A 55,762-nucleotide genomic window follows, 5' to 3' on the forward strand; every position below is an offset into this window, starting at 1 on the left:
GGCCGGCCTGCTGGCGAAGCTCGGCTCGGCGTCGTCCGTTCCCGGCAACGGCAAGCCGTCGGGGGGCGGCCCCCCCCCGGGGGGGGCCCGCGGCGCGCCCCCCCCCCCCCCCCCCACGACCGTCTCGCGTTCATGACCGTCGACTGTGGGAGTGCTCCATCCGACGACTGCGGCCCCGCCGGAGCCCGCTTCCCCAGCGGCCACGGCTGGCCCGCCCAGCCCGGCCCTCGCCGGGCGTCAGCGTCGGGCGCTGCGGACCATCGCCGCGATGAGGGTGACGCCGACCGCGACGTGCATCAACGCGAGGACGACCATGGCGCCGCCGCTGTCCGCGGCGGTCGGTCCGGCCAGGGAAAGCAGAGTGAAGATCGCCGCCACGATCACCCAGATGCGCAGGCCGTGCCGGGTGACCCGCTCCAGGAGCGCGAGGAGCGCCCAGCCGAGCAGGGAGGTGAGCAGCGACGACACGATCACCGCCCCCAAACCGATCTTCATCGGCGGCTCACCCTCGGCCAGCGTGGCCTCCAGGTCGACGCCGGCGACAGGAACCGCCACGACCCAGACGAGCACGGCGGCCAGAACGGCCAGCAGCACACCCAACGCACGATCACGCCAGCGAGCGCTGCGGCTTCCTGCCGGATTTACGGCGGCTGCAGAGACAGCAGAATCCATGACAACCCATCCTTCAGTTTCCTGAACAAACAGTTACGCGACACGGGCGCTGTGCACATATACCGCCAGATGCACAATGCCTGGAGTCTACAGGGAGACCACGATCGGCGGCGATGGACGATCGCCTCTTTTTCTAACCGCAATGGTCGACCGGAACCGCCCCGGATAAACCATGCGGACTTCGTATTCCGGCATGTCGCGGGGGTGGACCTCCGCTCACCCCCGATCAAGGGAAACTCCGGTCGCCGGATCACGCGGACCGACGGCAGGGGCGGCACGACGTCGGCGCCTCGGCTGCCGGCAGGCAAGTGCCGTCCGTGCTGCCCGGTCCTCTCCCATGGCCGAGCAGCGCCGCACGTTTCGAGAGGACACCCGCCGGTCGTCCGGGCAGGCTGGACACGACATCGGCGCACGTGACCACGCGTGTGGTGGCGTTGGCGGTGTGGCCGGTGGCGCATCGCCGGCCGCTGTCACCGCCGCCGTGCCGGACCGGACGACGGCCAGCGCCTGTCCGGGTATAGCCGGCGGCACCGGCCCACGGTCACGTGGGCAGGACCGGGCCCGGCGGCGGGACCCGACGGGAGCCTCCCCCGCGCCCGTGCCGCGACGGACCGGTCGCGCGTCCTCACACCGGCGGAACCGACACCACGCGGTCGCCGCCGATCATGCTCCGACCACGAGGAGAACGCATGTCGATGCCAGCAGAAGCACCCGCCTTCCCCATCGGACGGCAGTGTCCGTACCGACCATCGCAGGGATACGCCGAGTTCCGCAGGGAAGGACCGCTGTCGCGGGTACGGCTCTACGACGGACGCGAGGCATGGCTGATCACCGGCTACCGGGAGGCACGGGCGCTGCTCGCGGACCGGCGCGTCTCGATCAATCCCCGCGTCGACGGCTTTCCCGCGCTCAGCGCGGAGATGGCCGAACTGGAGAACACCGGCTACACGGACGTCCTGATCGGCGTCGACCCGCCGGTGCACACCCGGCAGCGCACCATGTTGATTCCCAGCTTTTCGGTACGCCGAATGAACGCTCTCCGCCCCGCCATCCAGGACATCGTCGATCAGCGTATCGACGCGATGCTGGCCGCCGGTCCCCCAGCGGACCTGGTCGCCGCGTTCGCACTGCCGGTGCCGTCCATGGCGGTCTGCGTGCTGCTCGGCGTCCCCTACGAGGATCGCGATGCCTTCGAGGGGCCCGCCCGGAGCCTCTTCGACGCCGACCCCGAGCAGGCCGCGGACGCGATGACTGCGCTCAGCGACTACTTCGGGCAGCTCATCCGGGACAAGGAGACCAACCCGGGCACGGGTCTGCTGGACGACCTGATCGCCGGCCAGGTACGCAAGGGCTCACTCTCCCGCGAGGAGCTGGTCCGCTACGCGATGCTCATGCTCATCGCGGGGCAGGACACCACCGCCAACGTCATCTCGCTGGGGACGCTGGCGCTGCTCGAACACCCGGACCAGTTCGCCAAGCTACGCGACAGCCCGAACCTCGCTCCCGGGGCGGTGGAGGAGATCATGCGCTACGTCTCCCTCATCGAGGCGATATCCCGGGTGGCGCTCGAGGACATCGAGATCTCCGGCTACCACATCAAGGCCGGTGAGGGCCTCCTGATCGGTGCAGCCGCGGCGAACTTCTCGACGGCGTTGGTGTCGACGCCGGAGCAACTCGACGTGACCCGGTCCCCGCGGCACCACCTCGGTTTCGGCTTCGGCGTCCATCAGTGCATCGGGCAGAACCTCGCTCGTATCGAGCTGGAGCTCGCATTCCGTACGCTGACCCGGCGGATTCCCGGTCTGCAACTCGCGGTGCCGGCCAGCGAGATCCGCACCAGCGTCACCGGCCCCATGGAGCGGCTCACGACCCTGCCGGTGACCTGGTAGCGCCGGTCGCGTCACACACCGTGTTCCGAGGGGCACCGACGACGCCGGGTTCGTGACAGCTCACTGTCACGAACCCGGCGTCCCGTGCGTCCCGGCGCCGTCCCCGGGCAATGCGCCACCCGACGCGATGCGCCGGGTGGCGGAGGTGGTCGACGGGGACTACCGGGGGAGGTGACCGGGCTCGTCGCGTCGGAGCCGCGCGTAGCGCGCCGCGAGCTGGCGGAAGGATTCCTTGGGCTCCCACCGGTAGGGCGACGCCGGATCGTGGTAGTCGTCCCGGATGGTCTTGACCAACGCCATGCTGGCCGCATCGAGGTCCAGTCGGGGGTTCGCCGAGTGCGGGTGCGTCGGGTGGATGAACTCGCTCACCGCAACGCCGTCCATGCCGGCCCGCCGGAACACCTCGAACATGCGGTGATGGAACGCCGCCTGGGCGTGCTCGTCGCGCAGCACCCCCTCGTCGACCGTGTGCACGGGTCCGCGGCGGTCGACGACGTCGAACGAGAGGAAGGCCATCTCGCCGGCGCGGGGGTGGGTGGCGGTACCGAACTCCGCGATCATCACTGGCTTGCCCCACCGGTGATAGCGCTCGAGTTCACGGACGTGATCGTCGTCGCTGGCCGGATACGCGAGGGTGTAGAAGTGCATCAGCCTGACCGTGTCGAACAGTTGCCAGTCGACGTCCTCGAACGGCGCCGCCGCGTAGCTCACCTCGCCGGCGAAGACCGACCGCACGGACCGGACAGCCCGGTCGAGGAACTGGTTGAGGCGCGCGTTGGCACCGTCCAGGTCGACCGTCCCGGTAGGCGCAAGGACGTGGTGGTCGGCGTCGGCGAAGATGTTGGCCATCCGCTCGTGGTATCGGTCGCCGGGGACCAGGCCCGGGGTGAAGACCAGGTGGACGCACCCGACGGAGAAGCTGATCCGTGCCCCGTTCCGTCTCAGCTGCTCGGCCTGGCGGGCCGCCTCGACCAGGTGGTCGATGATCTCCTGCTGGGGTCGGTCAACGAGGCGGGGCTGGAACCACACGTGAAGTCCGACGTCGGCGGCAGCCCGGGCGGTGGCAACCATCCGCCGCAGGTCGCTGCCATAGACGGTCACCGAATTGCAGTTCAGCTGCCGGCTGATCACGCCGATCTCCTGCTCCATCCGGTCCCGGCTCCACACGAGCCGGGACAGCTCTCCCTGGCCGGTGGCGAAGTTCGTGCCCGTGTCGTAGGTGACACCGACCGATCGCAGCGTGCCGCGCCCGGCGGCGCGTGGGGCGGTGGCGAGTGGCGGGCCAGATGTCATGGGGGCTCCTTGGTGGCGTCGTTTCCCGGTGCGCCTGACGTGGTCACGTCGGAGCGGCACGAGCTGACGGTGGCCTGGCGACGGCGGGTCGGTCGATGCGACCCACGGCGCGGACCGACGTGTCCGGAACCGACCCTCGCAACACCTGCCTCGGGCCCGCATCTCCGGCCGTGCGAGCACGCCCGCTACGTCTCCCCCGGCGGCCTCAACCCGACGGCGACGGCGCACGGACGAAGGTGCCCGGGGCGGGCGGGCGCTGACACGCTGTGGTCATGGCGGATTTCGACGGCAGGACGGTACTGGTCACCGGGGGAGGCAGCGGCATCGGCTTGGCCACAGCACGCAAGCTGCTCGACGCCGGCGCACAGGTGGTGATCTCAGGTCGGAGCAGCGCCCGTCTACAGGGCGCCGTCGAGGCGCTCGGCGCGCCCGACCGCGTGCTGGCCGTTCCGGCCGACGTCGCCAAGGGGCGGGATCTCGACCGACTGATGACCGTGGTGGAGCATCGGTTCGGCCGTCTCCACGGGGTGTTCTGCAACGCCGGCGTCGCGCGGTTCAACCCCAGCGCGGCGGTGACCGACGAGGAGTACGACGACCTTATGGGCACCAACGTCCGGGGCGTTTTCTACACCGTTCAGAAGGCACTACCGCTGCTGGTCGACGGTGGGGCGGTGGTGGTGAACGGGAGCTGGCTGGTGCACCGGGGGCTGGCGACGACGCCGTTGTACGCGGCGGGCAAGGCGGCCGTGGTGAACCTGGCGCGGTCGCTCGCCGCCGACCTGGGGACCCGAGGCATCCGGATCAACGCGGTGAGCCCGGGCTACATCGTGACCGACATGTTCCTCGGCATCGCGGTGACCGAACAGGCCAGGGAGTCCGCCCGGAGCCAGGTGCCACTGGGCCGGTTGGGGCGACCGGACGACGTCGCGGACGCCGTGGTGTTTCTGATGTCCGACCGGTCTGCGTACATCACCGGTCAGGAACTGCTCGTCGACGGCGGACTGATCACATCGGTTCCGCAGTGATACCTGGTGGCCGATCCGCACGGATCGGTCGCCCACGCCGGCCGGGTCGGCGTGGCCCTGGCGTGGTGGGCCCGGTGCCCCACGCCCGGCGGGCACCGCGCGATCGCTCTGGGGTGTGGCTGATCGCGCGGTGCCCGCCACGTCGGTTCGCGGTTCAGGACACCTTGGTCAGGGTAGCGTGCATGAACGGAACCCAGTTGCCGTCGGGCAGCGGGAAGTCGCAGTCGTAACTGATGGTGCCGTCCTCGTTAAGCTTGCGAATGTACTTCGCGGGGCCGACCAGGACGAGCTTGTCGTCCTCGAAGTCGCCGATGTAGTGGCTCTGCTCCGCGTTGTACGGTCCGAAGCTGCTGAAGTAGTGCGTCCGGAACTTCTGGGTCTCCGGGTCGTAGTCGAAGAACTCGTACCCGACGTCGGGCACCTTGCCCGCCGGTCCCAGGTCCATCGCGCAGTTCCAGCGGTGGACGAGGAAGAAGCCACCCTCCAGCCACTCGAAGGTCTCCGTGCCCGACAGCTCCGCCGGCGGGCCCATCGGGCCGGCCTCGGTCTTGCCGCTGAGCTTCCACGTGCCGACGAGGTAGTCGAGGCGACGGAGAGCCGGGTCGGGCTGGGGCGGCGGGGGCATCTGCTGCGCGTTGTCAGACATGATCGCTCCTTGAGATGTTCCGATGCGGATGAACGGCGTGGCACGACACGCACGTCGAACAGGGTGTCCGAGTTGCGTGTCAAGCGCGCCAGACCACGAGGGCACCGCTGCGGCACCTACCGGGGATGAGCGGATCCACGACACGTACGTGCCGTCAATCGTCTGGCGCGCCAGCCACAACTCTTATGACGCAGTGGCGTCGGACAACTCATCGGTTTCGGAAGCGAGCATTCACGCAAAGGCGAATGCTGCCCTCACGGTGGATAGCGACTCCACCGAAAGGGCAGGCGACCATCGGCCGGGAGGGAGGTTCGGCGGTTCACGCCGGATCGGCCGAACAGCGTCCCGGGCGTACAGCGCAAGACGCCGCACGCCCGGGACGGGCATCCAGCAGGTCAGAGGGATGGCTTCCGCGCGGCGATGATCGCGTAGCCGATGTCGGCTCCGTAGGAGAAGTAGTCCCGATACGACTGCTTCAGCTCACCCACCATCTCCTCGCCGAACCGCGAGGCGAGTTCGTTGTGCAGCTCGTTCGCGCGGTCCAGGTAGCGCAGCCCCATGCCGTACACCCGCGGGCCGCACTGGGTGTACTCGTCGACGTCGAATCCCGACGTCCGCAGACGCGAGACCCACTCTGGCACCGACAGCAGCTGACCGATCTGGAAGGCCGTCGTGAACCGGGCGGCGGGCTCCGACCCGGCGGGCGCCTCGCGGGTACAGTCGGCGATGGCCAACCGGCCACCGGGTCGCAGGACACGGCGGAACTCCGCGAGCGACGCCGCCAAGTCGTCGGCGTGCATGAGCGACTCCACCGCGATAACCGCGTCGAACGTGTCGTCCGGGTAGTCCAGGTGGTTGTAGTCCCCGTGGGCGAACACGATCCGGGTGGCCGCGGCGCTGCGCTCGGCGCGTCGCCGCGCCTCGGCGGCCTGCACGGAGCTGATGGTGATGCCGGTGACCCGTACGCCGTGCTCCTCGGCCAGTTGCACCGCTGGGGCGCCGACGCCACAGCCGGCGTCGAGGACATGCTCGCCCGGGCGCAGTCCGATCGCCGCGCCCACCTTTCGAGTGATCCGCTTGGCGGCCTCGACCACCGGCGTGTCGTCGTGGTCGTCATACCAGTACGGCAGGTGCTCCTGGCCGTCGATGAAGATCTGCGACAGTGCCGCGGTCTCGTCGTACATCCGGCCGATGTCGTCGGTACTGGGTGTCGTCGAGCCCATCGCCCCTCACTTCCGTGTCGTCGTCTCCGCCCGGTCGCCACCACCCTCGCATCGGAGATCGTGGGGGCACACCTTCGGTGTTGCGGGGGGACGACGATCCGGAGCAGCCCAGTCGCGCCCTGTGTCGCCGACCTAGTCGACGGTCTGCGATCGGTATAGTGGGACATGCATATTTGGGCTACCACTGGATGAAAGAGGGATAGATGGCGACCGTTGACACGAATGCGTCGCAACCCGACGCCGAGCCCGCGACTGCCATCACCATCGACGACGAGGGCTTTGCGGCGCTCGTCGAGGGGCATCGACGCGAGTTGCAGGTCCACTGCTACCGGATGCTGGGGTCCTTCGAGGATGCCGAAGACCTGGTCCAGGAGACGTACCTGCGGGCGTGGCGCAAGCGTGAGACGTTCGAGGGGCGGTCCTCCGCCCGGTCCTGGCTGTACCGGATCGCGACCAACGCCTGCCTCGACTTCCTGCGGCGCAACGCGCGCATGCCGGTAGCGCACCGCCAGCCGGCGCTCGGGGCAGGGCCGTCCACACCGCCACCCCCGACGGACGAGGTGCCCTGGCTCCAGCCCTTCCCGGACCACCTGCTCGACCCGGTCGCCCCGCCCGACTCCCAGCCGGATTCGCAGATCATGGCGCGGGAGACCATCGAGCTGGCGTTCCTCGTGGCGATCCAGCACCTGCCACCTCAGCAACGGGCGGTGTTGATCCTGCGCGACGTCCTCAACTGGTCCGCCAACGAAGCCGCCACGATGCTCGACATCAGCGTCGCCTCCGCCAACAGCGCGTTGCAGCGGGCGCGGGCGACGCTAAAGGACCGCCTGCCCCCGAGGCCGATCGACTGGGGCCCCGCCACAGATCCGGCCGAGGCCGAACGGGCCCTCATGCAGCGATGCATCGAGGCACTGGAGAAAGCCGACGCGGAGAACTTCGCCAAGCTCGTACGCGAGGACGTGCGGGTGACGATGCCGCCGGACCCGTTCTGGATCGTCGGCCGCGACACCTTCGTCGCCGGCCTCCTCGCCCAGTTCGACCCGGCATCCCCGGCCTACTTCGGGGAGTGGCGGGCGCTACCGGCCCACGCGAACATGCAACCGGCCGTCGCCGGCTACGTACGCCGACCGGGTGATGCGGTCTACCGTCCGCAGGTCCTCAACGTCTTCAGAATCGAGGACGGCATGATCGCCGAGATCACGGCGTTCCCGCCGGAGGTCTTCCCCGTGTTCAACCTTCCCGCGACCCTCTGAGCGCCGGAGGGGCACCCACTGTTGGCGGGTGCCCCTCCGGCTCGTACCTCGATCAGCGTCTCCGAGCAACGGTAAGCCCGTCAGCCAACGGCAGCATGACGGCCTCCAGCCGGTCATCGGCCGCGACGACGGCATTGACTCCACGCATCACGGCCGCGCACCTCCTATGCAAGGGCTCGGCGGCCAACTCAGGCGCCGTCACGAAGCCGTCGAGGAGCACGTTGTCCAGCAGCAGCAAGCCCCCCGGACGCAACAGCGGCACCGCGAGGTCGTAGTAGGTCGGGTAGTTCGCCTTGTCCGCGTCGATGAAGACGATGTCGACGCAGCGCTCCCCCGGCAGCGAACGCAGGGTCCGCGCGGCCGGTCCGAGCCTGAAGTCGATGAGGTCGGCCACCCGCGCCCGCGTCCAGTGGGCACGGGCGAGATCGAGCCAGCGGTCACTGTTGTCACAGGTGATCACCCGGCCTCCGGGCGGCAGGCCCCGAGCAAACGCCAGAGCGGAAAGTCCGGTGAAGGTGCCGACATCGACCACCGTCCGAGCACCGGATATCCGCGTCAGCAGGGTCAGCAGGCTGGCCTGTTCCACCGGCACCATCATCCCGGCGGCGTCACCGAGCGCCTCGGTCGCGGCGACGAGGCTGTCCACGACCGGGTCGGGTGGTGTCATCGACGCGAGCATGTACTCACGTAGCACCTGGTTGACCGGTACATGCTTGGCCATCCCGCCACCTGCTCCGCCGCCCATACGCTCACCTCCACGTCGTGTGGATCCGCAACCGAGCCGCTCGATGCCGGCTGTGGGCGGTCCAGCCTGATCGTCACCAGCCGCCCGCACCGCCGCACCTCTGTACGTGCGCGGGTGTCACCTGCAGCGCACGCAGGAGGAAGAGGCGAGCACACGATCGTGCCACGCTGGCCCCAAGGGCACGAAAAGCGATCAGCCGGGAGCGCGGATGCGGGCAATGTGGAAAGGCGCGGTCTCCTTCGGCCTCGTCTCGATCACCGTCAGGCTGTACGCGGCGACGGAGGAGAAGTCGGTCCGATTCCGGCAGGTGCACCGGGACGACGGCGGCCGGATCACGCTCCGTCGGTTCTGTGACGACTGCGAGACCGAGGTCCCCTACCGGGACATCGCCAAGGGGTACGAGTTCGACGACGGGCGCCTGGTCGTCGTCACCGACGACGAGTTGGCCGAACTGCCGCTGCCGACGGTACGCACCATCGAGGTGCTGAAGTTCGTCCACACCGAGGAAATCGACCCCATCCTCTACAACCGGACGTACTACCTGGAGCCGGAGGACATCGCCGTCACGCCGTACGCCCTCCTGCGGAACGCGCTGAGGAACAGTCGTCGGGTGGCGATCGCGAAGGTCGCGCTACGCCAGGTGGAGAGACTGGCTGCCATCCGAGAACGGGACGGCATGCTCGTTCTTCAGACCATGCTCTGGCCTGACGAGCTCCGCGAACCGGACTTCCCCTTCCTTCGCGAGACGACTGTGGTGCGGCCGTCGGAGCTAGCCATGACCATCTCGCTCATCGACTCGATGACGGATCACCTCGATCCCGACGGTCTCCGGGACGGGTACCGGACCGCACTGCTGGACCTGCTCGCGGCCAAGGCTGGCGGCGACACGTCCAACGGGGCGGCGCCCGATGGGCCCGCCCTTGAGGACACCACGGAAGGGCTCGGCCCCGGCCACGCGCTCCAAAGAGGACGCGTCGCGAGGACCGCCTAGCCTACGGCGGCCCGCTGGCGGCATACGGCTAGGCTCTGGGCGACTCACCGGGCGGGTCGGCCAATTTTGGCGAGGCATGTCGAGGCGACCTCTTCCGTTTCGACCCTTATGGGAAGCGCCACCAGCGTCGCTCGGGAGCCAGGGAGTAGAGCATGAGGTTTGTCCTGCTAAGTCGGTTCAGCGTTGTGACCACCGACGCCGCCGGAGCTGTCGCCTGGCGGCCCGAGGATCTCGAGACACACTTCCGGTACATGCGCGACCTCAACCGGACACTGGGGAGCACCGGCGAGTTGGTCTCCACCCACGAGCTGGCACTCGCCCAGCAGGCACGCGTCGTCCGCGCCGGTGGCGGAGACGTCGTTGTCGACGACGCCGGCAGGGCGGACGGTGACGCCGTGACCTGCTACTGGCTGGTCGACTGCGAGACTCTCGAAAGAGCTGTCGAAATCGCCGCCAGTGTGTCAGCCGCTCCCGGTCCCTCCGGCCTGCCGCTCAATCATGTGGTCGAGCTGCGGCGGGTCATTCTCTGAAGACCTATCGCCGTAGTCTGGTCGATCTCGCCGCCCTGCGGTTCTCACCGATGACGCTTCCGGCCGAGTCGATGCCCGCGGCGGGCCTGCCGTGGTCGTTGACCTCACCGGCCGGGACTCCATGCTCACCAGCCTGCAGGCATTGCCGATCGAGCCGAATCTCGCCGTCACCACCCTGCGCATCCTCGCCATCGGCCAGGGCGCCGTCCTCGACGACTATCGGGACGAGGAACCGGGCAAAATCCTGCGCGAGTTCCGCTACGGCGAACTGATCGCGTTCGAGGAGCGTCCGCTGTCGCCGTACTACGGTGCCGTCGACATCACCCCCGCTCTACGTGGTGCTGCTCGACGAGTACGAGCGGTGGACCGGGAACGCCGACATCGTGCGGGTCCGGGAGCGGCGGGACACCACATCGACGTCGATACCTCGGCGGGCGCCGTGGACACGCACGCCGGCGTTGTAGCCACCGTCGACCCAGGCTTTCGGCACCGACGGATGCTCCGCCGCCACGACGTCGAGGATCTGCCGGCCGCCGGTAGAGTCCTGCACCGAGGCGGCCGTGACGGTCACTGCCAGCAGCAGCCCCAGGGTGTCGGTGGCGATGTGCCGCTTGCGGCCCTTGATCTTCTTCGCCGCGTCGATGCCCTGACTGGACTCGGCCACGTTGCTGGAGGTCTTCACACTCCGCGAGTCCACCTGGCCGCGCACCTCCCGCCGGTCCAGAAGGCGTACGGATCATCGCGGCGCATCCGAACGCGGACGCTGCGACCCTGATGCTGTGCCTGCGCGACCACCAGGCCCGACTCGTCGCCGTGCGCCACTCAGCCCTGCCGGCCGCAACCATCGCAGAACTGGTGAACGATTCCGACGGGGGTGTGGCCGAGGCGGCCGCAGCCAACCCGTCCGTGCCCCGCCCCGCGATGGAGACCCTTTTCACCGTCGATGGATGACGCCTTCGACTCCGCGTCGACCGACATCGACAAACGGTTCATCGATCACGCCGATGATGCGTGGCGTCGGGTTGGCGGTCGCCCCCTCAACGCGCATCTCGGCCGGCACGTGGTGGCGCGTGAACCCCTTGGCCGCCTCGAGGTTGATAACGATCCGCGGGGACAATTTCGGGCACCCACACGCCCCGAGGCCCAGGCGCGGCGGGGCTCCCCGATCACATGTGGACCGGGGAGCACCGCAGGGCGGCTGGGGGGGGTCAGCCCTGGCGGCGGTTCCAGGGGCCGGTGACGGCGTACGTGATGCCCGGGTTGTAGACGTTGAAGAACATGGTCCGGCCGTCGGCGGAGAACGTCGCGCCGGCCAGCTCGCCGTACTCCGGATCCCCGGCGGTGCCGACGTTGACCCGGTTACGGGCAAAGACGAACACCTCGCCGTCGGCGGTCGTACCAAGGATGTGCTGGTCCCCGATCCCGTCCTCGCACATCATCAGGCCCCCGTACAGCGACATGCAGATGTTGTCCGGGGAGTCGAACTCCGGGTCCTCGGGTGCCGGCGTCGGACGGGTGAAGATGGTCTCCAGGCGCAACGTGTTGGCTCGGGGGTCGTACCGCCAGACCTGGCCGTCGTGGTCGCGGGCCGAGCCCAGCTCACGCCGGGCGAACGACGAGACGAAGTAGGCGCAGGCGTCCTTCTCCCCCCACCAGGCGCCCTCGATCTTGTACCCACCGGTGATCGGCTTGCCGTAGTCCTGGGCACGGACCGACTCCGTCGTCGCCAGCGGGTCCGGCACGTCAAGCCACTCGACGCCGGAGAAGGAGGTACCCGCCTCGGTCACCACCGACAGGTCCGGCAGGTCCGGGACGTGCAGAGCCTGCAGCACGCCGCCTGCCCGCAGGCTCCCGTGACCGCCGAGCGGCCGGTTCGGCAGGAAGCGATAGAAGCTGCCCAACGGTGCCACGAACGCGTCCTCGGTCTCGTAGACGATGCCGGTGTGCGGGTCGACCGCCACCGCCTCGTGCTGGAACCGGCCCATCGCGGTCAGCGGTGTCGGATCGGTGTTGCGAGCATCGTCGTACGGGTCGACCTCGAAGATGAACCCGTGGTCCTTCGTGTAGCCGCGGGCACCCGCCTTGTCTTCGGTCTCCTCGCAGGTCAGCCAGGTGTGCCACGGCGTCCGACCGCCGGAGCAGTTGATGGCCGTGCCGCCCAGGCTGACGTGTTCGGAGACGGCGCGGTTCGACGCGTCGACGGCGAGCGTGCTGGTTCCGCCCCCGGCGGCCGGGTCGTACGTGCGTTCCGGCGGAGCCACGAGCGTGATCTTCGCGGTCGGGGAGCACTCATGGTTGCGGACCAGGCGGGTGCCGCGCGCCTTGTCGGCGAAGGAACCCATACCGTCGAACCGGCTCGGCACGATGCCGCCGTCCGGCCGGACGGTGCCTTCGCGCGACAGCACCGTGTAGCGGAAGCCCACCGGCAGGTCGAGCATGCCGGCCGGGTCGGGCACGAGCGGACCGTACCCGACCTCCGGGCCGGACACCCCCAGCGCGGGTGCCGCGGTGAACAGGGCGTCGACCGAACCGACCACGGCGACGACGAGACCGGCTCCGGCCGAGCGGGACAGGAACTGGCGGCGAGACAAGGACACGGACAAGCCTCCTAGACGTCACAGACCGTAGCGGGCCGGCCGATATCGATTCGAACCGCTCGATCAACTACGTCACATCCCACCCCACCCGTCAAGGTGCCGATCGATTTGATCCCGCCAGCTGTGACAGCCGGCTTGGCCAAACCGGTCAAAATCGCGGAAACCAAGCGAACGCGTTGGCGCTGTGTCCACCAACGGTCACCGGGTCTCCGGTGGTGGTGTGCCGAGGAACAGCCGGCCGCCCTCGCACAGCAGGGTGATCGAGCGGACCTGCTCGACCGGATACGGGATCTCCCGGGCCGGGCGTACCCACAACGCCGGGGTGCCCTTCGCCGCGGGGATGCGAATTCGGCGGCGGGTCCGTCGTGGATCATTTCTGGCGAGGATGTCCATCTGGCGGGGTCCCGTCCGTAGAGATTCCGTGCGGCCGCCGCCGCACGAGGGCAACGACGGACAGGAGGTAGATCATGAAGTACATGCTGCTGATCAACGCTGGTGCGGTGGACGAGAACGGCGTGAACACCGACTGCACGGTCGAGGACTGGATCGCGTACGACAAGGAGGTCAAGGACGCCGGCATCTTCGTCTCCGGGGAGTCGCTGGCCGACCTGGTGACCGCCACGGCGGTGCGGGTCGAGTCGGACGGCCAGCGGGTCGTGACCGACGGGCCGTTCGCCGAGACGCGCGAGGTGCTCGGCGGCTTCTACGTGATCGACGTGCCGGATCTCGATGCCGCGTTGGACTGGGCCGCCCGCTGCCCCGGCGCCCGCGGTGACGGCTCGGTCGTGGTCCGGCCGGTGGCCGAGTTCGGTATCTGACCGCGATGGACGGACGGGCGGCCGGCGCCGGAGCGCCGGACAATGCACCGGCGGCGTCACACGAGACGCCGGTGGCGTTGGTGGCGGCGGTGTTCCGCGAGGAACGCGGCCGGCTGCTGGCCGCCCTGGTCCGCCGCTTCGGAGACCTGGACCTGGCGGAGGAGGTCACCTCCGAGGCGGTCGAGGCGGCGCTGGCGTCCTGGCCGGTCGACGGGGTTCCGCCCCGGCCGGGAGCGTGGCTGATGACCACGGCCCGGCGCCGGGCGATCGACCGGTTGCGCCGCGACCAGGCGTACGCGGCGCGGCTGGCCATTCTCCAGGTGGAGGCGGAGCGGGCCGGTCCCGTCCCGGCCCCGGACGCGGGCGGTGACCTGCCGGACGAGCGGCTGCTGCTGTTTTTCACCTGCGCGCACCCGGCGCTGGCAGCCGAGGACCGCGGCGCGCTGACGCTGCGCTTCCTCGCCGGGTTGACCACCGCCGAGGTGGCGCGGGCGTTCCTGGTGCCGGCGGAGACGATGGCCAAGCGGATCACGCGGGCGAAGAAGAAGATCAGACAAGCGCGGATCCCGTTCCGGGTGCCGTCTGCGGACGAGTTGCCGCAGCGGTTGCCGGGGGTCCTGCAAGCGGTGTACTCGATCTTCACCGAGGGGTACGCGGCGAGCGCGGGCCCGCAGCTGCAACGGATCGATCTCGCCGAGGAGGCCATCCGGCTGGCCCGGATACTGCGCCAGCTGCTACCCGCCGAGCGTGAGGTGGCCGGGCTGCTCGCCCTGATGGTGCTCATCCATGCCCGACGCGACGCGCGCACCGGGCCGGACGGCGAACTGGTCCTGCTCGACGATCAGGACCGCGGCCGCTGGGACCGCGCCATGATCGAGGAAGGGATCGGGCTGGTCCGGGTCGCGTTGACCGGCGGGCCGCCCGGCCGGTACGGGGTGCAGGCGGCGATCGCCGCGCTGCACAACGAGGCGGCCGACGTGGCTACCACCGACTGGCCACAGATCGTGGCGCTCTACGACGTGCTGCTGGCACTGACCGAGTCCCCGATCGTCGCGGTGAACCGGGCAGTGGCCGTGGCGATGCGCGACGGCCCGCAGGCGGGCCTGGTGCTGCTGGACGAGCTGGCCGGCGAGGCGCTGCTGCGCGGCTACCACCCCTACACGGTCGCCCGGGCCGACCTGTTGCACCGGGCTGGCCGCCACGCCGAGGCGGCCGTTGCCTACCGGAAGGCGCTCGACCTGGCCGGCACCACACCCGAACGGGACCTCCTACGGCGAAGACTGAACACGATTGAGCAGCCGGGCACATCTGGAGGTTGACATTCTCCCCGCCCTAAAGGACGGGGATTCCCTGGGTCGCCCCAGGGGTTTCCTGCTTCATCGCCGACCGCCCCGTCCGGGAGGAGTCCCGTTGAGGTCTTACACCGGCTCCACAGGCAGACACCGCCAGCCCGGCGGTCAGGATGTTGCGTGCCGCGTTGACGTCGCGGTCGTGGGTGGTGCCACACCGGCACGTCCACACCCGCACGTTCAACGGCATGTCCGGCGCGACGCTCCACAGGTCGAGCACACCTTCGAAGACGGGTACCAGCGGTCGATCACGACCAGGTTCCGGCCGTACCAGGCGCACTTGTAGGTGAGCAGCTCGCGGAACTGGCGCCAGGCCGCGTCACCGATGGCGCGGGCCAGACAATGGTTTTTGACCATGTTGCGCACGGTCAGGTCCTCGATCACGAGCGTTTGGTTGTCACGCACGAGTCGAGTGGTGAGCTTGTGCAGGTGATCACGCCTACGATCACCGATACGAGCATGGATACGGGCCACCCTCAGCCGGGCCTTGGCCCGGTTGCGGGAACCCTTCTCCTTGCGGGCCAACTCCCGCTGGGCGCGGGCCAGCCGGGCCCGGTCGGCCCGTTCGTGCCGAGGATTGGCGACCTTCTCCCCGGTGGACAGGGTGAACAGATGCTCGAGGCCAGCGTCGATACCCACCACGCTGTCGGTCGCCGGCAGGGTGGCGACCTGGTCGGCGCAGAGCAGGGACACGAACCAGCGGCCGGCCGAGTCACGCGACACGGTCACGGTCGACGGGGATTGCCCTTCGGGCAGCGACCTCGACCAGACGATGTGCAACGGCTCGGTCATCTTCGCCAGAGTGAGCTGGCCGTCCCTCCAGCGGAACGCGCTGGGAGTGAACTCGGCCGAAGCCCGCGACCTGCGCTTGGACTTGAAACGCGGGTAGCCGGCGCGCTTGTCCCAGAACGCCACGAACGCGCCCTGCAAATGCCGCAGCGTCTGTTGCAGCGGCACGGAGGACACCTCGTTGAGAAACGCCAGCTCCTCGCTCTTCTTCCACGCGGTCAACATCGTGCTGGTCGCGTGGTAGTTGACCCGTTCCCGCCGCTGGCACCACGCCTCGGTCCGAGCCTGCAACGCCAGGTTGTAGACCTTGCGCACGCACCCGAACGTCCGACTCAACAGGTCCGCCTGCTGCGCAGTCGGATAGAAGCGGAACTTGTACGCCCGCTTCACCCGTGAGGACACGTCCACAACATAGCGGGATAGTTCGGAACCAATCATGCGGGGATCGCGCGAGACGCCTGTCCGCCTTGACGGCGAACCGGCTGTCCCTGACCTGCTTCGCAGGAGGTTCCGTTTCCTCCCCGGCCTGAAGGCCGGGGTATCCACGGAAGGAGCCTGATGACAGCGGCGTGATGGCGAGCAGATGTCCTCAAGGCACGGTCGGCGCACTCGATTCGACAGATCCGGTCGACTCCGACGCGCTGTCGGCAGCCAGATGAGGATGCAACTGGTGTCCGGGAGCCGTCGTGTGCCGCGACGCCTCAAGACGCTCGCTCGGTGGGCGGGGCGAGGGTAGCAAGACGACCCTCCCATCGGCTGCGGCGAGGATAATCAGGCGACGGCAACATATCGGATCCTGAGAATCGTCAGTCATGACCATCGCCGTCCCGGTCGCTGACTTCCTGGTGCTGCCGCCGCGCCTCGACAGGACCGCCGAGCTGCTTGCTGAATCGGCCCGGCGACGGGGCCTGGCAGTGGAGCATCTGCCCAACCCGTCAGTACCAGCTCATCTGCGGCGGGCCCGGGGTGGGCACCTCTACGGCGGACCGACCTTCGCGGCTGCCGTCGCTCCGGACCTCGACCTGGCAATGCTCGAACCGGCCGACGACTGGCTGGTGCAGCTGCCGTACGAGTACACCCACCGCGACATCACCCTCACCACTCTCGGCGACGCACGCTGGTCCCGTACGCCGATGTTTGTCAAGCCGCCCCGAGACAAATCCCTGACGGCCGGCGTCTACGCCGACGGCTCCCGCCTCCCCCGTGCCGAGCGCTACCCCGCCGACACTCCAGTGCTGGTCAGCGAGATCGTGACGTTCCTCGTGGAGTACCGGCTGTTCATCCTCGACGGCACGGTGCACGCCGCTAGCCGTTACGCCATCAACGGCCGGCTCGACCCGGCCAGACTCGACGCCTGCCCGCACCGCGCCGCCGTGCTCGACTTCGCCGCCAGCCTGCTCGGCGCCTGCGCTGACAGCCTGCCCAGCGCCGTCGTCGTCGACGTCGGCTTGGCCAGCGACGCCGACCGCGGCGACGAACACTGGGCCGTGGTGGAGGCGAACATGGCGTGGTTCAGCACAAGTTACGCCGCCAACCCCGACCAGGTCCTCGACGTGGTGCTCCGGGCGGCCGGACCACGCCACCGCCTGGCTCCCCGCGACCATGCGTTCACAAGACCGCCCACCCCCTTCGGATAGCAGCCCCCCGATGACCAACGTCGCCAACAACGTCCGCTCGACTATCCGGTTGCCGAGGATGTGCTGGACAACACGCGCGCCCAGATGGAGCTGCTGTCCACCGAACCGGGCCCGCAGGCCGTGCGCAGGCTGCTCACCGAACTGATGGACTTCGACGAGGTGAACCGGTATCTGATCGAGAAGATCACCACGATCGGCATCCGCTACGACTTCGGCGCAGGCCCCGACCTGCTCGGCCGCCGCCTGTCGCGACATCGACGTGAAACAGGGCCGCCTCTACGGTCTGCTGCATCGCGGCCGCGGCCTGCTGCTGGACCGCACCGAACGCCTGACCGTCGGCGGCTGGTCGGACCGGGTCGATTACCTCGGGGATCCCACTGCGGTACTGGATGTTCCGTGCGTCCTGCTGCGCCCCGACGGCCACGTCGCCTGGATCGGCGACGGTCAGCAGGATCTGGACGACCACCTCTCCCGCTGGTTCGGCAAGCCCGCCAACTGATTTCGCCTGAGCGACCGAAAATGAATGCGAACTTGTCTCTGTCTGGGGTCGAGACCATGACGGGGGCGGGTTCGTGTGGTCATCCCGCATATGCGTGGCCTGATAGCGAGTGGATCTGCGGCTCTGTCGGCCAGAAGCTGGGAGTGGTCGGCGTTCCCGTCGGACATCCACCGCCCGCCGGCATGGCGGAAATGGCCATGCCAGCGTCGGTAACGAGCCGCAGTCATCCCCGGCGCCAAGTCGACGCCGGGGGCGTCCGGCCTCATCCAGGACCGGGTTCAGCACCCTCTGGTAGGCAGGCGCGGTCTTCGTTCGTCGGCACCGTGCTGCGCCTTGATCTTCGCAACGGGTGGCGTTCTTGATCTTCTGCTCGAACCTGGCGGAGGGGGCCGAGAGGCAGGCGCCCAGGGCACTTTTCGAGATGATCTCGCCGGCGAAGAACCGCCAGAGTGTGCGTCGCGTACATGGCGAGCAGCTTGACCGGGCTGCCGGAGTGGCCGGCGCAGGAGCAGGCCGTCGTGCGCTCATATGGGAATCGACTCTGGTGGCGGCGTGACTGGCCTGCCCATGGCCGCCCCGAACTCGCCGTGGCTGGAGATGCCTTGTTCGGTAGCCCCGGGCGAGGTTGGCCTCGACGGTCTTTGGGCTGACGAGCAGACGCGGGATGCGTCGGAGGTCGTGCGGTGCGTACAGTTCCGGGTCGGACTTGGGGGGCCGGGGTAGACGCGGCGCAGGGAACGGGATGAGACAGCGACGGCATGACGGCGGACAACATTACGGAAACCGGGCAATTCGGCATTGACCGCGACCGGCTGGAGACCTGCCTCAGCGTCTTCGAGGCGTTGGAGGACCTGCCTCCCGACCACCCGGATGTGGTGCGGGTGCAACGGGCTACCGCGAGACTCTACAAGGTGATCAAGCAGCGGCGACGCGAGGAACGGCGGGATGCCATCGCGGCGGCCGACCGCGCGGTGACGGCGGCCACCGCCACCGGTGCCCCGGGCCGGATCGACGACGAGACCCAGGGCATCCCGCTCACCTCCCCCACCGTAGGCGCCACGGCCGGCATCCTGCGCAATCCGCGCGGCTGCTACGTCTGCAAGCAGCGCTACCGCGAGGTGGACGCCTTCTATCATCAGCTCTGCCCGCCCTGCGCTGCACTCAACCGGGAGCGCCGCAACGCCCGCACCGACCTGACCGGCCGGCGCGCGCTGCTCACCGGCGGCCGGGCGAAGATCGGCATGTACATCGCGCTGCGGCTGCTGCGCGACGGCGCGCACACCACGGTGACCACGCGGTTTCCCCACGACGCGGTCCGCCGATTCGCCGCGATGCCCGACAGCGGGGACTGGCTGCACCGCCTACGGATCGTCGGGATCGACCTGCGCGACCCCGCCCAGGTGATCGCCCTCGCTGATTCGGTCAGCGGCGAGGGACCACTCGACATCCTGATCAACAACGCGGCGCAGACCGTCCGCCGCACGCCCGGGGCGTACGCACAACTCGTCGCTGCGGAGGCGGCGGCCCTGCCGGACGGCCCGCTACCGGAGATGATCACGTTCGCCAAACCGGCCGGCCGGGGCGACCCGGCGGGCAGCCTGGCCGCCCCGCCGCAGTCGGCCGCGATCCCCCCGCACGCGCTGACCGCGCTGGCGCTGACCAGCGGCTCCGCCTCGCCGGAACGGATCGCGGCCGCCACCGCCATCGACGCCGGCGGTCTGGTGCCGGACCTCGACCCGGTCAACAGCTGGGTGCAGCGGGTGCACGAGGTGGACCCGGTCGAGCTGCTCGAAGTGCAGCTATGCAACGTGACCGCGCCGTTCGTTCTGGTCAGCCGGCTGCGACCGGCGATGGCCGCAGCGACCGCCCGCCGCAAGTACGTAGTGAACGTGTCGGCGATGGAGGGCCAGTTCTCCCGCGGCTACAAGGGGCCGGGGCACCCGCACACCAACATGGCCAAAGCCGCGCTGAACATGCTGACCCGGACCAGCGCCCAGGAGATGCTGGCCGACGGCATCCTCATGACCAGCGTCGACACCGGCTGGATCACCGACGAGCGGCCCCACCCGACGAAGATGCGGCTGGCGGACGCCGGCTTCCACGCCCCGCTGGACCTGGTCGACGGCGCGGCCCGGGTCTACGACCCGATCGTCCGCGGCGAACAGGGCGAAGACCTGTACGGCTGCTTCCTGAAGGACTACGCGCCCTGCGCCTGGTGATCAGCGCGCCCGCCCCGCCGTCAGCCGCCCATGCTCAGGCCGGCACGGTCAGCACCGTCGCCCCCGTCCACCACAGGTCCAAGCTGTGGTGGACGGGGGCGATGGAGTCGCATGGCCAACACGAGGCGCGCGACCGCCTCCACGTCCCGGCAGGCCCCGATGCCGGCCATGACGGCTGACACCAGCAGAGCCTCGCCGTCGGAGCCGGCGACCGCGTACGGTGATGATCCCCAGGTCCACCCCGGCCACCCGGCCCGGATCCGGCTGCTCACCCGGAGGGTAGGCAGTGACAGGAACCTCGGCGGTGACGTCGAGAAATGGCGGCCACCGTCACACCGCAGGGTGCCCGAGCGGACCTGCTCGATCGGACACGGCAGATCCCGCGCCAACCGCACCCACAACCGTGGGCTGCCCATCAACGAATGGCTCCGGTCCGGCTTATGACACAGGGCCTAACCCCGACAGCACCGGGCTGCGGCACCGCGGGAGTCAGAGGTGCCTGCACGAGGCCGGCATGGGTGCGGCGGAGCAACTCCAGGGCCATTGCCTCGCCCGAGGTGTCCGTCCCGAGGAGGCGGTTCACGTGCAGGTGCACGTAGCTCTGGCACAGTGCCTCCCGGGACCGCCACAGATTGCCCTCGCGGTGCAGTGCGGTGAGCTGGGCGATGGCGGACTCGAGTGCTGGCCGTCGGGCGTTAAGCAGCCGGGACACTTCGTCGTCGGTGGGCGGGGCGGCTCCTAGCGCCTGGCGCAGGGCACGTTGCCGTTTGCGGTACTCGGAGCCGCCGGGGCGGGACGAAGGTGGACCGCCATAGGAGAAGGCGGCTCGTTCTTCCCGAGACAGGCCCAGGCAGGCCAGGAGGTCATCAATGCTGACCACGGCCAGCTCTAGCAGGTCGGTGCCGAGCCGGCCTTCGACGCGGGCCTGCAGCATCTCGGCGACGCCCGGGCTGTCGGCCATGAACAGACCCTCTGCCGCCGCCATCCCTGCCTCGCCCCCGTACCTCTCGATTTCACGCTCGTACGTCTCGAACGAGAACTTCCCGCAGAGGCCTTCGGCCGTCAGTCCGCCGGCCCAGGCACAGACCTGCTCCACCAGCGGGCCGGTGAGCGCAGCTGGATCTCCATGGAAGCGGAGGCGGACGTGGCACTCCGGATCCGCGTAGCGGACGAAGAACCAGCCGTCGGCGAGGCCCGACCGGATGGCGTGCTCGGCGAAGGTGCGTAGGGGTCCACCGATTAGGTCCTCTTCTCGATGCGGGTCGCAGTAGAGCTTCAGGTACAGCCAGTCGCTGCCCGGTGGGCGCAGCCGTTCCACCGGGTCGACGACCCGAGTGACGGACAGTGCGTCGCCACCTGGGCGCTCCCCGCCACGGCGGACGAGAGGGGCCACTACCTCGCACATGTGGCCGCCGTCGGTTCCCGGCAGCCAGGCGTGCTCCGGTCCGGGCAGCGCCTCCTGGAGCATCGCGGACCCACCGGGGACACCCGCCCTCAGTTCCTCTCGAAGCAGCTCGACGTCCCGTACGTCGTCGAGGTCGAGAAGCAGCCGGTTGTCGGCGACCGTCAGGTAGACGTGGCGGGGTACATCCCATGTGGTCCGCCATGTCGAGAGCGATGGCCCGAAGTCGTCGCCGGGGCCGGACCCGTTGGCGGTGGCCGGGTCGAGCCGCCACTGGGCGGGAGCCAGGACGATCCGGTGGCGCTGGACCCTTGGCAGGTAGGCCAGTCCAGCCGCCAGCCCCCAGGAGAAGGCGGTCAACTGGCAGCGGCCGTCGTGGGCGACATCGACCAAGAACCGGACCGCGGCCGACGCCCTCCGGGTGTTGAGCATGTGCCCTTGGACCCCGACGACCTCGGCTCCCCCCGCGGGCCAACCGACCACGAAGCGCCCGTCCCTGAGGCCGACGACCAGCTCGCGCACCGGTATCACGCCCTCGGCCGGAATGCCGGGCCATGCATCGACGAGGATCTCGTGTCGCCGGACAGCGGGCCTCAGCGCCACGTTCGCGGAACGTGGGGGGTCGGGCGAATAGACGACCTCAGCGATGAGCGTGCTGGGGTCGTACGCCTGCTCGATGCGTGCGAGTTCAGCCAGCGCCTCCCCAGCGGGGGGCCCGAGAAGACCGGCGAACCTGCCCAGGCTGCGGCCAGCGGCGGACGCGCCGATGCTGGGGCCGACGACGATCTGGAAGTCCCCACGGTCGATGGCGGCCGACGAGGCGGCGGCGACGAAGAAGGACAACTCGAGTGACGGCGGAATGTGCTCGGGGACAGGATCAGACGTGGTCAGACGGGCAAGGAGCTCGTCGTCCAGCTCCACCACTCGGCGGCCCTCCCGGTTGGCTGACACGGCGAGGTCGAGGAGGAGTTGGTCACGCGGACCGCGCCTGGGCCTGCCCGCGCCGCCGTGGGAAGACGGCGGTCCGAGCCCGGTCGCGGGGTCGAGAAGCTCGAGCAGCGGGACTCGGCGGTGCGGCCCGTACCGGCCCTCGAACCTTCGCCGGTACTCCTCCAGGTGTGGCATTCCCTCCGGCAGGTGGCCCAGGCGTAGGAGCAGGTCAGCGGCCTCGGCCGCGGCGGCTGCCACCGAGGCGTGCAGTCCGGTGGACTGGAACGAGAGGGCGGTGTCGGTCTGCAGGAGCTTCCGCGCCCCACCACCGTTGACGCCGCCCCGTCCCGTGCCGGCGCCCACAGCGGTCACGGCAGGGTCCAAATCGACCATCCGGTGCTGCAGAGGCTGCAGGTGGTCCGCCTTCCGGTCGAGGGGCAGCTCGTCCCACCTAGCCAGTTCGTCGACCAGCCCGGCCAGTTGCCGGGCGACGGCGTGTGCTCGTTCCGAAGGGGTTGCCGCTAGGGACTTGCGCAACCGCGTCATCGGATCGCCGCAGGTCGGTGCCGGGCTCAACTCGGAGATGAGGAATCCCTGCGCCAACAAGTCTTCGACCAACCGACTTGCCTTGTCCGGCGTAGCACCGGGTATCTCCTGGACCGCCTGCACCAGGTCGGTTCTCGAGGTGGCCACCCGTGCCGCACTCAGCACGAGGCGTACGGCCGCTGTAGCGCGTACGGAGCTGCCTGCCCCGGGCCCCTCTGCAACGATGGCGCGGCCACCGTGCAGCAGCACGGCGGGACTGGCCATCAGGCGCAGGTGCGGACGGATGTCCGGGTCGTCGCGTAGCCGCTCGGTCAGCTTCTGCAGCCAACCCATGTCGGCCCGCGTGTGGGTGCGTGATGCGGCCGGGACAATTGCGATGTTCGTGGTCTGGGCCCATCGCACCAGGCCGACTCCTGCGAACAGGCCGAACGGTGTTGGCCTGGTGGTCATCCTGATGAGGTAGCGCCTGAGCTTACGGGCCAGGCGGGGAGCCCGCCTGGCCTGGGGGCTGGTCCGTTCCAGTGCGGCGGCCAGATCCGGACTGGCCACCCGTATCGCAAGGGGCAGCAGCGGATCAGGGGGGAGCAGCGACGAGCCGGACCGGGCCGGGAGAGTGAGATTGCGGGAGCCCGCTGGGAGGAGAGGGGCCCGTAGAACGGCCCATCCGAGCGGCTCGTACAGCACGGGCCGGTGGCCCTGGCGTGCCCGTTGCACGCGGTGGGTTCCGGTCATGAGAGTAGGAAGCTCCGGTCCCAGACCGGCTCGATCCTGGTAGCTGCGGCCAGGAGGGTCATGGCGACACCGGCGGCGCCGTCCAGCAGACCGGCCCGGTCCACGGCGACGTCCGCCGTCTCCCAGGAGGCGTAGCCGAACGGCCGCTCGGGATCGTACGCCGCCAGAAGCTGATCGACGAGCCCAGTCGACGCGTCCGCGAGGGTGTCCGATGGGGTGTCTCGCGCGAAGCGCAGGACGATCTGGAGCAGCCCGGCCACACCGTGGCAGAAAGTGGGTGAGGGGAGGTAGCGCAATTCGGCAGGGCGTCGCAGGATGCTGGTCATTCCCTCGACCGCCGCGCCGCGCAGCCCGCCGTCGTCCAGGGCCGCGCCTGCTAGCCACAGGGAACGCGCGACCCCTGGAGTGCCGTAACACCAGGCACCTCGCGTCGGGCCGGACGCTCCACTAGAGGTTGGCCGGCCCGCCGGCGTCAACGGCACGGCGTCGGGCCAGGCGCCTCCCCATACGTCGTCGACCCGCTGCGAGAGCAACCATTGGGCGAGGGTGCGCACCGCCTCGCGCTGACCGGGGACCTCGTAACCGCCGAGCAGGGCGAGGGACAGCAGCGCCAGGGGGCCGGGTATGCCGTGTGCGAGCCCGCAGTTGAGCTGTCCCGAGGGATAGACACGGCGCGTCGACTCGGAGAGCAGCAGTTCCGGCGGGGTGGCCCAGCGGGGTATGCCTCGGGAGGGTTCGGCAAGGCGTACCAGAGCGGTGAGAACGTCCGGCAGCACGCCGAGTGGGTCGCGCCTCAAGAGGTACGCCCCCACACCACTCACCCCGGAGACGAGATCGAAGGCACTCACCGGCAGGCCGGTTCCGATGGCGCTCAGTCGCGCGGCGAGCTCCGACGCCTGCGGGGCCAGCAGCTCGTCGGCGGCCGCGAGCGCCCGCTGGTAGCGGTCGCCGTTCCGGCTCAGCGACTCCAGTGCGAAGGCGAAGCCGCCGAGTCCGGCGAACAGCCCGGCGTGCTCTGGGCCACCGTTCTCCAGAGCGGTTACCCCTTCGGCGAGGAAACCGTGGCCGACCGCGTCCCACCCCTCCCCCGGAAAGCACTGATCGAAATAGGAGCACATCACAGCGATCCCCGCATGCCCTCCAGCGAGTCCGCATGGGTTCCAGTGAACCGACCCGGGATAGAGCGTCTGGCGGCGGGCCAATGGAATCGACCGAGCGATGCGTTCTCGATCAGTGACGCGGATAGCGACATCCCGTGCCGCGAAAAGCGCCGCGCTCTGCCGGGTCGCGTCGAGGGCGCCGGTCCAGACCGGCGGAAGCTCAATGTCAGGCGTTGCGGACTCAGGCACCTGGACTCCCTTGGGTTTTAAGGTCGGTGAGGGGTGCACGCGCTGCGGGGGGCTCAACAGCGAGGAGTGCAGGCCGTCTCAATACAGCTGATCGTTTTGTCCCAATCATCATCCGGAAGGCAGCCCGTGCAGGTCTGCTCACAGGAGGGCCAGATGTCGCACGTGTTGGTGCATCCCCAGTCCCCACACGTGCACGTCCAGAACGCTTCGGTCCATGGAATTGGCCGACAGTTCCCCTCTGGGTCCGTCAGCGGTTGGGTGTACTCGTCAATCGGGTTCGTGTTCTCGTCATACCCTGCGGCACGGAACTCCGGCCGGCGCCGGGCCCGCTGGGGGCCGCGACGCACGGGTCCGCCGGCAGGTGTTGTTCGCCTTCGCCGAAGGTCCAAGTCGAATTCATCCGGCGGGCGGACCGATGCCGTGCGCGTGTAGGCGATGTGGGCACCCTTCTTCAACGTGAGCTGGGTTGCCTCAGTGCCGGGGAACGGCGCCTTTTCAGATGGAATCCGCGAACTGTCGAGGACGTCACTGACGGAGAACTCGATGAAGTAATCGAGCCCTTTCGTGAGGTAGAGGCGCCTGTGGCCGGGTCGATCACTGTCTCCCAGTAGCCCGCTCACGGTGAGACCGACCTCCGGCGGTCGCGAGGGGTCCGGGCGCAGCCGTTCGACCAGTGGGTCTTGGTGGCCTTCGACGTCTCTGAAAGGGCTGTTGTCCGTGGAGTCAGGCATAACGTTCTCCCAAAAATGATTCGGGCGGCCCGACACGTGAGGAGCTGCAGGCCTTCACACCTGGGCGTGATTCTCCTACGCCCCTGAGACCCATGTGAGCCGAATCCCTGAGTTCTCCACCCTGGATGATCAGCGGACGACAACGGCCGATACCCGCAGCTGATCATGGATCCGACGCCAGCCGGCGTCTCAGATAGGGGTGTACTGGCTGCCGTTGTTCGGTCCGCAGTATCGAGAGGCGGCCCAGTGGCGGGTGGACCGAGCTGGCATCTCACGACCATTGGAAGGAGCCGAGCGGCGCCGACACAGCATCCACATCTGCCGGTGGTCGGGCGCGCCGTGCTGCGGGCGTGCTGGGTCGGGCAACCCCGGCGCGGAGTTCAGAACAGGCGATGAGCATGCAGAGCAAGCGGCTGCGCGACTGATCATGCACTGCGGGCATCCGGCATGCTGGGCGCAACATCAGGCATGCTCAGCATGTGAGCGACTCGTACATCCGCCTGATCCCGACGAACCCCGACTGGCAGCCCACCCACGAGGCGGCCGCGGCTGCCGTTGCCTACGTGGCGAGCTTGTTCTCGGGCGCCGACGACGCTGTCGAGGAGGTGGAATACGAGTTCTACGACCGAATGACCTTGATCGACGCCGGCGAGAACACCAGCCAGATCAAATGCTCACGCTGCGGTCGGGATATCGGTCTGGACTGGCTCGGGGACCTGGTCATGGGAAATGGCGGCTCGAGCTTCGACCACCTTGACGTGACGGCGCCCTGCTGTGGTGCCGTCGTACCGCTGAACAGCCTGCACTACGACTGGCCCATCGGTTTCGCGCGGTTCGAGGTGAGCGCTATGAACCCGACTCGAGCGCAGTACGAACTCGACGCAGAGGAACTCGCCAGGGTGGCTGATCTCGTCGGCCACCCGGTCGCGCAGATCCTCGCTCACTACTGACCACCAGGCCGAAGAGGCAGCCGGGCGCCTACCGCCGCAACCTCCCTGGCAGCGAATGCGTGGATCTGCCACCGACCGCGCGTCACGTGGCGTCACAGTTGGTCAATCATGACGCCGCTCCCCCGTGAGCGGTGCGACGAGCCTCCACTATCATGGAGCAACCTCCGCTACAGTGATCCAAGTGGATGCACTCCTTGATCTGCTGGGTCCGCGACTCCGCGCTCACCGCCAAGCTGGCGGCGGCCTGAGCATGGACGCGTTGGCCGAGGTCAGCGGGGGTCAGCCGGAGCATGATCTCGGACATCGAGCGGGGTGCCAAGATACCGACGGTCCTGGTGCTGGCCCGTCTCGCCACCGCGCTGGGCGTCACCGTCTCCCGGCTGCTCGGTGAGGACCGACCCGGCCGGATGATCGCCATTCGGCACGCCGACCAGCCCGCCATCACCGACGCCGCCGGCTGGCAGCGGCGGATCCTGTCGCCAGCTCTGCCTGGGGTGGAGTTCGAGTTCATCCGCACGACGGTTCCCGCCCGGGTCGTGGTGGGCGAGTTCGCACCGCACGCGCCCGGATCGCGAGAGTACGTGGCGGTCGAGGCCGGTGAACTGAGCGTGACTCTCGATGGCACAGAGCACCGGTTGACCACCGGCGACTCGCTCTACTACGCCGGCGACTGCACCCACGCCTTCGCCAATCCCGGGAACCCTCGCTGTGTCTACCACACCGCCATGCACGCCAGCGGCGCTCACCACGGCCGCACCGATGCCCATCCCCCACCGGCCCGGGAGGACAGATGACCACCGCCGAGATCCAGCCGCTCAACCCCGCGACGCTGCCCGAGCCGAGCGGCGCGTACACCCATGGCACGCTGGTCACCGGCGCGCGCCGGACGGTCTTCGTCAGCGGCCAGGTGCCGTGGGGCGACGAGTCGGGCAGGGTGCCCGAGGATTTCGACGCGCAGTGCCGCCTCACCTGGCGCAACGTGCTCGCCGTGCTGGCCGAGGCGGGGATGGGCATCGAGAACCTGGCGAAGGTGACCATCTACCTCTCCGACCGCAAGTACCGCGAGGCCAACGGGCGGATCCGCCAGGAGATCCTCGGCGACCACCGGGCCGCGGTGACCATCATCATCAGCGACATCTACTCGCCAGAGTGGCTGCTGGAGATCGAGGCCATCGCAATGAAGTAGCTGATGCCTCGCGGCCGCCAATTCACTCCATCGATAAAGGCCGCTCCGCTGTGCGTCGGGCTAATCGCCGGCGGGAAGCCTCCCAGTCCAAAGGGGTTCGAGTCCCCCGGCTCGACAGATAATCTTGCAACGCCGCGAAGTTAAGGATCACGGAGTCACTGTCAGGGTCATGCTCGGATGACCGTGTAGGTGGCCGGGGCGGTCTTGAGCAGGCGGCCTCGGCTGGCCCATTGCGACCTTGGACGCAGAAGCGATTCATCATCCGGGAAGTCCAGCCGCAGCCGCCGGCTGATCTGCTCCGGGCTCCACGCCGTCCCCCACCGCCGGTCCGCGCGGCGACCATGCCGGCGCCCTTTCCACGGGACGTTCGGACCCGGGATCGGCCGGCCCTCGCCGTCGGTGATCGCGCCGGCGAGCCGGTCCTGCACGTAGTCATGCAGGCGCTCATTCGCTGCGAGCTTGGCGGTCTTCGGACGTCGGGCACGACGCTCGGCATGCCACTGCGCCGTCACGGCCCGGTAGTCCATGCGACCACCCCGCGTCGCAGCATTGCGGCGCAACTCCCGCGAGATCGTCGACGCGTCACGGCCCACCGCCCGGCTGATCTCCCGCACACCTCTACCCTGCGCTTTCAGCAGGGCGATCTCCTCACGCTCGGCAAAGGACAGATACCGGGCCCGACAAAGAGGCAAGCGACAAAGGTGACATACCGCCACCCTGGCGAAACCAGCGCCCACCCACCGGCTGCGACACACCACACGCCGCCGCAGCCTCCTCGCTCGACAGCCCCTCAGCGATCCGCCGCCAGAACCGCCGCCGCACCTCTCGATGCTCGTTCACACCCGGCCGACCCGGCGACCGCATCCCCGGTCTGCCCGTCACCGTCGTCGTCCAGCCCGCAGGTCTCCCCATGACACACCCCTCGATCAGGGTGTTGCGACGACCGCTTGAATCCGCCCATGGCACCACGATCGCAACCTCCCGGGGCAGTACAACCAGCGGCCAGCGGGTTACTGGTCGTCCCAGGATCCCTTGGGCGGTGCGCCCGTCAGCGGAGTGGTGTCGAGGTATCTGGGCTCGAGGACGCGCTCGGTGAACTTCCAGCCATGCCGGGTGCGCTGGTAGCGGTCGTGGAATAGGCCATACATGACGACCGACCTGCCGTCGCGCTGGCGACCGGTCTCGAAGATGTATTCCCGGCCGGACGCGGTGTCGCCATCGAGCTGGATCGTGCCCGGGTGCGTGTTTTGCACCCAGAACTCCCACGCAGCCTGCATCCGTTCGATCCCGGCGCGGATCTCCTCCCACCCCGTGAGCTCGACGTTGGCGAAGGGAATCCGCCACACCGCGTCCTTGGTGAACAGCGACGCGAAACGGTCGTAGTCGCCGATCATGGTCGCGTCGAGGTGTTCGCCGCGCAGCACCTCGATCTCGGTGCGGTCAGCGATGGTCGCAAGGTCGCTCATTTGTATCCTCCATGATGTCGGTGAGTGTCCTGTTAGCTGGATCGCGAGCCAGAAGACCTCCACATCGCCGCTGCTCTGGGCGTGATGCAGACGGCTGAACGCCGCTTTGTTGCGTGCTACCTGATCTGTTGACATGTCGCCCCCTCCTCGGCCCCCATCGTGCTCATCGAAACCCGGTTATCCGAGCTGGCCGGGCTGGTACGCCGGCGGGCTGCTGACTCATGACGTTCACGCGGTTGAAGGCGTTGATGACGGCGATTTGGGCCACCGGTGCGGCGAGCTGGTCATCGTCGTAGTGCTTGGCGGCGTTGGCCCAGGCCTCATCGGTGACGCCGCAGGCAGCGTCGGCGATGCGGGTGCCCTGCTCGGTCAGTTCCAGGGCGGCGCGCTCGGCGTCGGTGAACACCACGGCCTCCCGCCAGGTCGCGATCAGGTTGAGACGGGTGGAGGTCTCCCCGGGTGCGCGGCGTCCTTGGTGTGCATGTCGGTGCAGACACCGCAGCCGTTGATCTGGCTGGCGCGGATCTCCACCAGCGCGATCGTCGCGGCCGGCAGCGTCGAGTCCTTGAGCGCCTTGGCCGCCCCGATGATCTGCTTCAGGGACTTGGCGGCGACGGGCTGCCAAACAGGTTCAAGCGGGCATTCATCGTGTGCTCCTTACGGTTGTCGCTGATGACACCTCAATTGGGTTCCCCAATGAGGAGTGCGGGTGATTCAGAAGCCGATGGCTTCGCGGAGCAGCAGGACGGTGCCGCGCTCGGGCTGGAATTCGGCGTTGAGGATGAGGAGCCGGTTGATGGCGCTGGGCCACCCGTGGACCTTCTGGGTGCGGGCGGTCTCCAGCGGGAGGCAGTGCTCTTCGACGCGGCGCAGTGCGGTGTCCAGGTCAGGTACCACCTTCTGCGCCCCGACGATCCAGATCGCGCGGGCGGCGCCACCGGCGTAGCCGGGCAGCTGGCTTCCGCTGCCCGAGGCGATCACGAGGGAGCCGGTTTCGGTGACCGCGTGCACGCTGCCCACGATGACGTCCGGGGTGGCGCCCACCCGCCGGATGTCGTCCATCTGGGTGGCGCGGTCCATGGCCAGGAGGCGTGGTTTGACGGCCTGGTACCGCCCACCGGCGTTGATGTCCTCATCGATGCCGGACAGGCGGAGGGTCTCGCTGGCCCCGGTGAACACGCTGGCGTCCTCCGGGATCAGCTCTTTGACGCGGGTACGCGCGGCTGCGGCGTCGTCGAGGACTTCCACGGTGAAACCGTGTGCGGTCAGCGCAGCGGCCGCCCGCTCAAGGCGCTGCGCGGACGCCGGGTCGGTGAACGGGGTTGCCCGCATTGAGGTGGTCATGATGTCTCTGAGCTTCCTGTTCGCTGGATGATGTGTTCGTCTCATTAGTTCGACAAGACAGCCCCCCGGAATGTGAGGCGACGCACCGGCCTCACATTCCGGGGGCTGTCTTGTCGAACTAATGAGGGCAGATACGACCAAGGGAGCCGTCGGCACCATGACCACCCGATCCCGGCCAGGACACGGCCGGCCCGATCCCGGCCTGGACGCGATCACGAGCGAGCGACGCCAGCTGATCAATCTCGCCTACCGGCGCCTGGGCTCCCTGGCCGAGGCCGAGGACGCCGTCCAAGAGACATACGCCCGCTGGTACGCCATGTCCCCCCAGCAGCAGGACGCCATCGAATCCCCCGGCGCCTGGCTGACGACGTCGCCAGCCGCATCTGCCTCAACCTGCTCAACTCCGCCCGGGCCGGCGAGAGACCTACGTGGGCGAATGGATCCCCGAGCCGCTACCCGAACGTACGGAGCGGCGCACCGGACGGCCGGGCGCCAACATCGTCGACCCGGCCGACCGGGTCACCCTGGATGAGTCGGTCAACATGGCCCTGCCCCTACGACGAATCACGCCACCGAACTGTGAGGTTCAGGGGCGATCTGACACCTTGCGCGACTACGTCGTCGTAGTGGTGGGAGCGCGAACCAAGGTTCCTGGACTTCTCGGATGACGACGAATGAGACTCACGATGGACATCGCCCTCTGGATCACGGCCTCCCTGCTAGCCCTCGCGTTCTTGGGTTCCGGCGTGACGAAAGTCGTCAAGTCCCGAGACGACGTCGTTGCGGCCTACCCGTGGGCCGAAGGCTATTCGCAGGGTCAGATCAGACTCATCGGGGCAGCGGAGGTCCTCGGTGCCGTCGGCCTGATCGTTCCCCCGGCCGTCGGTGTCCTGAGGGTGCTGGGTCCCATTGCGGGGGCGGGCCTGGCCGTCTTGATGGCTGGCGCCGTCATCGTGCACCTTCGCCGCGGTGAGACCAACAACGTCGTGTTTCCGCTCGTGCTGTTGGTGCCTGCCGCAGCGCTGGCTGTCTTGCGCTTCGGACCCTTCGCCTTCTGATCGCATCCAACCCTCACACACGCAAGGAGAAGTTTCACGATGACTACCCCACAGACCAACAAGGCGGTCTACAAGCAGCTCCATGACGCGATCAACAGCCTCGATCTGGAGCTGATCTCACGGACCGTCGACGAGGTGTTCCACCCCGATGCCGTGTTCCATGCGCCGGGGCCGGTGGGCGCCACGGCGCCCGAGGCTGTGAAGGGCGCCTGGGCGATGCTGCTTCGCGAGTTCCCCGACATCCAGGTCACAGTCGAGGACATGATCACAGAAGGTGACAAGACCGTCTTCCGGACCACCGTGACGGGAACCCATCAGGGCGAGTACCGCGGCCTGGCGGCCACTGGGAGAACCATCACCTACGACGAGATCTTTATCATTCGTTTCTCCGAGGGCAGGGTCGCCGAAGTATGGGGGGTCGTCGACGTCTTCTCCCAGCGCCAGCAGCTGGGTGAGCGGATCCCTTGACATTCTCCCCGCCTAAAGGCGGGAGATTCCTACCCTCGCGGGTTGGGGTTCCTGGTTTACCGCAGACCGCACGGAAGGAGGTCCTTCGCGTGTCTGACGTCCGCTCCGCAGGCGTTTTGCGTCTCGACCAGCCCGGCCGCGACAGCGATGTTCTTCGCGGCGTTGACGTCCCGGTCATACCGGGCACCGCAACCCGGACACGACCAATGCCGTGTCCCGAGGGAAAGCTGGGCGAGCAGATGCCCGCACGCCGAACACGTCTTCGACGACGGGTACCAGCGATCCACCACCGCAAGGGCACGGCCGTCACGGTGCGCCTTGTAGGCGAGCAAAGTGCGGAACTCGGCCCAGCCGGTACGGGCGATCGCTTTGGCCAGGGAGCGGCTGCGGACCATGTTCGCCACCGCCAGGTCCTCCACGGCGATGGCAGCGAACCGGCGCACCAGGGCGTGGACTGCTGGTGAAGGAAGTCCCGGCGGGCGTCGCGTACCCGCGAATGCGCCCGCGCGACCTTCCGTTTGGCTTTGGCGCGGTTGGCGGAGCCCTTCTGCCGGCGGGCCATCATCCGCTGATACCGCTTGAGTCGGCGTTCGCGCCGTTCCATATGTTTCGGGTGGGGGATGCGCTCGCCGGTGGACAGCACCGCGAAGTCGGTCAGACCGAGGTCCACCCCCACCGCCCCGCCCGTCGGTTCGGGTGCGGCAGGTACCTCGATGTCGACGGCGAAGGTCACGAACCAGCGGCCGTCCGGGTCACGCGACACCGTCACCATCGCCGGATCCAGCCCAGCCGGGTCCGCCCGACACCTGTACGCCGTCCGACAGGACCAGTCATACCGGAAAGGACAGACATGGCTGACAACGCGTCCGCCATTCCTCCCCGCTTTGAAGGACAGGGCATCCTGGCGGTGATCCGGTGACGTCACAGACAGCCGGTGTGTTTCGTCGAAGACGGCAGGGACGAGATCTTATGGAGGCGTGCACCCGCAATGGCGACAAGTGACCGATCACGCCACAGTCCGGACGACTCGGGGCTGAACGCGGTGATGAGCGAGCGGCGCCACCTGATCAACCTCGCCTACCGGCTCTTGGGTTCTCTTGCCGAAGCGGAGGATGCCGTCCAGGAGACCTACGCCCGCTGGTACGCCATGTCTGCGGAGCAGCGAGACGCCACCCGGTCCCCGGGAGGGTGGCTGACCACGGTCGCGGGCCGCATCTGCCTGGACGTACTTGGCTCGGCGCGAGCACGTCGAGAACGATACGTCGGAGAATGGGTCCCCGAGCCGCTACCCGAGTCCGCAGCGTGGTCGAGCGCGAGCGAGGCGCGAGGCGGTGCCGGTGACCCCGCAGATCGGATCACCCTCGACGAGTCGGTCACCATGGCCTTCCTCGTCACGCTCGAAGCCATGACCCCGGCTGAGCGTGTCGCCCTGATTCTCCACGATGTCTTCGGGTACCCGTTCCCCGAGGTCGCAAAGATCGTCGGTCGAACGCCCGCGGCATGCCGCCAGCTCGCCTCGTCAGCCCGTCGCCGGGCCCGCTCGTTCGACGTGACCCAGATGTCGAGGAATCGGCAGGCCGAGACGGTTCGGGCGTTCAAGAAGGCATGGGAGGCCCACGACATCGAAGCTCTGATCGGCCTTCTCGATCCCGACGTAACAGCGATCGCCGACAGCAACGGACTGGCGCAGGCGGCACTCGGGCCGATCGAAGGCGCCGAGCACGTCGCCCGCCACTACCTCACCATCGCCGAACGAATGCCTGCCAGCGCGGCCGTGGTCGAGTGCATGGTGAACGGTCAGCCTGGGCTCGCGGTGCAGCAGGACGGAGCCACGGTGACGGTCCTCGCGTTCGACATCGGCGAAAACAGGATCACGCATATCTGGGCGGTCCTCAACCCCGACAAGCTCCAGCGCTGGAGCTGACCCGATAGCCGACGACTTCCGCGCACGAGCGATCCCGCGGGGGCGATCAGCTGCGGTCGGATCGTCGACGCACGACGTCCTGTAGACCGTCCTCGACTGTGGGAAAACGCGGCTTCCAGCCCAGTTCCCGTTTGGCCCTGCTGCTGTCCAGGCTCAGGCCTGCGCGCACCATGAGCGTTCCGAGGTAGGGCAAGACGCGCAGCAGCCCGTTCGGCAACAAACAGCGGCGGTCGCCCGCCGACCGCGGCGGAGACCGCCTGCATGTAGGAGGTCCACGTGCACGGCTGGTCGTCGGCGACGTTGTACGCGCTCCCGGCTCGCCCGTTCGCCAGTGCGGCCACGGCCGCGGCAGCCGCGTCCTCGAGATGAACCATCGACACGGTCGAATCCCTGTCGCGGAGCGACCAGCTTCCCACGCTCCGCCTGGTCGAGCAGTCCGAGCGTGTTCGACTCGAACCCGTAGAACATCCCGTATCGCAGGGAGACCCCCTCGATCGCAGCCGTTGCGAGCACGAGATCCTCGTTCGTCCGCATCGCTGTCAGATGCCGATCGAATCCTCCGCGTCCCGGTCCGCCGAAGGGCTTGTCCTCCGTGACCGGCGTGGTTCCATGGCGGCGAGGGTGAGCTGGCCGTCTTTCCAGCGGAACGCGCTGGGCGTGAACTCGGCCGAAGCCCGCGACGTGCGCTTGGACTTGAAACGCGGGTAGCGGGCGCGCTTGTCCCAGAACGCCGCGAACGCGCCCTGCAGGTGCCGCAGCGTCTGTTGCAGCGGCACGGAGGACACCTCGTTGAGGAACGCCAGCTCCTCGGTCTTCTTCCAGGCGGTCAACATCGCGCTGGTCACGTGGTCGTTGACCCGCTCCCGCCGCTGGCACCACGCCTCGGTCCGGGCGTGCAACGCCAGGTTGTAGACCTTACGTACGCACCCGAACGTCCGACTCAACAGCTCCGCCTGCTGCGCAGTCGGGTAGAAGCGGAACTTGTACGCCCGCTTCACCCGTGAGGCCACGTCCACAACATAGCCCGAAAGTTCGGAACCGATCATGCGGGGTCGCGCGGGACGCCTGTCCGCCTTGACGGCGAACCGGCTGTCCCTGACCTGCTTCGCAGGAGGTTCCGTTTCCTCCCCGGCCTGAAGGCCGGGGTATCCACGGAAGGAACCTGATGACGGCGATCAGGCCCAGCACCGAAACGGCACCGAGGAGGACGGCATCCAGTGGGCGCCCTCCCCCGAGCTGAAGGTCTTCGACGTGGTTGAACGCGTGCAGAGTGTTCGCAACGAGGAAGCCACCCAGACCGACGGCAAGGGCGTCCCGCCACCGGAGTGATGCCAGCGGCATCATGCCGATGGCGATCTGGAAGACACCGGCGTCATGGGCGAAGTGCGCGTGATGAGGCCAGTTCACGAAGACCGCGAACGACTCCGGCGCAAGCCACGCCCACGTGCCCGGCACGAGCATCGTCAGACTCGCCAGCACGGTCAGCACGACGACCACGGGAGACGGTCCCGGCCCCTTTCCGGGCAAGGTCATGGACGCTCACTGCTCTTGCCGCCCGGCTGGGGCAGGATGGTCATGGTGTCGTCGGCTCCCCTCGGTCGCGCGTTCGCACTTACAGGTTCGGGCAGCGCGGTGAACTGTGAGGTCTCCGCCTGCCGCATCGCCCTTCCATCAGTCCGTGTCTCGGCGTGCCTGCTACGTCTCACGCAGCGTTGCTCACGCGTCGGCGACGACCCCATGTGAGCCAGCACCGGCCAGAGGTGTGAGGCGGCGGCCCGAGACCTCACATTTCGCCGTCCTATCCGGTCGTATCAGTATGGCCAGGATCCAACCGAGGGAGCCGTCGCGACCATGACCATCCCGTCCCCGTCGCCGGTCATGGGCATGGCGGCGCAGGCTGTCCCGCGAACACCGCCGAGCAGCTGGCTGCTGCGGATCGCGGTGACAGCACACATGGTGGCGGCATTCGCCCAACCGGTGACGGCCGGCATCTACCTGGGCGGCAGCTTCAACGGGCTGGGCTGGCACCTCGACGGCGCCAACGCGGCCACGATCGCCGGCGCCCTCCAGATCGTCATGGCCATCGTCGTCGCGGTTCGCGCGCGGCGGGTGTGGCCGCTGATCGGCTCGCTGACGTTGATGGCGATCGAGTACGTGGTTTACGAGGCCGGTAAGGCCGGCGCCCTCTGGCTGCACATCCCACTCGCCGTCGTCGTCATCGTGGGGTCGACCGTGATGGTGCTGGGGGTCTGGCTCCTCCCGCTGTCCCGAAGGTGCCGCCCGTTCCGAACGGACGGGAACCTGGCTGCCGAGCAGGCGAACGACGATGGCTGACCGGCCGGAGCCACAGGTCGGCCACGGCGTGAGCCGGCGAACCGTCCTGAGGCTGGGCGCTGGCTTCGGTGCCACCGTTGTCACCGGGATCTCGGTCGCGGCAGTCTTGGCGCCGCGGCCACCGACCACGGGTGCCCTGCTGACCAGCGAGGTACCGCTGCCGATGCCGTTCCAGGTCCCGTTGCCGCTGCCACCGGTGCTCCGGCCCACCGAGCAAGCGAGCGGGGTCGACCGGTACGAGATGGTCCAGCGGGAGACGACGGCGGAGATCCTGCCCGGGACCGCCACCAGGGTGTGGACCTACGACGGGATCTTCCCCGGACCGACCATCGAGTCCCGACGCGGCCGGACCGCGCGGGTGAGGCACCGCAACGAGCTGCCGGTGCCGACCGCGGTCCATCTGCACGGTGGCCGCACACCACCAGAGTCCGACGGCTACCCGACCGACCTGGTGCTGCCATCGGGGTGGACCGACCCGCACCAGGACGGGCACACCGGCGGTCCTCACGGCAGCCACATGCACGACCCTCGGGCCGTAGTGACCCGGCTGACGCGCGAGTACACGTTCCCGCTCGATCAGCGGGCGGCGATGCTCTGGTACCACGACCATCGGATGGACTACACCGGGCCCGCGATGTGGCGCGGCCTAGCCGGCATGCACATCGTCCGCGACGACGTCGAGGACGCCTGCGACCTGCCCCACGACGATCACGAGCTACCGCTCATGATCACCGACCGATCGTTCGACGCCGACGGGCAGCTCGCCTACCCCTCGCTCGACCCGACCCTGCGCGACCGCCATGGTGTCGCCGAGCCGTACCTCGCCGGGGTACTGGGCGACGTCATCCTCGTGAACGGTGCGCCGTGGCCCACGCACGACGCCGACACCGGCAGTTACCGGCTGCGCCTCCTCAACGCCTCCAACGCACGACACTACGACCTCCAGGCCGTGGCCGAGGACGGCCGCACGCTGCCGCTGATCCAGATCGGAGCCGACCAGGGGCTGCTCGCCAGACCGGTCAACCACACCAGCCTGCCGATCGCGCCTGCGGAGCGCTACGACGTCGTCGTCGACTTCGCCGGTCTCCCGATCGGCAGCACCGTCCGGATCCTCAACCGGCTGGGCACCGGCACGACGGCGCAAATCATGCAGTTCCGCATCGTTCGGAGCGCACCGGCCAGCGCGCCGGTCCCAGAGCGCCTCGCCACCGACCTCCCGACCTGGCACCGATCCGAGGCGAGCGTGACTCGCGACCTCGCGTTCGGCGTCGGCCGCATGGGCGACCGACACGGCTGGCTGATCGACGGCCTCGCCTTCGACCCCGCCCGAACCGATGTCACGAGCAGGCTCGGCGACATCGAGATCTGGCGACTCGTCGCCGATGTCCACCACCCGATCCACCTGCACTTGGTCGGATTCACCGTGCTCTCCCGCGGCGGCCACCCACCCCTGCCCCACGACGCCGGACTCAAAGACACCATCTCGCTCCGCCCCGGCGAATCGGCCGAGATCATGACCCGCTTCGACGGATACCGCGGCCGCTACCTGTTCCACTGCCACAACGCCGAACACGAGGACATGGGCATGATGGCCAACCTCGAGATCGTCTGACCACGTCCGCTCGGCGCGATTGATCCCCGACGACAAAAAGACCCGACGGAGTGCAGAGTCCCTGGCGGACAAGGGCTTGAACGCGGATTTGTGGCAACCCACGCTGAACCCTGCAGTCTTGCCGACCCTGGCCACCTGGGGCTTTGCCCTCGGCCGAATCGCCCAGCTCGGACAGGCTTGGCCCGTCCAGAGCAGGTTGAACTCGCGATTACGCCACAGGGAGGCGGTCACTTCGCTCCTGTCCGGTACGGGTAGGCCTGGAACACGACGAACACCGTCTCGGACCCCTCGCCCGCGTCGGGAGTGTCGGCGTCTCGGATGAGGTTCCAGATGTCCGATCGCAACTGCTCAAATCGTTCCGGAGTGGTGCGCAGAACGCCGTCGCCACCGGGCGAGGATCGCCGACGTGGCCGGCCCGCCGATGCGAAGCAACCCCAGAATCCGGAGCCGTAACGGGTGCGCCATCGCTCGCAACATCTCGGGATCGGAGAGCCGGGCTTCGGAAGGCACGTCCATCAATGCAGAGTGGTTATGCGTAAGTTCTCTGCAATAAGCCTTTCCCGGTAACGGTTCGTGACTTCTTGTGATCATGTCGTTCGGTCGTAGTCGACGTGCAACAGCATGAGCGCAGCGCAACGAACTTGCCCATGACGCTGGGTGACAGGCTCACCCCTCGTATGGCTTTGAAGGTGGTCTTGAGCAGGGAGTTCGCTTGTTCGGCGCGGGGTTCGGCGTAGTTTCTGTGGATCGAGCGGATCGGCGGCTGATGCTGGCGGCGTAGGTGGTCCAGTCGCCGGCGCTGGCGCGTTGCCAGGCCGCGGCGCTGGAGATGTGTATTCCGAGCATGCGCGCCAGGACTGCGGCGGGTAGGTCGGTGGCGAGCTGGAACAGTGCGGTGGATCGTGCCTGTCGTGGGTGGAGTCCGTGCCGGCGCAGTCGTTCGCCGAGCTGACGGCCGCTGATGGGGCGGCCGGGTAGTTCGCCGGGGAACAACCAGCGCGAGGTGGCTGCATGGCTGGTGACGGGGTGGCCGCGGCGGTCGCGGACGAGGTCGAGCATCAGGCTGGCGAGGGGCTCGGGCGGGAGGATCGGCTGTGCGCCGAGGCGCAACGCCGCTTGTCCGTCGGTGATCGTGATGTGGTCGAGAGCCAGGCGGCTGACGGCCGAGGTCCACTGCGCGTAGAACAGGACGAGGAGGCCCGCGAACCTATCTTCGGTGTTGATGGTCTGGTCGTGCAGCAGGCGTCGGGCTTGCTCCCAGCGGGCCTCGCTGTCGAGCGCCTGCATGGGTCCGACCCACCTGCTCGTCGGCGCTTCCACTGCGGTGAGTTTCTGGTTCTTGGCCCAGCGGAGGAATTGGCCGGCCTCACGATCCGACGGCGGTGCGGGCCGGTACGTTCCCGGCCCGCACCCACCGGGCCCTGTCCGGAGCACGTGTTTCAGCGGATCCTTCACCGTCCTGCGACAGTTTGGGCCACCCCACCTCCGCCTGGTGGGTCAACGGACCAGGCGAGCGAACCTCCGCAGCTCCTCGGTGAGGCTTTCTGGTTGCTCGAACGCGGCGAAATGGCCACCACGGGCGACCGTGTTGAAGTAGACGAGCTTGGACTTGTAGACGCGTTCGGCCCAGATTCTCGGAGTTGGGATGATCTCGCGGGGAAAGACCGTGAATCCGACCGGGACCGTGAAGTCGTCGGCCGTGCCGGCGGCCCGCGCGTCCTCCCAATAGATCCGCGCCGAGGAGGCCGCGGTGCCAGGCAGCCAGTACAGCATGATGTCGTCGAGCATCCGGTCGACACCGAGGACCCGTTCGGGATTGCCGTCGCTGTCGGTCCACTCCATGAACTTCTCGTAGATCCACGCCGCCTGCCCCACCGGGGAGTCGGTCAACGCATACCCCACCGTCTGGGGGCGGGTGGACTGCTGGTAGATGAAGCCGGCGCCGTCGTCGAAGAACCGCTGCAGCTTGTCCAGCGCCTCCTGCTCCGGCGGCGTCGGCGGGTCGCTGACCGGGGGCTGGAACACGGGAAAGAAGTTGAGGTGGATCCCGGCGAGTCCGGCGGGCCCGAGCTTGGCGAGTTCGTGCGTTACGGAGCCGCCCAGGTCGCCGCCCTGAGCGAGCCAGCGACGGTAGCCGAGCCGGGACATGAGTTCCGCCCAGGCTCTGGCGGTGCGCTGGATGTTCCACCCGGTCGTGGCCGGCTTGTCGGAGAACCCGAAGCCCGGTAGGGACGGCACCACGACATGGAACGCGTCCGCGGCGCTCCCACCGAACGCCGTCGGATCGGTCAACGGCCCGATCATGTCGAGGAACTCCACCACCGAACCCGGCCAGCCGTGGGTCAGCACCACCGGTACGGCGCTGGCGTGCCGGGAACGTACGTGCAGAAAATGGATCCCCAACCCGTCGATCTGGGTGCGGAACTGGCCGAACCCGTTCAGCCGCGCCTCGACCCGACGCCAGTCGTACCGCGTCTTCCAGTGCTCGACCAGGCCGCGCACCCGATCCAGCGGCACGCCCTGGGACCCGTCGGGAATGGTCTCCTGCTCCGGAAACCGGGCCGCCGCCAACCGCCGCTGCAGATCGCTCAGCGCGCTGTCCGACACCGACAACCGGAACGGTGTCACGTCGGTTGTGGCCGCCGGCAACGTCGTCCCGGGCTCGGCAGACGCCGGGGTCGCCGCTGTTCCCACCAACCCGAGCGGGCCTGCGACGGCGCCGACCGTGGCGGCCGCCCGCAAGGCCGTGCGACGGGTCAGGCCACGCGTATCTTCGTTCCGCACGATTCATGCCTTCCTTGTTCGAGTGATCGGCAAGGACCGACGGCCTGCGGTGATGGTCGCGATGAACGCCAGATTGCGACTCGACCGGGCACCGTAGCGCGTCGAATGCCTGCGCTCGCTCACCGTCGCAGCCCTGCCCGGAGGTCACCAACGATTCGATGGCGCTGGAATCCGGCGTCGCCGTCGGCACCTCACCCGGGATCCGGCCAACCCCGCTCAAACCCGGAACCACCACCCGTGACCAGCACGCTGGCCAGCGGCGTACGCCGGTACAACACCCGGCGCCCGGAACGCCACGACGTCACCAGGCCGGTGCGGCGCAGCACCGACAGGTGGAAGCTGACCGACGGTGCGCTCTGACTGAGTTCACGGGCGAGGTCGGTGGTCGACTTCGGCAACGTCAGACAGCTGAGGATCGCCGCGCGGCTGTGACCCAGCAGCGCACCCAACGCGTCGTTGTCGTAGTCCGCGTCCCGGGCATCGCCTCCCCACAGCGTGCCGACTCCTCGGCAGGCATAGACGAGGCTCGCCGGTCGATCGGGGCTCTTGTCCACCACCAGGTTCGGCCACGCGAAGACCGACGGCACCAGCACGAGCCCGTCACCAGCCAGGTCATGTTCCACCGAGTGTCGGGGCTTGTCGATCCGCAGGATCTCACCCCGCACGCTGATCTCCGAGTGCAAGCTCGACAGCAGCGCGTCGACGCCACCGCCGGTCAGCCGGCCAGCCCGATATGCGACATCCTCCTCCAGCACCGCGCGTAGCTCCCGCCAATGCGGTTCGATCGCCACCGACCAGTACCGCCACAGCTCGTCGGCCAACCGTCGCGCGCCAGCCGCCCCTTCGGCAACCAACTCCTGGGCCGGCGCCGGCATGCGCTCCCGCTCCCACACCGCCGCCAGGTCGGCACGGATTCCCGCCACGGGCGACTCGGCAACCAACCGCAGCTGGTCGTCGATGGTACCGGCGCCGGTGGCTGCCACGAACAGGAAATCCGCCACGTACGCGCTCGCCGGCACCACCGCGCCCAACAGCGCCATGTCCACCCCACGCAGGCCGTCCCGCGTCGCCGCCAACCAGCCCTGGTGCAGCGGCGACACCCGCCCCGACGACAGCTGGTACAGGCTCTCGATCACCTCGGCGAACGGCGAGAACGCAAACCGCATCCTCGCCACATCCGCCAGACTCATCCGCAGCCGGATCACCCCGCCAGCCTAAGCGTTCGCGGACGATGGACCCTCGCCCTCACGCCCGCGCTCTGGGTCACCCGGTCCCGACCTGGTACACCGGATACCGTGCCCCCGCCGCGTCCACTCCCTCCACTAGGGTGCCGTGTCCGACCGGCCGCACCACATCCACACCCCGGTCGAGGCGACCATGGAGCTCCGCGACCTCGCGGCGTTCATCAATTAGCTCTGGGGCGCCGCCACCCCCGGCGGCAAGCCGTACCCGCCACCGGTGCGGCGCGAGGTCCTCGCCATGGCCGGAGTCCGACGACCGGCGCCCGGGCCATTCGAGGGCGGAGAGTCTCAACGCCGAGAAGGACGCGTCCTGGTGTATAGGTCTGCTCCGCGCGACGCCCGACGACTACGACGTCGCACGGTTCGGCTCCCGGTATGCCACAACCCGCTGGCCGGCCGAGTACCTGTGGGCGCCCGGCCCCCTCGCAGACGCGGTCACCTGGCTTGCCAGCCACCGGCCGGCAGCGGATGAGGTCGACGTCGTCGGCCAGCTCCACCTGCTGCGCCAGGACGACCGGCATCGACCTACTCGCCTGGACTCAGCTTCTGCTACTCGACGGGGACCTCGCCACCGCCGAACCCAAGAAGCTGCGCTACGGACCCGCGCCATCTGGCAATGCTGGCACGTCCCGGCTTTGTCGAGGCCGCTTCCCACCCGTCCCGGCACCACCCGGAACAGGCTGCCCTCAGCTACGCCCACCTGCTGCGACAGGCAGACGGTGGAGCTCTTTCACCTCCACTCGAACAACAGCGCCTCAGGGCGCACCGGATCAGAAGGTTAGGGGTTCGAGTCCCTTCGGGCGCACCACACGATCAAGGCCGTAACCAGCGGAAACGCCGGTCACGGCGTTAAACGTTACATAGCCGGCCCAATCTGGCGAATCATCCCAAGCTACCTCTTGACACCAGCCTTCACAGATCTTTGTCGACTGCTGTGCCTTACCTGGAGCCTCGCCCTCATCGATCTCCAGGTTCGCCGAACCTGCCCTGAGCTGCGAGATCAGCTTGGAAAGGCTCATGGCTCCACCCCCTTGATCATCCGACCCTATCCGGGGCGGGCGGCCCGTCGCCGTTTCCCGGCGCCAGGCACCTCGCCTGACCTCCTCCCGCCTTCCCTGGCGACAAAGCGGTCGTTGTCATTCGGAGTTCGGACTCCGACACAATTCTCATGCCCGCCGAGGCGAAGGGCGCGGGCGCATGGACGGGGCAGCTCCACAGGGGACCGAACGGCGTACCCGACTGGCGTAGCCGGCCAGCTCGGACCTGCGAAAACGCCCGAACCGCCGTCAATCCGCCCACGACAAAAGCGCATTTTTTAGTCACTCTATAGACGCCCCTCGAAGTCCTTCTTAATATGGTCCCTGCCGTTTGGCGAATTCTCCCCATCCCCGTCAGGAGACAGACTTGATCAGGCATTCAATTCCGCTGGTCGCGGCGGCTGTTCTCGGCCTTTCCGCCGTGGCCGCTCCCGCCCAGGCCTCCCCCGTCCAGGCCGCTCCCATCCAGGCCGCCCCGGCCCAGGCCCGCGCGGTGGCGCACTCCGACCTGGGCGTCCAGGTCGCCCCCACCGGTTGCACGACGTGGGTGGAGTGGGTCCAGGAGGGCAGTAACAGCTACTACTACGGCCGCGGCAACGTACAGTGCGCCACCGGCCGCTACAAGGTCAAGCTCCAGTGCCGCAACCTGCAGACGGGCGTGGGATACGTCGTCTACGGCGGCTACGCGGTGAACGCCCCCGGCACGGCCACTACCCAGTGCTACAGCGGCAACGTCGCCGAGGGCGTGTACCCCGTCGAGGACCCGCTGCCCACAGTCGGTGTCACCGGTTGCGTCTCGTGGGCGGAGTGGGTCCACGAGGGGAGCAACCACTACTACGGCCGGGGTACCGCCCAGTGCGACACCGGCCGCTACCGGGTCCAGATCCAGTGCCGCAACGTGCAGACGGGCCAGCGGTACATCGTCTACGGCCCGACGGTGAACGCCCCCAGCATCTCCACCACCACCTGCTACCGGGGCAACGTTGCGGACGTCGTGTCGGGCGTACCGGCGTGAGGGCTGACGGGGTGGTGGCCCTGCACCGCGACTAGGAGGCCACGCAAATAGGTCAGTGGGGATCGGGCGGGCAGGAAACGGTCATAGACATCAGTGATCATGACGGATCCTACGCCTAGTGATCACTGGAACGCCTGTCCCCGCTGTCCCATCATGGCTGAGCGACCCCTTGGGGGACCAGTTCGCCGGGCTGCTGCCCGTACGAGCCGCCACCGATTCGAGCCACCCTCTGGGCTGCCACCGCCGACGCATCGCTGACCGGACTGTCTTCGACAAGCTCCTGCAGGTGCTGAGGCTCGTCTGCTCGCATGAGGCCATCGCCGACTCGACCTGCTCGGCCACCACGATCCGCAACCGCCGCGACGAATGGATGAACCTCGGAGTGTTCGCCCAGCTCAAGCCATTCGCGATCGATGCCTACGACCGCATCGTCGGCCTGCTACTCGACGACCTCGCCATCGATGGGTGCATCACCAAGGCCCCCGGCGGCGGCGAGGTCGCCGGCAGGTCCCCGGTCGACCGCGGCAAGCAAGGCATGAAACGCTCCACGATGGTCGAGGCCCGCGGTATCCCGCTGGGACGCGTCCTGACCGGCGCCAACAGCCACGATTCCCCACTGCTGGAACCCACCCTCGACCAACTCGAAGGCCTCGATCCAGCCACGTCTCCCGGTCGGCGGCGTGCAGGTCCAGCAGCTTCGGGTTGGTCCAGCCGAGGGTCTGCTTGAACATGCGGATGGTTGCTCGATGTCGTTCTACGTCTCGCCGAAATAGCCCTCCTCCTCGCCGAGCAGCAGCGGAACGTCGTACACGGACATGTCCGGGCGAGCCCGGACGGCCTTGACCCGATGGCGCCACCGCTGGTGCTCGAATGCCACGTCCGCCTCGATCTCCGCCACCACCGTCGGCTCCACCTGCACGTACGGCAGCGGCTCCGGCCGGTCCAGCTGCCCTGACCAGGACGCCGGTAAAGGCTCTGGCCACGGATGCACCACGGCGGCCCGCCGGTGCCGCGGCGACCGCGGCGGAGACAGGATCGTCCCGAACTCCTGCCGTCCCTCGGCGTTGAGCGGGTGTGTGCGGCCGGTGTAGCGGAGCCGGCCCATCCGGTCGAAGCGGCCCAGCAGCAGCGTGTCCGCCTCGCGCAGGCTGCCGGTCACCCCGCCGATGATCGCCTCGGTGACGATGCGGGTGCGGTACTTCGACCAGCCGCGTCGGCCGGGCTGGTACCGGCCGGCCAGCCGCTTGCTGACCACGCCCTCGATGCCCGCCGCGACGGTCCAGTGCATGAGCCAGTCCCCCACCTGCCGCATGTCAGCGGTCTGCGGAGTCAGGGTCAGCTGCGTGGGGACGTCGGCGAGCAGCACCTCCAGCCGAGCCCGCCGCTGCGACAGCGGCAGGTCGAGGATCACCCGGCCGTCGACGTCCGCAAGCAGATCGAACAGCACGTAGTGGGCGGGGCAGTCGTGTGCCAGCCGCAGCACGCCGCGGCCGGCCGTGACACGCCGTTGCAGCTGCGCGAAGTTTGTTCGGCCACGCTCCCACACGACCAGTTCACCGTCGAGCACCACGCCCGGCGGCATGGAGGCCCGGAGCGTGCGGGTGATGTCGGGGAAGTAGGTGGTTAGGTTCCGGCCGGCCCGCGACTGCAGGTACACATCGTCGGCCTCCCGGAAGGCGATACACCTCCACCCGTCCCACTTCGGCTCGTGCACAAGGCCCGGGCCCTCAGGCACCACGTCGACCGGCGCCGCGAGCATCGGCGCGACCGGCCGACGCAGCACCGGCTCCGCTCCGGCCCTCGCCCGCGGGCGGGCGGGAGTCACCTCCAGTCCAGGCCACGCCGGCCGCACGCCCCGCTCATCCCCCACCCCCACGTCATCGTGGGAGAGACACGGGCCGCCTCGGGCCCAGATCCGCGACAACGAATGCGCCAGCGGGCGGTCGCAGCGCGCTTGACTCTGGGTCAGGCGCCACGTGCGAGCGGAGAGCCTCGCCGCAGCTACCGACGGGCGGTCCCTGGGCGACGCGTTCAGTTGGAGATTGGCCGCAGCCGGCAGCGCCTGCCCGCGCGGGGGAACGGAGTCGCACGCGCCGCGTCGCGCGCTCGTGGTGGCCGTACCGTCGGAGGGTGGACGTGCTGCTGCGTGGCGGGCCGGGTGACGGGCAGGTGGTGCCCGGCGGCGGGGAGACCGTCGTGGGCATGCCTGCCTATACGAGATCACGACCGAGTACAGCCACCGGCACGGCCGGGACCTGCGGGTCTACCGGCACCGCCCCGACTGCTGCGAGCCGTACGGCCGAGGCGCCGAAGACCGCTGCGAGTGACCCACCCTGCTCGTTTGCCACCCCACCCCGCCACGCTTTCGAACATGCGTACGATCGCCGTGTGGATGAGGAGGTCCGGCGGTGGTGGAACGGGATTTGGGGGCGCCTGGCGCGCCGGGACTTATGGCTCATCCGCCGGACGCGCTGGACGGTCGTCGCCCGCGCCGGTGACACCGAGACGGGGAAGGTGCTGCGGTGGGAGTTCGAGACGGAGCCCGAGGCGTTACGCATGGTCGAGCGCCTACTGCGCGCCGACAGCGCCGGGCAGTGGCGCGAGCACGAGCGCGGAGGGTCCGGGGGTTCACCGGGGAAGCGGCAGCGGGGCCCGGCGGGCCCGGATTGACGATTATGCGTACATCCGAAAGGCCTGCCACCCGGCTGGTACGAATGGGCCGTGTCAGCGCGGGCTCCGCGCCATCGTCGCACCGTTGCGATCCTCGCCCGGGCCAGGGACCGGGCGCAACCCGCATAGGCTCGGGCGGCACCTGCTGGTAGCTGGCCCGGTTGCGATCCTCGCCCGGTGCGGGGGCCGGGCGCAGCGCAGGCCCCAGCCGCGCCCCCAGCGAGGTTGGTGGAAGAAGTCGATAGAGCACGCTCATGAGATCACCATGCTGGCATCGAGTGCTTCCACGATCAGGGGTTCGTCGTCGTTTGGTGCTCCGACGGACCACACACGTGCTTTAGAGCCGATTGCGGGTATCTGGGTCTGGAGGAGAGTTGCGTCTGCGTTTTCCGGGTTGGTGCGGTACCAGCGTGCGCGGATGCGCGATGCCCCTTCGATGTCGACGGTGAGGGTAAAGGATGACACGCTCCCGTGCTCCATAAGGCTCACCGTGCGGTCGATGACGCGTCCCGCTGATGGTCGTGCGTGGTTCCGTGTCGCGTGCCACCGCTCGGCGAGCTGCGCCTCGCGGCGTGAGAGCTTTCTCGATTCCGTCAATGCCATTCCACACCCGGCCAGAAAGAAGGCCGGCAGGAGGGTGAAGATCAGATTGAACCACCACCCCGGCGAGTCGCTTATCCAGAGGAACACGACCAGGAGGCTTGTGCTGAGCGTGCCGGCGACCAGCAGGACCCAGAGAATGGCGAGAGCGGAAGGGCGCAGTCGTCTGCCGAACTGGATCTCGCTCGGTGCGGTCGCGTCGTCTTCAAAGGATCTGACCAGGTGCACGATGTGACTGATCGGTGTGTCGTCCGTCATTGCGCACCCGTCGGTGGCTTCCGAGGCGTTCCGAGGTTGTGGCGGGGCTTCACTTGCCTAGCTTTGCATATGTAGATGTGTCTGTCACGGAGCTGACTTCCGGTCGAGGGCCTCCGGGTTGTCTCGATGCCGTCCCTATTTCCGCAGCGCGATGGCGAGCCCTGTGAGGAAGGGCCACGTCGAGGATGGCGAGGCTGGTAGCCAGGATCGCGAGATCTGCCAGGCCGGATATGAAGAAGAGAAGCGCGGCGTTGAGACATGGTGGCCACGCCTCCGATCAGCCATTGAGCTGGCCCAGGAGTTGGCTGGTGCTTGGGACGCCGATGACGACGAGTGGTTTGCTGACTGTCCAGGTGCTTGACTTCGCCGGGCAGCACCTGGAAATCAATCACCAGAAGTTCGACGACCTGTCGATCACGTGGAACTCGGTAGACGTGCCCTGGACGCCGACGTGGCCTACATCGGACGGATTCCGGCTGGTCTGGCGCGACGAGGTTCCCGCCGTGTTGGCGGCCCGGTGCGGGCAGCGGCTTGAGGCGGCGGAGCTTCTTGAATGGGCTGGCCTCAATTGAGCGCTTTCCATCTGGGGTAGCGCGACCGGGGTCAGGCGTTGGGTGTCACTCGCGGGTCCCGGTGGCAGCGCGTCTTCGTCGGTTCGTACCCGGCGGGCGTTGGCCAGGGGTCGCGTTGGAGGGTGTTGATCAGCGGTTCCGGGCCGCCGACGCAGGTCCAGGTGTCGTCCCAGAGTGCGGAGACCAGCCATGATCGGTCTGCGGCGAAGAACAGGTCGGGTAGCAATCCGCGGGGGTGGCGTATGTGACCGGTCCGCCAGGTGAGGGCCTGCTCGAGGCCGGCCTCGACCAGCACGTACGGCCCAGTGCCAGTAGAGCGACACCGTGGGGGCGTGGGAAATTCCGCTGCGCACCGGTCGCGGCACTCAAGTCGGCCGCGGACGTCTCGGTCACCGTGCGCTTGGACGCCAAGGTCAAGACCGCGATCTCCTCGATCCCCGAGGACGCCTGGACCACGATGGAGTACACCGACGCCGACTACGACGAACAGACCAGCCATTTCTCCCGCTCGGTGTCACAACCGCGGCTCGGCCGGTGTCTCCATGGCATGACGACCTACCACCCCGTCGGCACAGCCACCGACACAGGAGGAGACATGGAGCACACGACCCGCATCCCCCCGGCCAAGATCACCGGCGTCAAGGGAGCGCTGATCAAGCGGATGATCGAGAAGAAACTGGGTAAGGTGCCGACGGCGGTGGGCGTCTACTGGCACAACCCCAAGGTGCTGTTCGCCAGCTTCGGCCTCGGCGGCAAGCTGCAGAAATGGGACGCCTGCGACGAGAACCTGAAGTCGTTCGCCCACATGGCGGTCGCGTCGCTAGTCGGCTGCACGTGGTGCCTGGACTTCACCTACTTCGAGACCCGCAACAAGGGGCTCGACGTGGAGAAGGCGCGCGAGATCCCGCGGTGGCGGGAGGCGGACGTCTTCACTCCGCTGGAGCGGAACGTCCTGGAGTACGCCGAGGCGATGAGCCAGACACCGCCGACCGTGACCGACGAGCTGGTGGACCGGCTGCACGCCGAGCTGGGACCTGCCGCCGTGGTCGAGCTCACCTCGGTGATCGCATTCGCGAACATGAGCACGCGTGGCAACGTGGCGCTCGGCATCGAGTCCGACGGCTTCGCCGCCGCGTGCGGCTTAAAGCCGCTGGCCGAGCGACCGGGAGTAGCGTCCGCGTCATGAGCGAGGACCCCTTCGTCGCCCACCGCAGCCTGCTGTTCACCGTCGCCTACGAGATGCTCGGCTCGGTCGCCGACGCCGAGGACGTGGTGCAGGAGACCTGGCTGCGGTGGGCAGCCTTGGTCGAGGCCGAGCGCTGCGAGGTCCGGGACCCCCGGGCTTACCTCGTGCGGATCGTGACCCGGCTCTGCCTCAATCGGCTGCGCACGCTCGCGCGGCAGCGCGAGGAGTACGTGGGCGAGTGGCTGCCCGAGCCCCTGCTGACCAGCCCCGACGTCGCCGAGGACGTTGAGCTCGCGGAGAGCGTGTCGATCGCCATGCTGGCGGTACTCGAGACGCTGCTACCGACGGAGCGCGCGGTCTCCGTGCTCCGCGAGGTCTTCGACGTGCCGTACGACGAAATCGCCGAGGCGCTGGACAAGTCGCCGGCGGCGGTGCGCCAGATCGCGACGCGGGCCCGCAAGCACGTGGCGGCGCGCCGGCCGCGGATGTCGGTGAGCCGCACCGAGCAGGAGCAGGTGGTCGAGCGGTTCCTCGCCACGCTGACCACCGGCGACGTGCCCGGACTGCTCGAGGTGCTGGCTCCCGACGTGCTCGTTGTGGGCGACGGCGGTGGCCTGGCCCCGACAATCCCGAAGCCGGTCCGCGGGGCCGCGAAGCTCGCCCCGGTGATGGCCCGCTTCGCCGAGGTCGCGCCCGGCGCCAGGGCTTTCATCGTTGACCTCAACGGCGGCATCGCGGCGCGCATCGACCCCGGCGGCGAGAAGGACACGGCCGTGTCGTTCGTCATCGAGGACGGCCGGATCACCCAGATCTACACGATCCGCAACCCGCACAAGCTCGAGCGGCTGGGCGAGGTGGCCGAGCTTCGACGGTGAGTCCAGGCTTACACATGCTCGCATCTGCCGCGTTCCGACCGGCTACCCTCGCGCCCATGATGACCTTCGAGGCGGTCGGGCTCGCGATGAGCATCCTGCTCGCCAGCGTCTCTGTCGCCTTGATCGTGCTCGCCGCCGTCGTGTTCGTCCACAGCCGGGGCACCGGGACTGCCAGGCTGTTCGGTCGAGTGGTGCATCGTCCTGGCCTCTGGGCGTCGGCGATGGTGTGTCTGGGCGTTTCCGGCCTGCTCAGGATGAGCAGCATCGAGGAGGTCAGGCCCAGCAGCTGGCAGAAGCCGATATCGCTGATCGACGGCCTGACGCTGGCCTTCCTCGTCCTGATGGCTACCTACTTGATCAGCCTGCAACGCGCCAAGTGTCGCCGTGACCGTGAGCCGCAGGCCAGGTCGTAACGAGTGCCAGCGGGGCCGGCGCCGTCGAACTCGGGGCGCTCGGCTGCCGCGCCGTTGCGCGGCCCCCAGGACTATCCAGATCGCCCTCCGCGCGGCGCTGGGCGCGACGACCAGGCCGACGCCATTCCCCGGTGCCGGGATCCTCTACGCCACCCACCTCACGTCAAGGCCGCTACCGCGTCGCTGGCGCGGTGGCCTGCGGCCAGCCTTGACGCAAGGCGGGACGGCGACGTCTTGGCACCGATCGGGGGATGGCCGCAGAGCGGGCAGCCGAGATCCAACGTGCCTGCCACGTGCCAGTAACCGGTTCCTCAGACGGTCACGGAGGGGCACGAGTGGTCGCGAACGCCAGCTGGCTGACCAGGCGATCCGGACAGCCCCCGGTCCATGAGGTCAGCGGGTAGCGGCGGCCAGGAACATGGGGACGGCGACCATCAGCCGGCCGCTGGCGGCACGTTGGGTCTGCTCGCTGACCCATGCCTCGGCCTGCTCGACGCTGATGGCGCCAGTCTGACGGGCGGCGTCAGCGTGGCCCGCGAGCAGCGGCTGCATTGTGGCGTCCGTGAATATCGCGGTGCGGACCTCGACCTCGACGTCGTGGAAGCCGGTGTCGAGCAGCAGGTTGCGGTAGGCGCGGGCGATGCGGGGGTGGGGGATGGTGTCGGCGCGGGCGTGCACGATGCGGCGGGTCAGGTCGGGTTGGTCGGAGTCGATGATCATGATGTCCCAGTCTTGGCCGAGCAGCACGATGCGGCCGCCGGGGGCGAGGACCCGGCGGGCTTCAGCCAGGGCGGCGGGCGGTTCGGGCAGCACGTGGTACACCTTGTCGGCCCGGTAGCCGTGGGCCTGCCCGTCACCTAGCGGCAGATCGGTGGCGTCGGCGGCGCGCACGTCGATGTCGGGGAACCGGCTGCGGGCGGCGGCCAGCATCGCCGGGTCGAGGTCCACACCGATGGCGCGGGCGCCGTGCTGGGCGAGTTCGGCGACGGCACGGCCGGTGCCGCAGCCGACGTCGATCACTGTCGCACCGGCGTGCAGCCGTAGTAGCTGGTAGCTGCGCGCACGTAGCGCGGTGGCGTCGGGCGTGGTCTCGGCGGCGTCGAGTATCTGGATGAGCCTTTCGGCGTCCGTGTAGGCGGTGCGCGTGTCGGGCATGCGCCCTAGGGTGTGACTTCAGGTGGACCTGAAGTCAACTCTGCTCCAGTTAAAGTGAACCTGAAGTCGGTGAGATGGTCGATGGAGTACTCGATCGGGGAACTGGCGGCCCGCTTCGGTCTGGCCACGCACGTTTTGCGGCATTGGGAGGATGTGGGATTGCTGTCGCCGACGCGGCGGGTGGCGGGCCGCCGGGTGTATGGCGCGGCGCATCTGACCCGGGTGGCGGAGATCCTGCTGGGTAAGGAGGCGGGGTTCAGTCTGGAGCAGTTGCGGGAGCTGTTCACCGCTCCGGATCGGGAGCGGCGACGGGATGTGCTACGTGGCCAGTTGGCCCAGGTACGGGAGCGCATCGCCCGGCTCACGCTTTCGCAGACGATGCTGGAGCACGCATTGCGATGCCGACACCCGGATTACCAGTCGTGCCCGCAGTTCCAGGCGATGGTGCTCGCGCGGTTGGACGGGGTTGATACGGCTGAGGCTCTGGACCACCGCTGATCCCACAGTCCGCCAACCACGGATCAGATCCTCGTCCTGAGCCGGTGGGGCCGAAGCACAGGTAGTAGGCCAGGTCCGCGGGAGCGGTGTCCGCGTGATCTCCGGGGTGCTGGGTAGCGGCGCCGCCACTACGGGGATCATAAGCTGATGGATTCGACCTGGGCTCAGCTGCTGTTGGGGCTGCTGGCGGTCGTGGCGCTGTTCGCCGCGGTGGTGTTGGGCGCGGCGCTGTTGGCGTGGGCTCCGGTGACGGGCCCTGGTTCGAGGCAGGGGGCTCGCCGCTGGCGCGTGTTAGTGGGTGGTCTGCACGAGGTTCTCCGACGGTTGGTGGCCCTTTTGAAGTGGGTGATACGTCGGTTGCGTGTGCCACCGGGTGCGGTGGAGCGGTTGTCCGGGGCGGTGCGTCATCCGGCTCGGCTGGTGGTGTTGGGTTTCGCGGTGGCAGTGCTGGCGGGTTCGGTGTTGTTGTCGCTGCCGTGGGCCACGGAGAGTGGCCGCGGTGCGCCGCTGGTGACGGCGGTGTTCACCGCCACGTCGGCGGTGTGTGTGACCGGTCTGGTGATCGAGGACACCGGCACGTTCTGGTCGGCGTTCGGCGAGGCGGTGATCCTCGGGCTGATCCAGATCGGCGGGTTCGGGATCATGACGTTGGCGTCCCTGCTCGGTCTGCTGGTGGCGCGACGGCTGCGGATGCGTCTGCAGCTCGGTACGCAGGCGGAGACCAAAGCGATCGGGGTGGGCGAGATCCGGCGCGTGGTGCTGGGCGTCGTGCGGGTCAGCCTCGTCGTCGAGACCGCGGTGGCAGCGCTGTTGGCGTGGCGGTTCGCTGACGGCTACGGCCACACTGGGGGCCGCGCGGTGTACCTGGGGGTGTTCCATGCGATCTCGGCGTTCAACAATGCCGGTTTCGGTTTGTACGCCGACAGCCTTATGCAGTTCGTCGACGACCCTCTCGTGTGTCTGCCCATCGCCGCCGCGGTGATTATCGGTGGGGTCGGTTTCCCGGTGCTGTTCGAGCTGCGCCGTGAGTTGCGTACCCCGCGCCGCTGGTCGATCCACACCAAGATCACTGTGGGGATGACTGCCGTGTTGCTCGTTGGCGGCTGGGTGGCGATCAGCGTGTCTGAGTGGTCCAACCCTGGCACCCTCGGCGGCTTGGGGCTGGGCGGCAAGTTGCTGGCCGGGTTCTTCGCGGCGGTGATGCCCCGGACCGCGGGGTTCAACAGCTTGAACGTGGCCGAGTTCAACGACGTGACCTTGTTGGTCAATGACGTGTTGATGTTCATCGGTGGCGGCAGTGCCGGCACCGCCGGCGGCATCAAGGTCACCACGTTTGCGCTGCTCGGCTTCGTCATCCTCGCCGAGATCCGCGGCGAGCCCAGCGTGCACGCGCTCGGCCGCCAGCTGCCCGCCGGCGTGCAGCGACAGGCGCTGACCATCGCACTGCTCAGCGTCGCCGCCGTGGCAACGTCCACCGTCGCTCTGCTCGCCCTGACGCCGTTCCGGCTGGACCAGGTGTTGTTCGAGGTCACATCAGCATTCGCCACGGTCGGCATGTCGACCGGGATCACCGCGCAGGTCGGTACCGCCGGACATGTCATCCTGATCCTGCTGATGTTTATCGGTCGGCTCGGGCCGATCACCGCCGCCACCGCCTTGGCCCTGCGCGAGCGGACCCGCCGTTACGAACTACCCGAGGAGCGACCCATCGTTGGCTAGGAAACCCGCCGTCAGTAACCGCATCGCCGTACTCGGCCTGGGCCGCTTCGGTGGCTCCCTGGCCGTGGAGCTGATGCGCCTGGACTGGGAAGTCGTGGGCATCGATTCCGACCCTCAGGTCGTTCAGACCTACGCCGATCAGCTCACCCATACCGCGACCGCCAACACCACCGACGAGATCGCGCTGCGCCAGCTCGGCGTGCACGACATGGCGCACGCCGTGGTGGGCATCGGCACCGACCTCGAGGCCAGCATCCTCACCACCGGCCTGCTGGCCGACCTGGGCGTGCCCAACATCTGGGCCAAAGCCGTCAACCGGCAACACGCCCGCATCCTCGAACGTGTCGGCGCGCACCACGTCGTGCTGCCCGAACACGAGATGGGCGAGCGCGTGGCCCATCTCGTCACCGGCCAGATCCTCAACTTCATCGAGTTCGAGGAAGACTACGCGCTGGTCAAGACCCGGGCACCCGAAGAGGCCATCGACAAAACCCTCGCCGACTCGGCTCTACGCGCCAAGTACGGCGTCACCGTCGTGTCCATCAAACGCCCCGGCGAGGACTTCACCTACGCCACCGCCAACACCACCGTCTACGCCGGCGACATCCTCATCGTCGCCGGCAAAACCCGCCAGGTCGAAGCCTTCGCCAACCGCACCTGAGCACCACGGCCGCTGAACCGACAATGCGGTGGAGGCGTCGCCGCGCACAGAACCAGCATCATGCACACTGATCACCATGACAGCCCCCTGGTATTGATCCTCTTCCCTCGACAAGAAGATGATTGACCAGGGGCTGTCGGCATGATCAGCCGGGATGTACGGGTATCCCAGCCAGGTTCAAGAACCAAGTTAGTGGATCGTGTGCTGCGCTCTCCACCGGTCGATCAGGGCGGGCAGCTCCCGCCAGAGATAGTCGTAGAAGTCGCGCATTTCGGCTAGGCGGCGACCCGCCGGGCAGTCCTCACCCGCGACCGCGATGCCCTGCTCGGCAGCCTCGCGCATCACCTTCACCAACTGGTTCTGATCCGACATCAGGATGGCCCAGGCGCCTTCACGGAAGCGGAAGTGCTCCCGACGACTACCAGGGGCGGGCACCCGCTCGACCAACCCGACCGAGGTTACCGGCATCCTCGGACCGCCCCGCCGCACCCACTGACGCTCGCAACTCGGCCCACCACCAAGCACGGCGCCTCTGACCAGCCCGTTGCCCCTTTCGGGCTTACTTGGTCTGTCCCCCTGCGAGATCGTCAACGCCTACGACCTGACATGCAGCGTGCGGTCGGCGGCTGCGATCGGTGCGCGAATCCGCCGGCCGAACAGCGAGGTGATCACTGACGGGGTGGCGTGACGGTGGTTGGTCCGTACGACTTCACGCTGCCGGCGGTCGCCGCCATGATCGCCGTCAGAACGCCGAAGATGACCGCCAGCGCTACGGCGACGCCGTCGCCCTGGTCGAAGCCGAAGACGAACTTGAGCTGAGCACCAAAGGCCGTGCCCCGCAGTAGCGGCGCCACGAGGATCGTCGCCACTA

At 68.5% G+C, this 55,762-nt stretch carries 53 protein-coding genes and 6 pseudogenes (1 of these 59 cut by a window edge); 30 read left to right on the top strand and 29 right to left on the bottom strand.

Going from position 1 to position 55,762, the window contains the following annotated elements:
• Positions 1-237 precede the first annotated feature (237 nt).
• Positions 238-672 carry a DUF6069 family protein gene (locus tag ACGF5C_RS30345; RefSeq protein WP_393307144.1) on the bottom strand — a complete coding sequence of 145 codons (435 nt, stop codon included), beginning with the start codon at positions 670-672 and terminating at the stop codon, positions 238-240.
• 689 nt (positions 673-1,361) lie between these two features.
• Between ACGF5C_RS30345 and ACGF5C_RS30350 the strand changes: the two genes are divergently transcribed.
• A complete protein-coding gene (locus ACGF5C_RS30350; protein WP_393307146.1) occupies positions 1,362-2,561 on the top strand; it encodes a cytochrome P450 in 1,200 nt (399 codons plus the stop codon).
• Positions 2,562-2,720: 159 nt separating this feature from the next.
• Here ACGF5C_RS30350 and ACGF5C_RS30355 read toward each other — a convergent pair whose 3' ends face one another.
• Positions 2,721-3,854 (bottom strand): abortive infection protein, encoded by a 1,134-nt coding sequence (locus tag ACGF5C_RS30355; RefSeq protein ID WP_393307148.1) that lies wholly within the window; start codon positions 3,852-3,854, stop codon positions 2,721-2,723.
• 272 nt (positions 3,855-4,126) lie between these two features.
• Between ACGF5C_RS30355 and ACGF5C_RS30360 the strand changes: the two genes are divergently transcribed.
• Entirely contained in the window at positions 4,127-4,879 is a 753-nt protein-coding gene (locus ACGF5C_RS30360) for an SDR family NAD(P)-dependent oxidoreductase (RefSeq protein ID WP_393307149.1), read from the top strand.
• A 154-nt stretch (positions 4,880-5,033) separates the two neighbouring features.
• Here the strand turns inward: ACGF5C_RS30360 and ACGF5C_RS30365 are convergent, their stop codons facing one another.
• Complete coding sequence (locus ACGF5C_RS30365) at positions 5,034-5,525, bottom strand: DUF1579 family protein (protein WP_350710526.1); 492 nt, start codon at positions 5,523-5,525, stop codon at positions 5,034-5,036.
• Positions 5,526-5,920: 395 nt separating this feature from the next.
• On the bottom strand, positions 5,921-6,748 hold the full coding sequence (locus tag ACGF5C_RS30370; protein WP_393307151.1) for an SAM-dependent methyltransferase: 828 nt from the start codon (positions 6,746-6,748) through the stop codon (positions 5,921-5,923).
• Positions 6,749-6,951: 203 nt separating this feature from the next.
• Between ACGF5C_RS30370 and ACGF5C_RS30375 the strand changes: the two genes are divergently transcribed.
• Positions 6,952-8,001 carry an RNA polymerase subunit sigma-70 gene (locus ACGF5C_RS30375; RefSeq protein ID WP_393307153.1) on the top strand — a complete coding sequence of 350 codons (1,050 nt, stop codon included), beginning with the start codon at positions 6,952-6,954 and terminating at the stop codon, positions 7,999-8,001.
• Between the two features lie 52 nt (positions 8,002-8,053).
• On the opposite strand, the gene ACGF5C_RS30380 is transcribed toward ACGF5C_RS30375, so the two are convergent.
• On the bottom strand, positions 8,054-8,722 hold the full coding sequence (locus tag ACGF5C_RS30380) for an O-methyltransferase (RefSeq protein ID WP_393307155.1): 669 nt from the start codon (positions 8,720-8,722) through the stop codon (positions 8,054-8,056).
• 232 nt (positions 8,723-8,954) lie between these two features.
• On the opposite strand from ACGF5C_RS30380, the gene ACGF5C_RS30385 reads away from it, so the two are divergent.
• From ACGF5C_RS30385 to ACGF5C_RS30395, 3 genes and pseudogenes are all read left to right on the top strand, one after another.
• Complete coding sequence (locus ACGF5C_RS30385; RefSeq protein ID WP_393307157.1) at positions 8,955-9,737, top strand: Ku protein; 783 nt, start codon at positions 8,955-8,957, stop codon at positions 9,735-9,737.
• Between the two features lie 152 nt (positions 9,738-9,889).
• The gene (locus tag ACGF5C_RS30390; RefSeq protein WP_393307159.1) at positions 9,890-10,267 is read left to right on the top strand and encodes a YciI family protein; all 378 of its coding nucleotides are present in this window, start codon (positions 9,890-9,892) and stop codon (positions 10,265-10,267) included.
• Between the two features lie 2 nt (positions 10,268-10,269).
• Positions 10,270-10,656 (top strand): annotated as a pseudogene (locus ACGF5C_RS30395) (amylo-alpha-1,6-glucosidase); the annotation flags it as partial.
• Here the strand turns inward: ACGF5C_RS30395 and ACGF5C_RS30400 are convergent.
• The 4 genes from ACGF5C_RS30400 to ACGF5C_RS30415 form a co-directional block, all read right to left on the bottom strand.
• The gene (locus ACGF5C_RS30400) at positions 10,599-10,976 is read right to left on the bottom strand and encodes a transposase (RefSeq protein WP_393307161.1); all 378 of its coding nucleotides are present in this window, start codon (positions 10,974-10,976) and stop codon (positions 10,599-10,601) included. The pseudogene ACGF5C_RS30395 and the gene ACGF5C_RS30400 overlap by 58 nt on opposite strands.
• Before the next feature lie 225 nt (positions 10,977-11,201).
• A complete protein-coding gene (locus ACGF5C_RS30405; RefSeq protein ID WP_393307163.1) occupies positions 11,202-11,384 on the bottom strand; it encodes a hypothetical protein in 183 nt (60 codons plus the stop codon).
• A gap of 91 nt (positions 11,385-11,475) precedes the next feature.
• A complete protein-coding gene (locus ACGF5C_RS30410) occupies positions 11,476-12,864 on the bottom strand; it encodes an alkaline phosphatase PhoX (RefSeq protein WP_393307165.1) in 1,389 nt (462 codons plus the stop codon).
• A 198-nt stretch (positions 12,865-13,062) separates the two neighbouring features.
• The gene (locus ACGF5C_RS30415; RefSeq protein WP_393307167.1) at positions 13,063-13,257 is read right to left on the bottom strand and encodes a hypothetical protein; all 195 of its coding nucleotides are present in this window, start codon (positions 13,255-13,257) and stop codon (positions 13,063-13,065) included.
• A gap of 74 nt (positions 13,258-13,331) precedes the next feature.
• Here ACGF5C_RS30415 and ACGF5C_RS30420 point away from each other — a divergent pair, with 74 nt between their 5' ends.
• Both ACGF5C_RS30420 and ACGF5C_RS30425 read left to right on the top strand, forming a co-directional pair.
• Complete coding sequence (locus ACGF5C_RS30420; protein WP_393307169.1) at positions 13,332-13,682, top strand: YciI family protein; 351 nt, start codon at positions 13,332-13,334, stop codon at positions 13,680-13,682.
• Positions 13,683-13,762: 80 nt separating this feature from the next.
• Positions 13,763-15,001 (top strand): RNA polymerase sigma factor, encoded by a 1,239-nt coding sequence (locus tag ACGF5C_RS30425; RefSeq protein WP_393307234.1) that lies wholly within the window; start codon positions 13,763-13,765, stop codon positions 14,999-15,001.
• 13 nt (positions 15,002-15,014) lie between these two features.
• Here the strand turns inward: ACGF5C_RS30425 and ACGF5C_RS30430 are convergent, their stop codons facing one another.
• Positions 15,015-15,221, bottom strand: a complete 207-nt coding sequence (locus tag ACGF5C_RS30430) for a zinc ribbon domain-containing protein (RefSeq protein ID WP_393307171.1) — start codon at positions 15,219-15,221, stop codon at positions 15,015-15,017.
• Positions 15,212-16,222, bottom strand: coding sequence for an RNA-guided endonuclease InsQ/TnpB family protein (locus ACGF5C_RS30435; protein ID WP_393307172.1), 1,011 nt, complete (start codon positions 16,220-16,222; stop codon positions 15,212-15,214). Before ACGF5C_RS30435 ends, ACGF5C_RS30430 begins: the two co-directional genes overlap by 10 nt.
• Positions 16,223-16,632: 410 nt before the next feature.
• Here ACGF5C_RS30435 and ACGF5C_RS30440 point away from each other — a divergent pair, with 410 nt between their 5' ends.
• The 3 genes and pseudogenes from ACGF5C_RS30440 to ACGF5C_RS30450 all read left to right on the top strand — a co-directional run bounded on the left by ACGF5C_RS30440 (position 16,633) and on the right by ACGF5C_RS30450 (position 20,175).
• On the top strand, positions 16,633-17,457 hold the full coding sequence (locus ACGF5C_RS30440) for an ATP-grasp domain-containing protein (RefSeq protein ID WP_393307174.1): 825 nt from the start codon (positions 16,633-16,635) through the stop codon (positions 17,455-17,457).
• Between the two features lie 42 nt (positions 17,458-17,499).
• Positions 17,500-17,956, top strand: a pseudogene (locus tag ACGF5C_RS30445) (monooxygenase); the annotation flags it as partial.
• Between the two features lie 758 nt (positions 17,957-18,714).
• Positions 18,715-20,175 carry an SDR family NAD(P)-dependent oxidoreductase gene (locus tag ACGF5C_RS30450; protein ID WP_393307176.1) on the top strand — a complete coding sequence of 487 codons (1,461 nt, stop codon included), beginning with the start codon at positions 18,715-18,717 and terminating at the stop codon, positions 20,173-20,175.
• Positions 20,176-20,590: 415 nt separating this feature from the next.
• Here the strand turns inward: ACGF5C_RS30450 and ACGF5C_RS30455 are convergent, their stop codons facing one another.
• Together ACGF5C_RS30455 and ACGF5C_RS30460 are read right to left on the bottom strand one after the other, a co-directional pair.
• Complete coding sequence (locus tag ACGF5C_RS30455; protein WP_393307178.1) at positions 20,591-23,785, bottom strand: lantibiotic dehydratase; 3,195 nt, start codon at positions 23,783-23,785, stop codon at positions 20,591-20,593.
• Entirely contained in the window at positions 23,782-25,134 is a 1,353-nt protein-coding gene (locus ACGF5C_RS30460) for a lanthionine synthetase C family protein (RefSeq protein WP_393307180.1), read from the bottom strand. Before ACGF5C_RS30460 ends, ACGF5C_RS30455 begins: the two co-directional genes overlap by 4 nt.
• A 1,210-nt stretch (positions 25,135-26,344) precedes the next feature.
• Here ACGF5C_RS30460 and ACGF5C_RS30465 point away from each other — a divergent pair.
• The 3 genes from ACGF5C_RS30465 to ACGF5C_RS30475 all read left to right on the top strand — a co-directional run bounded on the left by ACGF5C_RS30465 (position 26,345) and on the right by ACGF5C_RS30475 (position 28,001).
• Complete coding sequence (locus tag ACGF5C_RS30465) at positions 26,345-26,815, top strand: hypothetical protein (RefSeq protein WP_393307182.1); 471 nt, start codon at positions 26,345-26,347, stop codon at positions 26,813-26,815.
• A gap of 290 nt (positions 26,816-27,105) precedes the next feature.
• Positions 27,106-27,609 carry a helix-turn-helix domain-containing protein gene (locus ACGF5C_RS30470; protein ID WP_393307183.1) on the top strand — a complete coding sequence of 168 codons (504 nt, stop codon included), beginning with the start codon at positions 27,106-27,108 and terminating at the stop codon, positions 27,607-27,609.
• Positions 27,606-28,001: a RidA family protein gene (locus ACGF5C_RS30475; RefSeq protein WP_393307185.1), complete on the top strand. Its 396-nt coding sequence runs from the start codon at positions 27,606-27,608 to the stop codon at positions 27,999-28,001. Before ACGF5C_RS30470 ends, ACGF5C_RS30475 begins: the two co-directional genes overlap by 4 nt.
• Before the next feature lie 248 nt (positions 28,002-28,249).
• Here ACGF5C_RS30475 and ACGF5C_RS30480 read toward each other — a convergent pair.
• The 5 genes and pseudogenes from ACGF5C_RS30480 to ACGF5C_RS30500 all read right to left on the bottom strand — a co-directional run.
• A pseudogene (locus ACGF5C_RS30480) lies at positions 28,250-28,709 on the bottom strand (transposase); the annotation flags it as partial.
• A gap of 302 nt (positions 28,710-29,011) precedes the next feature.
• Positions 29,012-29,602 (bottom strand): nuclear transport factor 2 family protein, encoded by a 591-nt coding sequence (locus ACGF5C_RS30485; protein ID WP_393307187.1) that lies wholly within the window; start codon positions 29,600-29,602, stop codon positions 29,012-29,014.
• Between the two features lie 28 nt (positions 29,603-29,630).
• Entirely contained in the window at positions 29,631-29,873 is a 243-nt protein-coding gene (locus ACGF5C_RS30490; protein WP_393307189.1) for a carboxymuconolactone decarboxylase family protein, read from the bottom strand.
• Positions 29,874-29,896: 23 nt separating this feature from the next.
• On the bottom strand, positions 29,897-29,998 hold the full coding sequence (locus tag ACGF5C_RS30495) for a carboxymuconolactone decarboxylase family protein (protein ID WP_393307191.1): 102 nt from the start codon (positions 29,996-29,998) through the stop codon (positions 29,897-29,899).
• Between the two features lie 183 nt (positions 29,999-30,181).
• A complete protein-coding gene (locus ACGF5C_RS30500) occupies positions 30,182-30,811 on the bottom strand; it encodes an LUD domain-containing protein (RefSeq protein WP_393307193.1) in 630 nt (209 codons plus the stop codon).
• Between the two features lie 157 nt (positions 30,812-30,968).
• On the opposite strand from ACGF5C_RS30500, the gene ACGF5C_RS30505 reads away from it, so the two are divergent.
• The 3 genes from ACGF5C_RS30505 to ACGF5C_RS30515 all read left to right on the top strand — a co-directional run bounded on the left by ACGF5C_RS30505 (position 30,969) and on the right by ACGF5C_RS30515 (position 32,337).
• Positions 30,969-31,343 carry a sigma factor gene (locus ACGF5C_RS30505; protein ID WP_393307195.1) on the top strand — a complete coding sequence of 125 codons (375 nt, stop codon included), beginning with the start codon at positions 30,969-30,971 and terminating at the stop codon, positions 31,341-31,343.
• Positions 31,344-31,497: 154 nt separating this feature from the next.
• Positions 31,498-31,869: a DoxX family protein gene (locus ACGF5C_RS30510; RefSeq protein ID WP_393307197.1), complete on the top strand. Its 372-nt coding sequence runs from the start codon at positions 31,498-31,500 to the stop codon at positions 31,867-31,869.
• A 39-nt stretch (positions 31,870-31,908) separates the two neighbouring features.
• Positions 31,909-32,337 (top strand): ester cyclase, encoded by a 429-nt coding sequence (locus ACGF5C_RS30515; RefSeq protein ID WP_393307199.1) that lies wholly within the window; start codon positions 31,909-31,911, stop codon positions 32,335-32,337.
• A 56-nt stretch (positions 32,338-32,393) separates the two neighbouring features.
• On the opposite strand, the pseudogene ACGF5C_RS30520 reads toward ACGF5C_RS30515, so the two are convergent.
• Positions 32,394-33,109: pseudogene (locus ACGF5C_RS30520) on the bottom strand (RNA-guided endonuclease InsQ/TnpB family protein).
• A 273-nt stretch (positions 33,110-33,382) separates the two neighbouring features.
• Here ACGF5C_RS30520 and sigJ point away from each other — a divergent pair.
• A complete protein-coding gene (sigJ, locus tag ACGF5C_RS30525; RefSeq protein ID WP_393307200.1) occupies positions 33,383-34,261 on the top strand; it encodes an RNA polymerase sigma factor SigJ in 879 nt (292 codons plus the stop codon).
• 539 nt (positions 34,262-34,800) lie between these two features.
• On the opposite strand, the gene ACGF5C_RS30530 is transcribed toward sigJ, so the two are convergent.
• Positions 34,801-35,271 carry an RNA-guided endonuclease InsQ/TnpB family protein gene (locus tag ACGF5C_RS30530; RefSeq protein ID WP_393307202.1) on the bottom strand — a complete coding sequence of 157 codons (471 nt, stop codon included), beginning with the start codon at positions 35,269-35,271 and terminating at the stop codon, positions 34,801-34,803.
• An 868-nt stretch (positions 35,272-36,139) separates the two neighbouring features.
• On the opposite strand from ACGF5C_RS30530, the gene ACGF5C_RS30535 reads away from it, so the two are divergent.
• Positions 36,140-36,595 carry a hypothetical protein gene (locus tag ACGF5C_RS30535; protein WP_393307204.1) on the top strand — a complete coding sequence of 152 codons (456 nt, stop codon included), beginning with the start codon at positions 36,140-36,142 and terminating at the stop codon, positions 36,593-36,595.
• Between the two features lie 163 nt (positions 36,596-36,758).
• Complete coding sequence (locus ACGF5C_RS30540; RefSeq protein WP_393307206.1) at positions 36,759-38,207, top strand: multicopper oxidase family protein; 1,449 nt, start codon at positions 36,759-36,761, stop codon at positions 38,205-38,207.
• Between the two features lie 666 nt (positions 38,208-38,873).
• Here ACGF5C_RS30540 and ACGF5C_RS30545 read toward each other — a convergent pair.
• The 4 genes from ACGF5C_RS30545 to ACGF5C_RS30560 all read right to left on the bottom strand — a co-directional run bounded on the left by ACGF5C_RS30545 (position 38,874) and on the right by ACGF5C_RS30560 (position 43,251).
• Positions 38,874-39,494: a hypothetical protein gene (locus ACGF5C_RS30545; RefSeq protein ID WP_393307208.1), complete on the bottom strand. Its 621-nt coding sequence runs from the start codon at positions 39,492-39,494 to the stop codon at positions 38,874-38,876.
• A gap of 210 nt (positions 39,495-39,704) precedes the next feature.
• Positions 39,705-40,991, bottom strand: coding sequence for an epoxide hydrolase family protein (locus ACGF5C_RS30550; RefSeq protein WP_393307210.1), 1,287 nt, complete (start codon positions 40,989-40,991; stop codon positions 39,705-39,707).
• 191 nt (positions 40,992-41,182) lie between these two features.
• On the bottom strand, positions 41,183-42,196 hold the full coding sequence (locus ACGF5C_RS30555; RefSeq protein ID WP_393307212.1) for a DUF5937 family protein: 1,014 nt from the start codon (positions 42,194-42,196) through the stop codon (positions 41,183-41,185).
• 806 nt (positions 42,197-43,002) lie between these two features.
• Entirely contained in the window at positions 43,003-43,251 is a 249-nt protein-coding gene (locus ACGF5C_RS30560; protein WP_393307238.1) for a hypothetical protein, read from the bottom strand.
• 385 nt (positions 43,252-43,636) lie between these two features.
• Between ACGF5C_RS30560 and ACGF5C_RS30565 the strand changes: the two genes are divergently transcribed.
• Positions 43,637-44,284: a hypothetical protein gene (locus ACGF5C_RS30565; protein ID WP_393307213.1), complete on the top strand. Its 648-nt coding sequence runs from the start codon at positions 43,637-43,639 to the stop codon at positions 44,282-44,284.
• A 121-nt stretch (positions 44,285-44,405) separates the two neighbouring features.
• Positions 44,406-44,927 (top strand): annotated as a pseudogene (locus ACGF5C_RS30570) (transposase); the annotation flags it as partial.
• 111 nt (positions 44,928-45,038) lie between these two features.
• Here the strand turns inward: ACGF5C_RS30570 and ACGF5C_RS30575 are convergent.
• Entirely contained in the window at positions 45,039-46,067 is a 1,029-nt protein-coding gene (locus ACGF5C_RS30575; RefSeq protein WP_393307215.1) for an ATP-dependent DNA ligase, read from the bottom strand.
• Between the two features lie 347 nt (positions 46,068-46,414).
• On the opposite strand from ACGF5C_RS30575, the pseudogene ACGF5C_RS30580 reads away from it, so the two are divergent.
• Positions 46,415-46,611: pseudogene (locus ACGF5C_RS30580) on the top strand (hypothetical protein).
• A gap of 595 nt (positions 46,612-47,206) precedes the next feature.
• Here ACGF5C_RS30580 and ACGF5C_RS30585 read toward each other — a convergent pair.
• Positions 47,207-47,812 carry a hypothetical protein gene (locus ACGF5C_RS30585; protein ID WP_393307216.1) on the bottom strand — a complete coding sequence of 202 codons (606 nt, stop codon included), beginning with the start codon at positions 47,810-47,812 and terminating at the stop codon, positions 47,207-47,209.
• Between the two features lie 308 nt (positions 47,813-48,120).
• Between ACGF5C_RS30585 and ACGF5C_RS30590 the strand changes: the two genes are divergently transcribed.
• From ACGF5C_RS30590 to ACGF5C_RS30605, 4 genes are all read left to right on the top strand, one after another.
• Positions 48,121-48,384 (top strand): hypothetical protein, encoded by a 264-nt coding sequence (locus ACGF5C_RS30590; RefSeq protein WP_393307218.1) that lies wholly within the window; start codon positions 48,121-48,123, stop codon positions 48,382-48,384.
• Between the two features lie 661 nt (positions 48,385-49,045).
• Positions 49,046-49,570 (top strand): carboxymuconolactone decarboxylase family protein, encoded by a 525-nt coding sequence (locus ACGF5C_RS30595; RefSeq protein WP_393307236.1) that lies wholly within the window; start codon positions 49,046-49,048, stop codon positions 49,568-49,570.
• On the top strand, positions 49,567-50,445 hold the full coding sequence (locus ACGF5C_RS30600) for an RNA polymerase sigma-70 factor (RefSeq protein WP_393307219.1): 879 nt from the start codon (positions 49,567-49,569) through the stop codon (positions 50,443-50,445). Before ACGF5C_RS30595 ends, ACGF5C_RS30600 begins: the two co-directional genes overlap by 4 nt.
• A 56-nt stretch (positions 50,446-50,501) precedes the next feature.
• The gene (locus ACGF5C_RS30605; RefSeq protein WP_393307221.1) at positions 50,502-50,858 is read left to right on the top strand and encodes a hypothetical protein; all 357 of its coding nucleotides are present in this window, start codon (positions 50,502-50,504) and stop codon (positions 50,856-50,858) included.
• Positions 50,859-51,251: 393 nt separating this feature from the next.
• On the opposite strand, the gene ACGF5C_RS30610 is transcribed toward ACGF5C_RS30605, so the two are convergent.
• Positions 51,252-52,013, bottom strand: a complete 762-nt coding sequence (locus tag ACGF5C_RS30610) for a methyltransferase domain-containing protein (protein ID WP_393307223.1) — start codon at positions 52,011-52,013, stop codon at positions 51,252-51,254.
• Between the two features lie 81 nt (positions 52,014-52,094).
• On the opposite strand from ACGF5C_RS30610, the gene ACGF5C_RS30615 reads away from it, so the two are divergent.
• The 3 genes from ACGF5C_RS30615 to ACGF5C_RS30625 all read left to right on the top strand — a co-directional run bounded on the left by ACGF5C_RS30615 (position 52,095) and on the right by ACGF5C_RS30625 (position 54,891).
• Positions 52,095-52,511: a MerR family transcriptional regulator gene (locus tag ACGF5C_RS30615; RefSeq protein WP_393307225.1), complete on the top strand. Its 417-nt coding sequence runs from the start codon at positions 52,095-52,097 to the stop codon at positions 52,509-52,511.
• Positions 52,512-52,658: 147 nt separating this feature from the next.
• The gene (locus tag ACGF5C_RS30620) at positions 52,659-54,230 is read left to right on the top strand and encodes a TrkH family potassium uptake protein (RefSeq protein WP_393307227.1); all 1,572 of its coding nucleotides are present in this window, start codon (positions 52,659-52,661) and stop codon (positions 54,228-54,230) included.
• Complete coding sequence (locus ACGF5C_RS30625; RefSeq protein ID WP_393307229.1) at positions 54,223-54,891, top strand: potassium channel family protein; 669 nt, start codon at positions 54,223-54,225, stop codon at positions 54,889-54,891. Before ACGF5C_RS30620 ends, ACGF5C_RS30625 begins: the two co-directional genes overlap by 8 nt.
• A gap of 189 nt (positions 54,892-55,080) precedes the next feature.
• On the opposite strand, the gene ACGF5C_RS30630 is transcribed toward ACGF5C_RS30625, so the two are convergent.
• Together ACGF5C_RS30630 and ACGF5C_RS30635 are read right to left on the bottom strand one after the other, a co-directional pair.
• Positions 55,081-55,338 (bottom strand): hypothetical protein, encoded by a 258-nt coding sequence (locus ACGF5C_RS30630; RefSeq protein WP_393307231.1) that lies wholly within the window; start codon positions 55,336-55,338, stop codon positions 55,081-55,083.
• Positions 55,339-55,559: 221 nt separating this feature from the next.
• Positions 55,560-55,762: the 3' portion of a hypothetical protein gene (locus ACGF5C_RS30635; RefSeq protein ID WP_393307233.1), read on the bottom strand. The gene runs 226 nt beyond the window's last position; the window shows 203 of its 429 coding nt (coding positions 227-429); the start codon falls outside the window, past its right edge; its stop codon occupies positions 55,560-55,562.

This window comes from Micromonospora sp. NPDC047620, assembly GCF_043205005.1.
Taxonomy (GTDB): domain Bacteria; phylum Actinomycetota; class Actinomycetes; order Mycobacteriales; family Micromonosporaceae; genus Micromonospora.

What these genes read in the sequence shown, in the direction of transcription:
- ACGF5C_RS30345 (WP_393307144.1), bottom strand. Translation starts at nt 672, where the DNA reads ATGGATTCTGCTGTCTCTGCAGCCGCCGTAAATCCGGCAGGAAGCCGC.
- ACGF5C_RS30350 (WP_393307146.1), top strand. Translation starts at nt 1,362, where the DNA reads ATGTCGATGCCAGCAGAAGCACCCGCCTTCCCCATCGGACGGCAGTGT.
- ACGF5C_RS30355 (WP_393307148.1), bottom strand. Translation starts at nt 3,854, where the DNA reads ATGACATCTGGCCCGCCACTCGCCACCGCCCCACGCGCCGCCGGGCGC.
- ACGF5C_RS30360 (WP_393307149.1), top strand. Translation starts at nt 4,127, where the DNA reads ATGGCGGATTTCGACGGCAGGACGGTACTGGTCACCGGGGGAGGCAGC.
- ACGF5C_RS30365 (WP_350710526.1), bottom strand. Translation starts at nt 5,525, where the DNA reads ATGTCTGACAACGCGCAGCAGATGCCCCCGCCGCCCCAGCCCGACCCG.
- ACGF5C_RS30370 (WP_393307151.1), bottom strand. Translation starts at nt 6,748, where the DNA reads ATGGGCTCGACGACACCCAGTACCGACGACATCGGCCGGATGTACGAC.
- ACGF5C_RS30375 (WP_393307153.1), top strand. Translation starts at nt 6,952, where the DNA reads ATGGCGACCGTTGACACGAATGCGTCGCAACCCGACGCCGAGCCCGCG.
- ACGF5C_RS30380 (WP_393307155.1), bottom strand. Translation starts at nt 8,722, where the DNA reads ATGGCCAAGCATGTACCGGTCAACCAGGTGCTACGTGAGTACATGCTC.
- ACGF5C_RS30385 (WP_393307157.1), top strand. Translation starts at nt 8,955, where the DNA reads ATGCGGGCAATGTGGAAAGGCGCGGTCTCCTTCGGCCTCGTCTCGATC.
- ACGF5C_RS30390 (WP_393307159.1), top strand. Translation starts at nt 9,890, where the DNA reads ATGAGGTTTGTCCTGCTAAGTCGGTTCAGCGTTGTGACCACCGACGCC.
- ACGF5C_RS30415 (WP_393307167.1), bottom strand. Translation starts at nt 13,257, where the DNA reads ATGGACATCCTCGCCAGAAATGATCCACGACGGACCCGCCGCCGAATT.
- ACGF5C_RS30420 (WP_393307169.1), top strand. Translation starts at nt 13,332, where the DNA reads ATGAAGTACATGCTGCTGATCAACGCTGGTGCGGTGGACGAGAACGGC.
- ACGF5C_RS30430 (WP_393307171.1), bottom strand. Translation starts at nt 15,221, where the DNA reads ATGCCGTTGAACGTGCGGGTGTGGACGTGCCGGTGTGGCACCACCCAC.
- ACGF5C_RS30440 (WP_393307174.1), top strand. Translation starts at nt 16,633, where the DNA reads ATGACCATCGCCGTCCCGGTCGCTGACTTCCTGGTGCTGCCGCCGCGC.
- ACGF5C_RS30450 (WP_393307176.1), top strand. Translation starts at nt 18,715, where the DNA reads ATGACGGCGGACAACATTACGGAAACCGGGCAATTCGGCATTGACCGC.
- ACGF5C_RS30455 (WP_393307178.1), bottom strand. Translation starts at nt 23,785, where the DNA reads ATGACCGGAACCCACCGCGTGCAACGGGCACGCCAGGGCCACCGGCCC.
- ACGF5C_RS30470 (WP_393307183.1), top strand. Translation starts at nt 27,106, where the DNA reads ATGATCTCGGACATCGAGCGGGGTGCCAAGATACCGACGGTCCTGGTG.
- ACGF5C_RS30475 (WP_393307185.1), top strand. Translation starts at nt 27,606, where the DNA reads ATGACCACCGCCGAGATCCAGCCGCTCAACCCCGCGACGCTGCCCGAG.
- ACGF5C_RS30485 (WP_393307187.1), bottom strand. Translation starts at nt 29,602, where the DNA reads ATGTCAACAGATCAGGTAGCACGCAACAAAGCGGCGTTCAGCCGTCTG.
- ACGF5C_RS30500 (WP_393307193.1), bottom strand. Translation starts at nt 30,811, where the DNA reads ATGACCACCTCAATGCGGGCAACCCCGTTCACCGACCCGGCGTCCGCG.
- ACGF5C_RS30505 (WP_393307195.1), top strand. Translation starts at nt 30,969, where the DNA reads ATGACCACCCGATCCCGGCCAGGACACGGCCGGCCCGATCCCGGCCTG.
- ACGF5C_RS30510 (WP_393307197.1), top strand. Translation starts at nt 31,498, where the DNA reads ATGGACATCGCCCTCTGGATCACGGCCTCCCTGCTAGCCCTCGCGTTC.
- ACGF5C_RS30515 (WP_393307199.1), top strand. Translation starts at nt 31,909, where the DNA reads ATGACTACCCCACAGACCAACAAGGCGGTCTACAAGCAGCTCCATGAC.
- sigJ (WP_393307200.1), top strand. Translation starts at nt 33,383, where the DNA reads ATGAGCGAGCGGCGCCACCTGATCAACCTCGCCTACCGGCTCTTGGGT.
- ACGF5C_RS30535 (WP_393307204.1), top strand. Translation starts at nt 36,140, where the DNA reads ATGGGCATGGCGGCGCAGGCTGTCCCGCGAACACCGCCGAGCAGCTGG.
- ACGF5C_RS30540 (WP_393307206.1), top strand. Translation starts at nt 36,759, where the DNA reads ATGCCGTTCCAGGTCCCGTTGCCGCTGCCACCGGTGCTCCGGCCCACC.
- ACGF5C_RS30545 (WP_393307208.1), bottom strand. Translation starts at nt 39,494, where the DNA reads ATGCAGGCGCTCGACAGCGAGGCCCGCTGGGAGCAAGCCCGACGCCTG.
- ACGF5C_RS30560 (WP_393307238.1), bottom strand. Translation starts at nt 43,251, where the DNA reads ATGAGCCTTTCCAAGCTGATCTCGCAGCTCAGGGCAGGTTCGGCGAAC.
- ACGF5C_RS30585 (WP_393307216.1), bottom strand. Translation starts at nt 47,812, where the DNA reads ATGACGGACGACACACCGATCAGTCACATCGTGCACCTGGTCAGATCC.
- ACGF5C_RS30595 (WP_393307236.1), top strand. Translation starts at nt 49,046, where the DNA reads ATGATCGAGAAGAAACTGGGTAAGGTGCCGACGGCGGTGGGCGTCTAC.
- ACGF5C_RS30600 (WP_393307219.1), top strand. Translation starts at nt 49,567, where the DNA reads ATGAGCGAGGACCCCTTCGTCGCCCACCGCAGCCTGCTGTTCACCGTC.
- ACGF5C_RS30605 (WP_393307221.1), top strand. Translation starts at nt 50,502, where the DNA reads ATGATGACCTTCGAGGCGGTCGGGCTCGCGATGAGCATCCTGCTCGCC.
- ACGF5C_RS30610 (WP_393307223.1), bottom strand. Translation starts at nt 52,013, where the DNA reads ATGCCCGACACGCGCACCGCCTACACGGACGCCGAAAGGCTCATCCAG.
- ACGF5C_RS30615 (WP_393307225.1), top strand. Translation starts at nt 52,095, where the DNA reads ATGGAGTACTCGATCGGGGAACTGGCGGCCCGCTTCGGTCTGGCCACG.
- ACGF5C_RS30620 (WP_393307227.1), top strand. Translation starts at nt 52,659, where the DNA reads ATGGATTCGACCTGGGCTCAGCTGCTGTTGGGGCTGCTGGCGGTCGTG.